Source organism: Cupriavidus numazuensis, assembly GCF_905397435.1.
GTDB classification, from domain to species: domain Bacteria; phylum Pseudomonadota; class Gammaproteobacteria; order Burkholderiales; family Burkholderiaceae; genus Cupriavidus; species Cupriavidus numazuensis.
Window position 1 is genome coordinate 55879 of sequence record NZ_CAJPVI010000013.1, and the last position, 57671, is coordinate 113549.

Genomic DNA, 57671 nt, shown 5'->3' on the forward strand with positions numbered 1-57671 from the left:
CCTGACCCACACGGCCACGGCCGCCGCGGCGAACCAGGCGTTCGGCATGTCGGGTTTGTCGCGCGCGGATATCGACATGGCGCAGATCTCCGTGAACTTCGCGCACATGGGTCCCATCGTGATGGAGGACCTGGGGTTTGCAAAGAAGGGCCGCGGGATCGACCTGTACCGCGAGGGCCGCACCGGCATCGACGGCGACCTGCCAACCGACACCAACGGAGGCTGGCTGTCGTTCGGCCAGCCGGGCATCTCCTGCAATATGGACAGCCTGGTGGAAGCTGTGCGGCAGTTGCGCGGCCAGCCGCTGGGCCTGGCGCCGAAGCGCAGGCCGAAGACCGTGCTCGTGCAGGGCGCGGGCGGCATGCTGGCAGCCGGCAGCGTGGTGTTGCTGTCTGCGACAACCTGAACGGGAGCACGTGATGATCCAGACCAAAGACGGCTGGCCACAGCCTTACGCGCTGCTCGACGCCCAACCCTACTGGGAAGGGCTGGCGGCGGGGCAGTTGAAGTACCAGCGGTGTACCAGCTGCGGAGAAGCCGTATGGCCCGCGCATTCGTTCTGCCCGCATTGCGAGGCGGACGATGGCGACGGGCTCGTGTGGCAGGAGGCGAAAGGCACCGGCACGCTGTACTCGTTCAGCACCGTGATGCGCGGGCCCACGCCGGCGTTTGCATCGATTGCCCCGTACACGGTGGGCTTCGTGGAGATGGACGAGGGCTACCACCTGTTCGCGCAGATCGAAGGATCGCCGGAGACGCTGCGCATCGGCGCGCGCATGACGGCGCAGCTGATTGAGCGGGGCGGACAACGCCTGCCGGTTTTCTCTGCTGCCTGACGCTACATCCATAAAGAGACATAAGGAGGAGACCCATGACCGATTCCCGTGAGCGGGATCACCGTCGGCGCTGGCTACGCAAGGCGGGCGCGGCCTGCGTGGCCGGCTGCGCGGCGATGCTGCTACCCCGCCTCGCAACGGCGGCGCCCGAGCCGTGGCCGACGCGCCCGGTGCGCATCGTCGTCGCCGTGGCGGCCGGCTCCAGCGGCGACTTGCTGGCGCGCATCCTGGCACAGCGCCTTGAAGGGATGTGGAAGCAGCCCGTGATCGTGGAGAACCGGCCCGGCGCGAGCGGCGTGATCGGTACCGAATACGTGGTGAACGCCACGGACGGGCACACGCTGCTGCTGGGCACGCAAAGCTCGATCCTGCCGAAGTTCACGACCAAGAACCTGAAGTTCGATCCGACGACCGACCTGGTCCCGGTGTACAAGGTCATCAACTACCAGCTCGTGGTGGCCGCCAACGACGGCACCGCCGGCAAGGCCAAGACCATGCGCGGGCTGGTCGACCTGAGCCGCCGTGATGCGGAGGGTCTGTTCTTCGCGGGCACCGGCCGCACGTCGATCTTCAACCTGACGATGGCACTGCTGAACAAGTCGCTCGGCATGAAGTACTCGGCGCTCGACTTCAGCAGCGTGACGGCGATGAACATGGCCGTGATGCGCGATGACGCGCAGTTCCTCGTGAACACGCCAAGCTCGATGAAGGCGCAGATGGAGGCCGGCAAGCTGCGGCCGATGGCCGCCATCAGCGCCGAGCGGTATGCGGACCTGCCCAATGTGCCGACGCTGTCGGAGGCCGTGGGCTACAAGGGCTACCTGCCGCTGCTGTGGGCCGGCATGTTCGTGCCGAAGTCCACATCGCCGGCCGTGGTCGACCGGATCGCGCGAGATCTGCGGGCGATGACAGCAGACGCGCAGTTCAGGAGCCTGGTGGAGTCGCGCCTGAGCGGCAGCATGGTGGTGTCGTCGCCAGGCGCATTTGCCCAACAACTGAACGAAGAGGTCTCGGTATGGAAAGGCCTCTTCGCCGAACTCAACTACAAGCCGGAGTAAGCAGCCATGCGTGACCTTCCTCTCGATGGCGTGGTGGTCGTGGAACTGAGCGATAGCGCCTCGGCGCCGTTCGCCGGCCAGATCCTTGCGGCGCTGGGCGCCGATGTGTGGAAGATCGAACGCCCCACCGGCGATTCGGCGCGCGGCTGGGGCCCGAGCAAGTGGAAAGGCAGCGGTGCCGCCTTCCATGCGATCAACCAGGGCAAGCGCTTCATCAGCCTCGACATCAAGGACCCGGACGACCTCGCCACGCTGCATCGGCTCATTGCCGAGCACGCCGACGTCTTCTTCCACAACCTGCGCCCGGGCTCGGCCGCGCAATACGGACTGGACCCCGACAGCCTGCGCGTGACCAAGCCCGAACTGGTCTGCTGCGAGGTGGGCGCGTTCGGCAATGTCGGTCCGCTGAGCGAGGCGCCCGGCTATGACCCGCTGATGCAGGCCTTCGCGGGCATCATGAGCATCACGGGCGAAGACGGGCAGGCGCCGGTGCGCGCAGGCGTGTCGATCGTCGACTTCGGTTCCGGCATGTGGGCCGTCATCGGCATCCTCGCCGCGCTGTGCCGGCGGCAGCGCAAGCATGTGGGCGCGACCGTCAGCAGTTCGCTGCTGGAGACGGCCATCGCGTGGATGACGGTGGGCATCGCCAACTACAACGCCGACGGCGACACGGGCGGGCGGCATGGCTCCGGAGTCGCCTTCATCGTGCCGCACCGCGCGTACGACACGGCCGATGGCCACCTGGTGGTCAGTTGCGCCAACGACCGGCTCTTCGCGCGCCTGTGCGCTGCGCTGGACCGGCCGGAGTGGGCGACCGACTCGCGCTTTGCCACCAATGACGGGCGGCTGCGCCACCGCGCGCAGATCGATGGCCTGATCGGCGCACGGCTTGCCGAACATCCGCGTGCGCACTGGCAGCAGGTGCTCGGTGCTGCCGGACTGCCGTGCGCGCCGGTGCAGACCACCAGCGAACTGGTCAATCACGAACAGACGCGTGCGCTGGGCATCATCGGCAAGCCGTCCGGAGACGATCTTGCGCTGGTCGGACTGCCGCTGATGTTTAACGGCAAGCGGCCGGGGCCGCTGTCGGCCGCGCGCGACGTGGGCCAGGACAATGCGGACCTCGACAAGCTGATGGCATCGCGGCGCGGCCGGCGCGAAACGGAGCCGGCGGGCGGCGAGGCAGTGCTCGACGTGGGGATCGCGAAGTAAAACACGGTGGCAGCACCACCGGCACCCGGCTCGTCAGCGAGCCGGGTTTCAACGCTTGAGGAGACCAACACGATGCGCAAGACCCAGGGCCCGCTCGCGGGCGTCAGGATTGTGGAGCTGGGCGGCACGGGGCCCGTGCCGTTCTGCTGCATGCTGCTCGCGGACCTTGGTGCGGACATCGTCCGCATCGACCGCCCACCGGGCCACGATGGCGGGCAGCCCGGCGATCCACGCTTCAACCTGCTCAACCGCAGCCGGCGCGGCGCCGCGCTCGACCTGAAAAAGGTCGAAGCGAAGGCCGCGGTGCTGAAGCTCGTCGGCCAGGCCGACGCGCTGGTGGAAGGGTTTCGGCCGGGTGTGGCTGAGAAGCTGGGGCTGGGCCCCGAAGACTGCCTTGCAGTGAACCCCGCGCTGGTCTATGGGCGCATGACGGGGTGGGGCCAGGACGGCCCGCTCGCGCAGGCGCCCGGCCATGACATCAACTACATCGCGCTGACCGGCGTGCTGCACGCGGTCGGTACCGCCGGCGGACCGCCGGTGATCCCGCTGAATCTGGCAGGCGACTTCGGCGGCGGCTCGCTGTACCTGGCGCTCGGTGTCGTCTCGGCCATCCTCGAAAGCCGGCGCTCGGGCAAGGGGCAGGTGGTGGATGCCGCGATGGTCGACGGCTCCGCCTCGCTGATGACGCTCTTCTACGGCATGTACGCGAGCGGCTACTGGAAAGACGAGCGCGGCAGCAACCGGCTCGATTCGGGCGCGCCCTGGTACAACGTCTACGAGACGAAGGACGGCCGCTGGATCAGCGTCGGCTCCAACGAGGCGCGCTTCTGGCGCCAGACGCTGGAAGTGCTCGGACTGGACGCGGCGCAGATGCCGGATCAGCACGACCGCTCACGCTGGCCCGAAGTGCAGGCGAAATTCGCGGAGATCTTTCGCACGCGCACGCGCGACGAATGGTGTGCGCTGGCCGCAGGGCGGGAGGTGTGCTTTGCGCCAGTGATGTCGCTGGCGGAGGCGCCCGGCCATCCGCATCTGCGCGAGCGCGGCACGTATGTCGAACGGGACGGTGTCGTGCAACCCGCCCCGGCGCCGCGCTTCAGCCGCACACCCGGTGCGATTCAGAATTCCCCCGCACGCCCCGGCGAGCATACCGACGTGGTGCTCGGCGACTGGGGCTTCAGCGCAGCGGACATTGCGGCGTTGCGCACGGCCGGTGCCATCGTGTGAGGCAGCGGGCCGTGCGGCCCGCTTGTCAGTGAATGGTCAGTGAACGGTCAGCCCGCCGGTCGGGCTGACGGTCGCACCGGTCAGATAGCGCGACTCGTCGGAGGCGAGGAAGGCGACCACCTGGCCGATATCCTCCGGGCCTGCCACGCCGAGCGGGCTGCTCGCGATAATTTTCTCGTACTGCTTGCGATGCCGGTCCGACACGCCGTCGGCGCGTTCGAACGCGGCATTCCACGACGGACTGTCGCGGACCACCGTCACACACACGCAGTTCACGCGGATGCGGTCGCGCGCCAACTCCTTCGACAGCACTTTGCTCGCACTGATCAGGCCACCGGCAAAGGTGGCGACAGCGGTTTGCGTCGGCGTCGGCACGCGGCCGCCCTCCGAGGTCACGAAGACCACGGCGCCGCCGCCGCGCTCGCGCAGGAAAGGCAGGGCCGACTGCACCGGCAGCAGCTTCGCGGCGGTGTTCTCCGCCACCACGGCGCAGACGCGCGCAAGATCGATATCGCCAAACGGCCCGCGCACGTCAGGGCGGCGCGCCTCGTCGTCGTTGCCGCCGGCATTGGCGACCACAATGTCGATGCCGCCATGGCGCCGCGCAGCCTCGGCGGCGAGCGTGTCCATGTCGGCCTTCACGCGGACATCGCCGGCGATGAAATCGCCGTGGCCGCCCACCTCGCGCAATTCGGCGAGCACGGCTTCAGCCTTTGCCGCGCTCCTGCCGCTGATGACCACCAGCGCGCCGCGCGCCGCGAGTTGCAGCGCCACGCCCCGACCGATTCCGCCGGTGCCACCTGTGACGATCGCCACCTTGCCTTCAAGACTCTTCATTGCTGTTTCCTTGCTGTGTTTCACGGTGTTTCGGTCAGACGATGCCGCCGGCGCGCAATGCGTCGACCTGCCGCGTATCAAGGTGCAGCCAGTCGCGCAGCACCGCATCCGTATGCTCTCCGAGCCGGGGCGGCACGCCCGCATCCGGCTCGGGTACGTCCGACATCTTGATCGGGTTGCCGACCACCTGCACGGGGCCCCACACCGGGTCCTGGATTGTCATCAGCATCTCGCGCGCGGCGACATGCGGGCAGTCGAACAGGTCGGCCACGTCATTGACCACCGACGCCGGCACGCCGCCCTCGCGCAGCAGGTCCACGGCCTGCGCGCGCGTGCGCGTCGCGAGCCACGCGTCGATATGCGGATCCAGCGCGGCACTGTGCTGGCGGCGGGCGATGCCATCGGCAAAGCGCGGGTCGTCCACCAGTTCGGGCTTGCCGATCACCTCGCAGAAGCGGCGCCAGATATGCTCGCCGAGCACCGCGATGACGATATGGCCGTCGCTGGCGCGGAATGGGCCGAACGGCGCCGTCACCGCGGGCAGCCCCGGTGGCAGCGGCTTGCGCAAGGCCGAGTACATGGTGACCGAGATCTCGTTCTGGACCAGCGAGGCGTCGTACAGCGAGATGTCCACCTTCTTCCCGCGCCCGGTGCGCTCGCGCTGGTACAGAGCCAGCAGCGCGCCCTGCGCGGCGAGGATGCCGCCCTGCAGGTCGGTCATCGAGAAGCCAAGGTAGGTCGGCCGATCGTCGTGCCGCTCGGGCCGGTACATGAGGCCGCTGAGCGCCTGGCCGACGATGTCGAGGGCAGGGTAGTCGGTGTACGGGCTCGGCTTCACATCGGTGTGGCCAAAGCCTGAGACGGCGACATAGATCAGGCGCGGGTTGCGCGCGCGCAGGACGTCGTAGCCGACGCCGAGGCGGTCCATCACGCCGGGGCGCAGGTTCTCGAGCACGATGTCGGCCTTGTCCGCCAGTTCAAGGAAGAGCCGCTTGCCCTCGGCCTGCTTGAGGTCCAGCGTCAGGCTCTTCTTGTTGCGGTTGGCACGCAGGAATGACAGCGCGTGCGGGCTGCCGTCCTCCGCCGTCCTGACGGGGCTGGTGCTGCGCGCGAAGTCGCCGCCGGCCGGCGCTTCGACCTTGATGACTTCTGCGCCCGCGTCGGCGAGCCACATGGATGCGAACGGGCCCGCGACGAAGTTCTCCACGGCCAGCACGCGCACGCCCTGGAGCGGTCGGTCGGGTGTGGAGCAAGGGTCCTGCGTGGCCGCCGTGGCGCGGCCGGATTCGGTGTTCAAGGCTGTCTCCTTTGCATCTTCCGTATGGGTCTGATGAAAGGGTAGAGCGACCCAGCCGTGCGTCCAACTTGCCATTTTCGAAGCGGCAGTTCGGACGAACCGAAATGGACGAACCGGAGCGGGCGGCGGACATTCGCCCGCTCCGGACGGCCGCCACCGTCAGGCAGGCACGATGGTCTTTGGCTCGATGAAGGCGGTCAGTCCTTCCACACCGCCCTCGAGCCTGAGTTCGATAGTTTGGTCCGTCATGGCTTGGATCTCTGTATCAGAGATGCTCCCTGTAGAACGGAATCAGCTTGTCCAGCGCCTTGCGCACGGGCTCGGGCTTGTCGTACAGGTCGTAGTGCGACCAGCCGTCCAGCACGACGAGTTCCTTCTTCGCCGAGCGTGCGCGGCCAACGATCTCGCAGCCGTCGCGGTAGGCGCCGAAGGCACCTACCTTGTCGCCGACCACCACCATCAGCGGCTGCGTCAGCAGGACCTCGGCCAGGTGGAAGGCGTCCCATCCGACCGCGGCGCCCTGGTGGGAGAACAGCGAGCGGTTGGCGCCATGCGGCTTTTGCCCGCGGGGCGTGCGGTAGTACTCGGTGGCCTCGTAGACGTCGATCTCTGTCAGCCCGCGCTGCTTCGCTTCCTCGGGCGACGGCGGCAGCAGATCGTCCACGCGCAGCGCGGTGCCACGTGCCTCGGCGGTGCGCTGCTGCGCCATCGCCTCCAGCGCGCCGATCGGATCGTAGCCGCTGAAGCCCTCGCGCATCAGCCGGCCGTAGTTGACGCCGGTGATGGTGCCCACGGCGCGGATGCGGCGCTCCGTCATGGCGGCATTGATGGAGTAGCCGCCACCGCCGCAGATGCCGAGTACGCCGATGCGGTGGTCGTCCACATAGTCGAGCGTGACAAGGTAGTCAGCGACAACGCGGAAGTCCTCCACACGTAGCGTGGGATCCTCGATATAGCGCGGCTCGCCGCCGCTGGCGCCCTGGAAGCTGGCGTCGAACGCGATTACGACGAAGCCGGCTTCGGCGAGCGCGGTGCCGTAGACGTTGCCCGAGGTCTGCTCCTTGCAACTGCCGATCGGATGGGCACTGATGATGGCGGGATACTTCTTCTTCTCGTCGAAGTCCGGCGGGAAGTGGAGGTCGGCGGAGATATGCCAGGACTGATGCGGGATGCTGACGGTTTTCATGGTTCTGCCTCGTTGCATAGAGGGTTGCAGGCTTGGTCGGCGGTACTGTACTTCGCGCGTGGCGCGTCGGGTTCCGGTGGCGGCTTCGGGATCAGCGGCACGAGCAGGATGGCGACGGCGGCTGGCACGACGAACGCATAGAAGTTCCAGTGTAGAGGCCGTTTCGGGCCTGCCGGTGCCGAACGCACTGACGTTTCTCGAAGCGGCGATTCGGTGGCGATGAACCTGCCGGCGGGCTTCGATGCGCACGAACCAGCGCTTCGGAAAAGGCCAGTTGGCGCGCACAACCGGAGTGCCTACGCTTCGATGCATGGCGGCCCACGGGAATGCCTGGCAGCAGGAGAGCGCACATGGCATCGCATTGCCTGTCCGCGCCTGATTTTCCAGAGTACGGAACATCTGCCGCCGATGTATTGAGCGCCCCCGCGCCGCCCCGTGTAATGGGGCCTGTCACCCCATCATTTTCAGGACATTGCACCATGCGTTACGAAGACTTCCAGTTCATCCTGTTCGACCGGCAGCCCGATGGCGTCCTGCTCGCCACCCTGAACCGGCCCGAGGTGATGAACGCGACCAACGCCCGGCTCCACTGGGAGCTGACGAAGCTGTGGGGGGTCGTCAATGAAGATCCGTCGGTCAAGGTGGTGGTGGTGACGGGCGCTGGCGAGCGCGCATTCTCGGCGGGCGGCGACCTGGCATGGGTCGAGGAGATGGTCGGCAACCCCGAGGCAGTGGCGGTGGTGAAGAAGGAGGCCGCCGAGATCGTCTACAACATGCTGGCCTGCGAGAAGCCGATCATTTCGGCGATCAACGGCACCGCCGTCGGCGCGGGGCTGGCGGTCGCGCTGCTGGCGGACGTCAGCATCATTGCCGAATCGGCGCGGTTCACCGACGGCCACGCCCGCCTGGGCGTGGCGGCGGGCGATCATGCCGCCATCGTCTGGCCGCTGCTCTGTGGCGTGGCGAAGGCCAAGTACTACCTGATGACCGCGGACTTTATCGACGGCAAGGAAGCGGAACGCCTCGGGCTGGTGACATTCTGCGTGCCGCCGCAGGAACTGATGGCGCGCGCGCTGGCCGTGGCCCAGTCGCTCGCGCGCGGCAGCCAGACGGCAATTCGCGCCACCAAGATGTCGATCAACAACTGGATGCAGATGGCCGGTCCGATCTTCGACGCCTCGCTGGCCGCCGAGATGCTGGGCTTCCTTGGCGCCGATGCGCGCGAAGGCCTCGACGCCGTTCGCAACAAGCGCGCGCCGCAGTTCCCGTCGGCGAAGCTGCCCGGCTGAGCGACACGGCTTTAAACACAGCATTAGGCAGGGCATTGCGGCGATGTTGAGCCGTCGCCCCGAGAGATTTTGAAGCGAGACATGATGGATACCGAAGCCAACACCTGGAAGCCGGGCCCGCGCGAGTTGCAGTCCTCCGGCATCGCGCAACTGATGCGCGCGTTCGAAATGACGCGATACGACGACCTGCTCGAACTCTCGCGTAATGATCCCGACCGCTACTGGCAGGTGGCCATGCAGCATTGCGGGATCGTGTGGGACACGCCGCCGACGGGCTACCTCGATCCGGCATCGCCACGTGAATTCCCGCAGTGGTTCCCGGGCGGGCGGCTGAACTGGGTCAACACCGTGCTGGCCTGGACGCACGATCCCCGCACGCGCGATCAGGCGGCCGTCGTCGCGGAACGGGAGGACGGCGAGGTCCAGACCGTCAGCTATGCAGAGCTCGGAACACGTGTGCGCCAGTTCGCAGGCGGCTTGCAGGGGCTCGGCATCGGGCGCGGCGAGCGCGTGGGCCTGCTGATGGAGAACGGTATCGAGGCGACGGTGTCGCTGCTGGCGCTCGCGTCGATCGGGGCCATCGTCGTGCCGTTGTTCAGCGGCTTCGGCGTGGATGCCATCGTCGCGCGGCTGTCGGCGGCCGAGGCCACTACGGCGATTGCCTCCACGGGCTTCAGCCGGCGCAGCAAGCGCATCGACGTGGAAGGAACGCTGCGTGAGGCGTGGGCACGGCTGCCCGCGCTCAAGCGCGTGATCTGGAAGCAGGCTGGCGCGGCGCAGGCGGTCGGGCCGCAGGATCTCGACTGGCAGGCGGTGATGGCGTCGGGCGCCGGAAGCCTGGCCGAGCCTGTCACGCTGGGGCCGCAGGATCCCTTCATGGTGATCTACACCTCGGGGACGACCGGCAAGCCAAAGGGGGTCGTCCATACACACGGCAGCTTCCCGCTCAAGATTGCCCATGATGCCGTGGTGCACTTCGATGTGGCGCCGGGCGATGTGTTCTGCTGGCCTGCCGACATGGGCTGGATTGCCGGCACGCTGGTGCTGGGCTGCGCGCTGCTGCGCGGCGCTACGCTAGTCTGCTACGACGGTGCACCCGACTACCCGAGCTGGGCGCGCATGTCGCAACTGGTGGAGCGGCACAAGGTGACCCACTTCGGCTCGGCGCCGACGCTGATCCGGGGCCTCGCCAGCAACGAGCAGGTGGCGCTGGAGGGCGACGTATCCTCGGTTCGCTTGCTGATTACCGCCGGCGAGGGCATCGACCCGGAACATTTCAGCTGGTTCCAGCGGACTCTCGGGCGCGGCACGCAGCCCCTGATCAACTACACGGGCGGCACCGAGGTGTCGGGCGCGCTGCTGTCGAGCGTGGTCGTCCGGCCGATTCCGCCGAGCGGCTTCAACACGACCTCGCCGGGCGTGGACGTGGATGTGGTGGACGCAAGCGGCACGCCGTTGACCGGATTGGTGGGCGAACTGGTGATTCGCCAGCCTTTCGTCGGCATGACGCAATCGTTCTGGCAGGACGCGGAGCGCTATCTCGACACTTACTGGCACACCATCCCCGGCCTCTGGGTGCATGGCGACCTGGCGCTGCGCCGGCAGGATGGCACGTTCTTCATGATGGGACGTTCCGACGATACGCTGAAGGTGGCGGGCAAGCGGCTCGGGCCTGCGGAGGTGGAGGAAGTCGTGCTGGAACTGCCGGAAGTCGCGGAAGCCGCGGCCATTGGCGTGGACGACAAGGACAAGGGGCAGCGGCTCGTGGTGTTTGTCGTCGGCGAACCTGGCGGTGATGTGGACGCAGATGCGGTCGTGTCCCGCGTCACCGGCCATGTCGACAAGCGCCTCGGGCGGCCCTTCCGGCCGAGCGCGGTGCACGTGGTGAATCAGTTGCCGAAGACGCGCAGTTCCAAGATCATGCGCCGCGTGATCCGCAGCGTGTATTGCAACACGCCACCGGGCGACCTCTCGTCGCTCGACAACCCCGCGTCGCTCGACGAAATCCGCGCGGCATCGGGCGCCGGCGTGCAGGTATGAGGCGGGAAGCAAGATGAAAGTGCTCGAAGGTATCAGGGTCCTGGATTTCGGCAGGTTTATCGCGGGCCCGTTTTGCGCTGCACTGCTTGCTGACTTCGGCGCCGACGTCATCCGCATCGACCGTGTCGGCGGCAGCGAAGACCGCTTCGTCGCGCCGGTGACCAGTGAAGGCGAGGGCGCGTTCTTCCTGCAGGTCAACCGGAACAAGCGCTCGATCACGCTCGATCTCGACAGCGAGGAGGGCCGGGCAGTGGTCCGCAAGCTGCTGTTGGATACCGACGTGGTCGTGGCGAACATGCCGCCGCGTACCATCGCGGCGCTCGGGCTCGACTATGAGAGCCTGCGCAAGGTGAAGCCCGACATCATCCTGACCGCTTCGTCGGCGTTCGGCGCCGACCCGGCCGTGCGCGACCGTGTCGGCTTCGACGGCGTCGGGCAGGCGATGAGCGGGGCGGTGCACCTGACGGGGCTGCCGGACCATCCCATGAAATCGATGGTGCCGGTCGTCGATTTTTCGACAGCGCTGTGCTGCGCGCTCGGGACCATGATGGCGCTCTACGAACGCAAGTCGAGCGGGCAGGGGCAGGAGGTCGGCGCGTCGCTGCTGCACACGGCGCTCACGCTGTCCAGCGGCAGCCTGATCGAGGAGGCACTGCGCGGCCTGAACCGGCAGGCTACGGTCAACCGCAGCCCGACCTATGGCCCGTCGGACATCTTTCGCGTCAAGGACGGCTGGATCATCGCGCAGGTGATCGGACCCGCGATGTTCAAGCGCTGGACGCGCATGATGGGGCGCCCGGAGCTGCTGGACGATCCGCGTTTCGCGGACGATGCGATGCGCGGCGAGCATGGCGAAGTCCTCAGCGACATCATGTCGGACTGGTGCGCCAGCCGGACGCGCGAGGAAGCCCTGGCGATGCTGGAGGACGCGCGCATTCCGGGCGGTCCGGTCAACACGCCGCGACAGGCGCTGGAGGACGAAGTCGTACGTGCTTCCGGCGCGTTCCATGGCGTTGACTACCCGGGCGCGGCGGCGCAGGTGCCGCTCGTTGCCACGCCGGTGTCGCTGTCGCGCACCGCGCCAGCCATCGCCCGGCGTCCGCCGACGGCGGGCGAGCATACCGAGGAAGTGCTGCGCGATGCGGGCTATGCGGCGGGCGAGATCGCGGTGCTGCGCGAGCGGGGCGTGATCTGAGAAAGCCGGGTCGGCAAGCAGGAGCGCGCATGCGCGATTCTGGACTGCCGGGATTTGATTCCAATGCGTCATATATAAGATCATTTATGAGCATCAGAAATAGGTTTAATTGTTGTTAATGCTTGGCGGTCCCTACGCTTTGATCAAGGATCAGTTGTTCAGGCGGTGAAATATGGACCTAGCAAGCTCTTCTCGGAATGGCGGTGCCGATGTACCGGCGGCGGTATGGGGCTCCTGGCGCTGCATGGAACCGCCCATCGGTGCCCATCTTGTCACCCCCCGGCACGGCTACAACCACCACGGCATCTATGTGGGCCACGACAAGGTTGTGCACTACGCGGGTCTGGCGGGAGCGCTGCGGCGCGGCCCGGTCGAGGAGGTCAGCCTCGCGGACTTCTCCGCCGGTGGCGCAATCTGGATCGCTGCTGGTCCGCGTCCGAAGTACGTTGAGCAGGAGGCTGCCAGACGTGCGCGCTCGCGGCTCGGCGAGGATTGCTACCGTGTCTTGAGTAACAACTGCGAGCATTTTTGTACGTGGTGCCTGTATGGCAAGAGCGAGAGCGAGCAGGTACGGGCCTTTATGCTCAATCCATGGGTCGCGCTACGGATCTTGATCATCCTGTTCGGCGCCTGGCTGGCGTCGGCCGCACAGGTTTCGCCGGTTCTTACTCATGCGGTGGTGGCGCTGACCGCGCCCCTGGCCCCGTGCCTTCCCAGCCACCACCGAGCGCCTTGATGAGCCCCACGCTCGCCGTCAGCTGACGCCGGCGCACATTCTCGAGTGCGCGGTCGCTGGAAAGCGAGGCCGCCTGCAGGACATTGACGTCCAGGTAGGCCACCGCGCCTTTCCGGTAGCGGTCCAGCCCGACAGACAGGGCCCGGGCAGAGGACTGCGCCGCAATCCGCTGGCTGTTCGCTTCGTCCTGCAAGGCCTGGATGGCGGCGTAGCCGTCTTCGACTTCCTGTACTGCGCGCAGCACCGTGGACCGGTAGTCCGCGGCGCTGGCGTCAAACTGCGCGCGGGCGCTGTCTTCACCGGCGCGGCGGCGCCCGCCGTCCAGCAGCGTGCCGGCCAATGCCGGCCCGAGGGCCCAGAAGCGGCTTGGTGCGGTCAGCCAGCTTGCCAGGCTCGAGCTTTCCAGGCCGCCGCCCAGCGTCAGCATCAGGCTGGGGAAGAAGGCGGCCCGCGCCACCCCGATCTGCGCATTCGCGGCCGCCACCCTGCGCTCGGCCGCGGCGACATCCGGCCGGCGCTCGAGCAGTTGCGAGGGCAAGGCGGCCGGGACTGGTGGCAGCTGTTCCGGATGGCCCATCCCGCCAGCCGGCGCAAGCGAAAACCGGCTTGCCGGTTCGCCCACCAGCGTGGCAAGGGCGTGCTCGAGCTGTGACCGGTTCAGGCGCAGGTCCGACAGCTGGGCGCGAGTGCTTTCCAGCTGGGCCCGGGCCTGGGCGACGTCGCCCTCCGTGGCGATGCCGCCACGGTATCGGTTCGTGACCAGTTCGAGCACTGACGTGTATGCCTCGATGGTCTGCTGTAACAGCCCCGCCTCCCGATCGAGCGAGCGCACGCCGAAGTAATCGTCGGCCAGCTCCGCCTGCAGGCCCAGACGCACGGCGGCCACGTCTTCCGCGCTGGCCTGTGCGCGTGCCTCGGCGGCATTTACGGTGCTGCCGATGCGCCCGAACAGGTCCGGCTCCCAGGACGCGCCCACACCAAGCAGATAGTCATTGGTGGTCTTGCCCGCCAGCGATCGCCCCACGACATTGTCAGAGACACGACTCCTGCTGAATGCCGCGCCGGCTGTCACGGCAGGAAAGTAGGCCGACCTGGCGGCCCGCGCCTGGGCCTGGGCATCCTGCAGTTGCGCCAGGGCCTTGCGCAGGGTCTCGCTCGAGACTTCGACGCGCGCTTCCAGACGGTCGAGTGTCGCGTCGCCATAGGCGCGCCACCAGTCGGGCGCGATCGCGTCGGGGCCACCGGGTCTGGCCGGGCTGGCGCCAGCCTCCTTGTAGGCAGCTGGCAGGTCAGTGGCGGGCGGCTGATAGGGCGGGGCGGCCGCGCATCCGGCAAGCAGGATCGCGAGCCCCATCGCCAGTGCGTGCCCGGCCCGGTGTCTGAGTGCTCCATGCCTGGCAGGCTGCTTTTTGCGGTGTTCCGTCGCGGACGTGTTGAGCATGATGTGATGGCAAAGCGATCAGGACGACCGGGCCGCACCGGCCTGGTCGGCAACGACACGTACCGGGGTGCCAGCCATCAGGCCGTCACCCGGGTTGACGATGACCTGCTCCGTGCCTTGCAGTCCGCCCAGCACTTCCACGTGGGTACCGAAGTCACGGCCGAGCGTGATGTTGCGAATGTCCACGCGCCCATCCTTGCCGACCACGGCGACGCTCGGACCTGCGGGACGGAACGCCAGTGTGCTGGCCGGCAGGTCGAAGCCAGCGGCTTCCGCATTCGTGCTCAGGTGCACCTCCGCATAGGCGCCCGGCAGGATGCGGCCGCCGTGGCTATCGACCTCGAGTTCGACCCGCAGGCTGCGCGTGGCGGCATCGAAGGCGCCGGCATTGCGCGTCACCGTGGCGGCAAACCGCTCGCCTGGCGATTGCGGCAGCGTCAGCCACGCCTGCATGTCCGGGCCCACCATCGCACTGGCGTCCTGGGGAAGCTGTATGTACACGCGCAGCGTGCCGCCCGCCGAGATGTGGAACAGTTCACGACCCTGGCCGGGGGCGCTGCCGGCATCAATCAAGGCACCGGTATCGACGTTCCTGGCGGTAATCACGCCGTCGAAGGGCGCGCGGATCTCCGTGTATGACGCCAGTTGCGCGAGGCGCGACGTATTCGAGCGCGCCGACGCCAGTGCGGCAGACTTGGCCTGCATATCGGCGATCTTCTGGTCGGTCTCCTGCTGCGCGACAGAGTTGGACGCCTGCAGGTCCTTCCAGCGGTCCGCGGTGCTCCGGGCCAGCGCGTAGTTGGCAGCGGCGGTCGCTTCGTCCGCGCGCGCCTGGCGCAACTGGTCGGCCACTTCCGGTGCGTCGATCTCGGTCAGCAACTGGCCCTTCTTCACCGGCGTGCCGATGTCCGCATACCAGCGCCGCAGATAGCCACTGACGCGCGCATAGACCGCTGCATCCTGATAGGCCCGCACATCTCCGGGCAGGACGATCTCGCGTACTGCCGCCGCATGCCCGGGCCGCACGACCTTGACGGCCGGCACTATCGCCTGCGCGGTGCGCTGGGCCAGCGCAGCCTGGGCGTGCAGCCTGGGCACGATGCCGGCGGCAAGTGCGCAGGCCAGCACGATCGCGGTAGCCAGAATGAGGCGCGTCCTCCCGCGCACGGCAGGCGGGGGACAGGAAGCTTCAGGCGGTGCATTGTCAGCGGATTCCCGCAACAGGGGCAGTGTCATACCAGACCTTTTTCATCAGAACCAAGTGTCGAGGGCGCAGGCATTGCAGCGGACCGCGTGCCGAGCCAGGTGTGGAGCATCGCGAAGAAGACCGGGACCAGCACCAGCGTGGCGACCGTGCCGCAGGCCAGGCCGCCGATCACGGCGCGCCCGAGCGGCGCGTTCTGGGCCCCTGCGCCACCGGCGCCAAGTGCCATCGGCACCATGCCGAACAGCATGGCCAGCGCGGTCATGACCACCGGGCGGAAGCGGCCGGCGCCGGCATCGAACGCCGCCCGGAATGGTGGCCTCCCTTCGGCAAGCAGTTCGCGCGCCCGGCTGACCACCAGGATGCTGTTTGCCGTGGCGATGCCCACGCACATGATGGCGCCGGTGAGGGCAGGCACGCTGACCGTGGTGCGCGTGGCAAACAGCATCCATGCGATGCCGGACAGCGCGGCGGGCAATCCGCCCAGGATCGCCAGCGGGTCGAGCCAGGACTGGAAGTTGACCACCATCAGCAGGTAGACCAGCACGATGGCCGCGGCAAGGCCTCCCATCAGTCCGGAAAACGAGGTCCGCATGGTCTGGACCTGCCCGCGTACCACCAGATCGGATCCGGCCGGCAGGTCCTTGCGCGCGCTGGCGACAATGCGGTCGATGTCGGCCGCCACGGCGCCCAGGTCCCGGCCCCGCACGGCACCGAAGATATCCAGCACGGGCTGCACGTTGTAGTGCGACACCACGCCTTGCTGGCTGGTGCGGGTCACGCTGCTGAAGAGTCCCAACTCACCGGCACCTCCAAGCCTTGCCGTGGCGGCGCCGAGCCCGAGCGGGATATTCGACAGCGTCTGCAGCGATCCCATCGCATATTGAGGCACCGACACCGTCAACGGATAGCTCACCCCGTTCTTCGGATTGAGCCAGAAGTTCGGCGTGGTCTGGCTGCTGCCGGAAAGCGAGATCAGCAGGTTCTGCGCGACTTCCCGCTGCGACAGCCCGGCCTGCAGTGCGCGCGTGCGGTCCACATTTACCGTGAGCGCCGGCTGGTCGGCCGGCTGCTGGATATGCAGGTCCGACAGCCCCGGCACCGTCGCCAGTTTCCCGAGCAGCTGCTGCGCGACCATGCGATTGCCGTTCAGGTCATTGCCGACGATCTGCACGTCGATCGGCGCGGGCAGGCCGAAGTTCAGGATCTGGCTGACCATGTCCGACGGCAGGAACGAGAAGCTCACGCCGGGAAATGCCTTCGGAAGCAGGGCGCCGAGCCTGTCGACCACATCCGCGGTGCCACCGCTGCCGGGCTTCAGCGACACCAGGATCTCCGCATCGGCGGTGCCGATCGGCAGCGCGGAATCGTAGGTCAGGTTGATGCCGCTGACCGGCAGGCCGATGTTGTCGACGATGCCTGACACGCGTGCCGGGCCGACCTCGTTGCGGATGGCCGTCTCCACCTCATCGGCAACGCGTGCGGTTTCCTCGATGCGCGTGCCGGTCCGCGCACGCATGTGCAGGCGGATTTCGCCGCTGTCCACGCTCGGGAAGAAGTCCTGGCCAAGAAAAGGCACCAGGGCCATGGAGCCGGCGCAGCCCAGCGCGAACACGAGCACGGCACGCCTCGGGTGAGCGAGCGCGGTGCCGAGCAGACGGCTGTAACGCGCACGCAAGGCCTCGAATGCCAGGTCGAAGCGGTGGTGCAGGCCTGCAAAGAACCGCCGCACACGGCCAGCGGTGGCGGCGCCGTTCCCTTTGGTGGCTTCGCTGCGCAACAGGTAGTGGGCAAGCGTCGGAATCAGCGTGCGCGACAGGAAGTACGAGGCCATCATCGCGAACACCACGGCTTCGGCCATCGGCACGAACAGGTAGCGCGCCACGCCGCTCAGCATGAACATCGGCAGGAACACGATGCAGATGCACAGCGTGGAGACCAGCGTAGGCAGCGCGATCTGCGCCGATCCGTCCAGGATCGCCTGTTCCAGGGGCTTGCCCATTTCGCGATGGTGCGTCACGTTCTCGATGGCCACGGTGGCGTCGTCCACCAGCACGCCCACGGCGAGTGCCAGTCCGCCCAGCGTCATGATGTTCAGCGTCTGGCCCAGCGCGGACAGCGCGATCAGGGCCGCCAGCACCGACAGCGGAATCGTGACCGCAATGATCAGCGTGGACCGCCAACTGCCCAGGAACAGCAGGATCATCAGCGCAGTCAGGCAGGCGGCAATCAGTGCCTCGTGCAGGACCCCGTCAATGGCCGATTGCACGAACACGGACTGGTCGGAGATCGGCTGCACCTGCAGTGATTTCGGCAGCCCTGCAGTGACCTTCGGCAGCAAGGCCTTGATCTGGGCAATGATCGACAAGGTCGACGTCTTGCCGCTTTTCTCGATCTCCAGCAGCGCGGCGCGCTTGCCGTCGCGGCGCACCAGGTTGGTCTGCGGCGCATAGCCATCTCGGACATGCGCCACGTCCCGCACGTAGATGGTGCCATCCGGGCTGCTTCGGACTGGCAGGTCGTTCAGCGCCGCGACGGTCTGCGTGCTGCCGTTCAGGTCGACGCGGTACTCGAGCGCGCCCATCTTGGCCGTCCCGCCTGGCAGGATCAGGTTCTGGGCATTGATGGCGTTGACCACGTCCAGCGGCGACAGGCCGCGCGCCTGCAGCGCACGCGTGTCGAGATCCACCATCACCTGCCTGACCTTGCCGCCGTAGGGCAAGGGGATCGATGCACCCTGCACGGTAGCGAGCTGCGTGCGGATAAAGCTGTTGCCGAGATCGTAAAGGTCCTGCTCTGGCAGGCTGTCGCTGCCCAGCGCGAGCCGCAGGATGGGCACCGTCGAGGCGCTGTAGCTCAGGATCAGCGGCGGTGTGGTGCCCGGCGGCAAGCTCTTGAGCATCGACTGCGCGCCCGACGAGGCCTGGGCAATCGCGCGATTGATATCGGCGCCGGGATGGAAGAAGACCTTGATGACCGCCACGCCGGGCAGCGTCTGCGATTCGATATGTTTAATGTCGTCGACACTGTTGGTCAGCGAGCGCTCGTACACCGTCACCATTCGCTGCGCCATGTCTTCGGCGGAGAGGCCGTTGTAGGTCCACACCACGCTGACCACCGGGATATCGATCGACGGAAAAATGTCGGTAGGCGTGCGCAGAATCACCAGCGGGCCGGCCAGCAGCAGGCAGATGGCCAGCACCACGAAGGTATAAGGCCGGCTCAGAGCGAGCCTGACAATCCACATTTCATCCCCCAGAAGGCTGCCTGGCCCGCTGAATGCGACGCCTGGCATGTCGACCGGATTCTAGGAAGCCAGCGGTGCGCCGGACGCCAACAGAACGATTACAGTCTTGTCATCCTGAGCGGCCAGCGGCGCCACTATCATCGGATCGGCGAAAGCAGGCATGCGCAATAAGCGCAAGGGGCCTGGAACGGAAGGACCATGAAGATTCTTGTGGTGGAAGACGAGCCCAAGACGGGCGAATACCTGCGCAAAGGCCTGACCGAGTCATCCTTTGTGGTCGACGTCGCGGTGACCGGCGGGGATGGCCTGCACCAGGCCACGGAACACGATTACGACCTGATCATCCTGGATGTCATGCTGCCCGGCATGAGCGGATGGGATCTGCTCAGGCAGCTGCGCGAGCGCAAGGACACGCCGGTCCTGTTCCTGACGGCCAGGGACGAAGTGGAAGACCGTGTCCGCGGCCTGGAGCTCGGCGGCGATGACTATCTCGCCAAACCGTTTGCCTTTGTCGAGTTGCTGGCGCGGGTACGCACGCTGTTGCGGCGCGGACCGGTGCGCGAGGCCGACCGTATCGAAATCGGCGACCTGGAGATCGACGTGATCCGCCATCGGGTCAGCCGGGCGGGGCAGCGCATCGACCTGACCCCGCGTGAATTCGCCTTGCTTCATTTCCTGGCCAGGCGGCATGGGGAGGTGCTCAGCCGCACGCACATTGCCTCCCAGGTCTGGGACATGAACTTCGACAGCGATACCAATGTGGTGGACGTGGCCATCCGCCGCCTGCGCGCAAAGATGGACGACCACTTCGCGCCGAAGCTGATCCACAGCGTACGCGGCATCGGCTACGTCCTCGAAATACGGCCATCGTGACACGGGCACGCTCACTGACCACGCGTCTCGCGCTGTCATTTGCGCTGATCGCAGGCTGTGCCTTTGCCGGCGTCGGCATGTACCTTTACCAGGCGCTCGCCACACAGATTATCGAACGCGATGACGCGGAACTGCTGCGCAAGGTGACCCGCGCGCGCGCCGAACTGGCCGAGCGCGACGGCAGCGCGGCGGAACGATTGCGCGAACTGGGCAGTGTGGTTTCCGGCAATGACGAATACGGCCTGCGGGTGCGATTGCCGGACGGGACCTTGCTTTTGGCGACTGGCGCCGATGCAGGGGCCATTCCCGAGGTGACCAGCCTTGCGGCGGGCGCGCCGATTGACGGCAATGCGATCCAGACATGGAGTACAAGCCATGGCTACCCGGTGCGCGGTGTACTCATGCTGGCAGGACCTGGGCAGCCGCAGGTGGTGCTTTATCAGGTTGCCGCCTCGCGCCTGGCGCTCCTGCGCGCCTATCGATGGAAAGTCATCATCGCAGCATGCCTCGGCGCGCTGGGTGCCGGCTTGCTTGGCTATGCCGCACTGCATGCCGGTATGGCCCCGCTCAGGCGGATCGCAGCCGGGACAAAGACGGTCACGTTCTCTAGCGGTGCATTACCTGTCGATCCTTCGGAGCTTCCGGCCGAGCTGAACGAGCTTGCGCAGGCGCTCCAGCACATGATCGAACGGCTACGTGAACGGTACGAGCGGCTGTCGCAGTTCTCTGCCGATCTTGCACACGATTTTCGAACGCCGATTGGCAACCTGCTCGGGCAAACACAGGTGGCGCTCGCGAGCGACCGCTCTGCAGACGAATACCAGGCGTTGCTGGCGTCGAACATCGAGGAGTATGAGCGTCTGGCCCGCATGATCGAAAACATGCTGTTCCTGGCGCGTGCGGACAACGCACGCGTCGCTCTCAACTATGTTGATCTGGACCTGGCCGTGGAACTGGAGCGGCAGGCCGACTACTTTGAGTTGCTCGCGGATTCGAGGCAGATAACCATATGCGTCGACGCACGCGGGACGGTCTTTGCTGATGCGTTCCTGCTGCGTCGGGCCATTGGCAACCTGATCTCGAATGCAGTGCGTTATTCCCCGGCGGGGGCACAGATCGGGCTGTCAGCGCGCCAGCTTGAGGGCGAGGCCAGAATCGAAGTCAGCAATCCGGGTCCGGGGATTGCGGCCGAGCATCTGCCTAAGCTGTTCGACCGCTTTTTCCGCGGTGACCCGGCGCGTGCCAATTCGCTTGAGTCTTCAGGCATCGGACTGGCCATCGTGAAGACCATCATGGAACTTCACCATGGCACGGTGCAGGCCGAATCGACGCCGGGCGAAATGACCATCTTCCGACTGGTCTTTCCTGAGCGCCCGGCATCTCCCTGAGCTGCTGTTTTCAGCCTTCCGACGATTGGTGTGCGCCATCCAGGTAAGGATCGCGCGCATTGTTGTTGGCGCCATCGGTGAAAGGATCGCGTTGACGGTGCACCTGGTCGGCGTTGCCCGACTCGAACGCCGTGGCGGAAGGATCGGATACCGCCGAAGCGAACTGCGCGGCGGAGCCCAGCGCGGTGGCAAGCACGGCGGCAACGATGAATCGATGGGATGGCTTCATGGTGTTCTCCTGACTGTTTCCCGGCAAGCGAATGTCTTGCCGTGGAAACGAGTCTAGGAGGGGGACTCCAACCATTGACCGGCAGGTTGATGACAAATTTGTCATTAACGTTCGGCGGCCTAAGTCTGATTAACGCAATTAACCGACAGGTCCCACCCTCAAACAAAAAAGCGCGCCGGATTCCGGCGCGCTCAACTTACTACCAGCACAAAGAGGGAGAGCCTCGAACGCTTAGTACTTCCACATGATCTGCTGCAGCTGCTTGCTGTCGTTGGTCTTGGTCAGCGCCAGCGCCATCAGGATGCGCGCCTTCTGCGGCAGCTGGTCGTCGGTGACGATCCAGTCGTACTTGTCGTCGGGCTGCTCGGCGTTGCGGACCACCACGCCGCTGCCGGTGCGCGAGGCGCGCACGATATGCACGCCCTTGGCGCGCGCGGCCTTCAGCGGCTCGACCATGTAGTCGCCGACGCTGCCGTTGCCGGTGGCGGCATAGACAATCGCCTTGGCGCCGTTCTTCACCGCCGCGTCGACGCTGCCGGGGTTCACGTTGCCATATGCATAGACCACTGCGACTTCAGGCAATTTGTCGATCTTGTCGATGTCGAACTCGGTCTGCGTGGTGTGCGGGCGGGCAGGCAGGCGGAAGAACAGCGTGCGGCCTTCCACCACATAGCCAAGCGGGCCAAACGGCGAGCGGAAGGTTTCCGCCTTGAAGGTGTTGCTCTTGGTCACATCGCGGCCGGTGTGGATCTCGTCATTCAGCACAGCCAGCGTGCCTTTGCCCCGGGACGCCGGGTTGGAAGCCACCACCACGGCGTCGTACAGGTTCAGCGCGCCGTCCGCGCCCAGTGCCGTGCCCGGGCGCATCGAGCCAACCACTACCACCGGCTTGTCGCTCTTGAGCGTCAGGTTCAGGAAGTAAGCCGTTTCCTCGATGGTGTCGGTGCCGTGCGTGATGACAATGCCATCCACGTCCGGCTGCTTGAGCAGTTCCGAGACGCGCTTGCCCAGCTTCAGCAACCGCTCGTTGTTGAAGCTCTCCGAACCGATCTGGAAAATCTGCTCGCCCTTGACGTTCGCAACCTTGGAGATCTCCGGCACCGAGGCAATGATCTTGTCGACCGGCACCACCGCGGACTGGTAGGCCGCCGTGTTGGTCGCCGATGCGCCGGCGCCGGCAATGGTGCCGCCCGTGCCGATGATGACAATGTTGGCCTTGCGGGCTTCTGCCTGCGTCGCGGCGGGCGTTCCCGACGACGGGGTGGCCGGGGCAAGCTGGGCGTGGGCGGTGCCAGTGATCAGGCTGGCGGCGAGCAGGGCAGCGGCCAGCGTCGTGGTGCGGGCGAAACGTTTCATGATTCTCCTCGGTGCAAACGGCTTGCGTGCCTTTTGGGCCGGACGCCGCCGTTTATGTTCGATTGGTGGCTGCCAGGAGGCCCGGGTTTCGGGCCATGGTCGGCAGCGGGTCGAACTATAAGGCAGGAGAAATCGCCACGCGAGAGGAGATACCAGGGTTATGCCGATTCGGCATGACCCTCGCAAGTTGATAACTCAAATCACATACAAATCCGCATTTCCATTGCTGCGGCGCATGGTGCGGACGGGCCGCGTGGCCGGCGGATGCATCGCAACCACCGCCAAGGGCCAAAAGCGCCGGGAAGGTGTCCCGGCGCTGTCCAATCAGAACGCGTCGCCCGGAACGCGTACCCAGCCTTCCATCAGCACGCGGGCGCTGCGGCTCATGATGGCCTTGGTTACGGTCCAGTCGCCGTTGGACTGGCTTGCTTCCGCACCCACGCGCAGCGTGCCCGACGGATGGCCGAAGCGCACCGCATTGCGTTCGCCGCCACCGGCCGCCAGGTTGACCAGCGTACCCGGGATGGCCGCGGCAGTACCGATTGCCACGGCCGCCGTACCCATCATCGCGTGGTGCAACTTGCCCATCGACAACGCGCGTACGAGCAGGTCCACGTCGCCGGCGCCGACCGGCTTGCCGCTCGATGCGACATAGTCCTTCGGCTTCGCGACGAAGGCGACCTTCGGCGTGTGCTGGCGCTTCGCGGCCTCGTCGACGTTCTTGATCAGGCCCATGCGCACGGCGCCGTAGGCACGGATCGTTTCGAACATCGCGAGCGCTTTCGGGTCGCCGTTGATGGATTCCTGCAGTTCGGTGCCGGTGTAGCCGATGGCTTCTGCGTTGACGAAGATCGTCGGAATGCCGGCGTTGATCATGGTCGCCTTGAACGTGCCGACGCCAGGCACTTCGAGGTCGTCGACGAGGTTGCCGGTCGGGAACATCGCACCGCCGCCGTCGCCTTCTTCGTCGGCTGCCGGGTCCATGAATTCGAGTTGCACTTCAGCGGCGGGGAAGGTCACGCCGTCGAGTTCGAAATCGCCGGTCTCCTGCACTTCACCGTTGGTGATGGGCACGTGGGCGATGATGGTCTTGCCGATGTTCGCCTGCCAGATGCGCACGACAGCCGTGCCGTTCTGCGGCACGCGCGAGGCATCGACGAGGCCGCCGCTGATCGCGAACGGGCCGACTGCCGCGGACAGGTTGCCGCAGTTGCCGCTCCAGTCGACGAACGGCTGGTCGATCGAGACCTGGCCGAACAGGTAGTCGACGTCGTGGTCGGGACGGCTGCTCTTCGAGATGATCACCGTCTTGCTGGTGCTCGACGTCGCGGCGCCCATGCCGTCGATCTGCTTGCCGTACGGGTCCGGGCTGCCGATCACGCGCATCAGCAGCGCGTCGCGTGCCTTGCCGGGAACCTGCGCCGTCTCGGGCAGGTCCTGCAGGCGGAAGAACACGCCCTTGCTGGTGCCACCGCGGATGTAGGTGGCGGGAATCTTGATCTGGGGTACGTGGGCCATGGAAGTCTTTGTCCTGGTCAAAACTGCAGCGGGCGGTACGTTGCCGCACCGCCCGCTTATCTCGCTACCTTAAGCAGCCGCTTTCGCGGATTCAAGGAAGTCCTGCGCGAAGCGCTGCAGCACGCCGCCGGCTTCGTAGATCGACACTTCCTCGTCGCTGTCCAGGCGGCACGTCACGGGCACTTCGATGCGCTCGCCGTTGCGGCGGTGGATCACCAGCGTGAGGTCGGCACGCGGCTGGCGCTCGCCGGTCACGTCGTAGGTCTCGGTGCCGTCCAGGCCCAGCGTCAGGCGGTTCACGCCCGGCTTGAACTCCAGCGGCAGCACACCCATGCCGATCAGGTTGGTGCGGTGGATGCGCTCGAAGCCTTCGGCGACGATCACTTCCACGCCCGCCAGACGCACGCCCTTGGCCGCCCAGTCACGCGACGAGCCCTGGCCGTAGTCGGCACCCGCGACGATGATCAGCGGCTGCTTGCGGTCCATATAGGTCTCGATGGCTTCCCACATGCGCACGACCTTGCCTTCCGGCTCGACACGTGCCAGCGAACCCTTCTTGACCTGGCCATCGACCACAGCCATTTCGTTGATCAGCGTCGGGTTGGCGAACGTTGCGCGCTGCGCGGTCAGGTGGTCGCCGCGGTGGGTTGCGTAGGAGTTGAAGTCTTCCTCCGGCAGGCCCATCTTGGCCAGGTATTCACCCGCGGCGCTGTTGGCCAGGATCGCGTTCGACGGCGACAGGTGGTCGGTCGTGATGTTGTCGCCGAGCACTGCCAGCGGACGCAGGCCCTGCAGCGTGCGTTCGCCGGCCAGCGCGCCTTCCCAGTACGGCGGGCGGCGGATGTACGTGCTCTGCGCGCGCCAGTCGTACAGCGGGCTGATTGGCTCGCCGCTTTGCGCGGTGATCGCGAACATCGGCTCGTAGACCTTGCGGAACTGCTCGGGCTTCACCGACTTGGCGACGATCGCGTCGATCTCTTCGTCGGTGGGCCAGATGTCCTTCAGGTACACCGGCTTGCCTTCCTTGTCCGTGCCCAGCACATCGCGCTCGATGTCGAAGCGCATCGTGCCGGCGATGGCGTAGGCCACCACCAGCGGCGGCGAGGCCAGGAAAGCCTGCTTGGCGTACGGGTGGATGCGGCCGTCGAAGTTGCGGTTGCCCGACAGCACAGCGGTCGCGTACAGGTCGCGGTCGATGATTTCCTGCTGGATCTTCGGATCCAGCGCGCCCGACATGCCGTTGCAGGTCGTGCAGGCGAACGCGACGATGCCAAAGCCCAGCGCTTCCAGATCCGGCAGCAGCTTCGACTCTTCCAGGTACAGCTCAACGGCCTTCGATCCCGGCGCGAGCGAGGACTTGACCCACGGCTTGCGGGTCAGGCCACGTGCATTGGCATTACGCGCGAGCAGAGCGGCGGCAATCACGTTGCGCGGGTTGCTGGTGTTGGTGCAACTCGTGATGGCGGCGATGATCACGGCGCCATCGGGCATCAGGCCTTCGGCTTCCTGCGCCTTGGCCTTGTCGAGGTCGACGGCGATGCCGCGCTCGGCCAGTGCCGAAGTCGGCAGGCGCTTGTGCGGGTTCGACGGGCCGGCCATGTTGCGCACCACGCTCGACAGGTCGAACTTCAGCACGCGCTCGTACTCGGCGTTGTTCAGCGTGTCGGCCCACAGGCCGGCGGTCTTCGCGTAGGTCTCGACCAGCTTGACCTGCTCGTCCTCGCGGCCGGTCAGGCGCAGGTAGTCCAGCGTCTGGTTGTCGATGAAGAACATCGCGGCCGTGGCGCCATACTCCGGTGCCATGTTCGAGATCGTGGCGCGGTCGCCCAGCGTCAGGCTCGAGGCGCCTTCGCCGCGGAATTCGAGATAGGCGCCGACGACCTTTTCCTTGCGCAGGAATTCGGTCAGGGCCAGCACGATGTCGGTGGCGGTAATGCCAGGCTGGCGCTTGCCGGTCAGCTCGACGCCGACGATGTCCGGCAGGCGCATCCACGAGGCGCGGCCGAGCATGACGTTCTCGGCTTCCAGGCCGCCCACGCCGATGGCGATCACGCCCAGCGCGTCGACGTGCGGCGTGTGGCTGTCGGTGCCCACGCACGTGTCGGGGTAGGCCAGGCCCTTGTCCGCATGGATTACGGGCGACATCTTCTCCAGATTGATCTGGTGCATGATGCCGTTGCCCGGCGGGATCACGTCGACGTTCTCAAAGGCCTTCTTGGTCCAGTTGATGAAGTCGAAGCGGTCCTCGTTGCGGCGATCTTCGATGGCGCGGTTCTTGGCGAACGCATCGGGGTCGAAACCGCCACATTCGACGGCCAGCGAGTGGTCGACGATCAACTGCACCGGTACCACCGGGTTGACCTTGGCGGGGTCGCCGCCCTGGTCGGCAATGGCGTCGCGCAGGCCGGCCAGGTCCACCAGCGCGGTCTGGCCAAGGATGTCATGGCATACCACGCGCGCAGGGAACCACGGGAAATCCAGTTCGCGCTTGCGCTCGATCAGCTGCTTGAGCGAATCGGTCAGCGTGGCCGGGTCACAGCGGCGCACGAGGTTCTCGGCCAGCACGCGCGACGTGTAGGGCAGCTTGTCATAGGCACCGGGCTGGATTGCCTCGACGGCTTCGCGCGCGTCGAAGAAATCCAGCTTGGTGCCCGGCAGTGGTTTGCGGTGTGCAGTGTTCATGGCGTGGGGAATTCTGGGTAATGCAGGAGCCAAGGGAATATCCTGGTCCGGTATCGCGCGCCGTCCCCGTTTTCGCGGGGACGGCGCGCGTTTGCCGCAGGGCGCTTGTTCAGATCAGCGCTTTTCGATCGGCACGAACGTCAGGTTCTCCGGACCAGTGTAGTTGGCGCTCGGACGAATGATCTTGTTGTCGATGCGCTGCTCGATGATATGCGCAGCCCAGCCCGAGGTGCGGGCGATCACGAACAGCGGCGTGAACATCGCGGTCGGCACGCCCATCATGTGATAGCTCACGGCACTGAACCAGTCCAGGTTCGGGAACATCTTCTTGATGTCCCACATCACCGTTTCCAGGCGCTCGGCGATGTCGAACATCTTCATCGAACCGGCGTCCTTCGACAGGTTGCGCGCGGTTTCCTTGATGACCTGGTTGCGCGGGTCGGCCACGGTGTATACCGGGTGGCCGAAGCCGATCACGACCTCCTTGTTCTCGACGCGGCGGGTGATGTCGGCCTGGGCTTCGTCCGGGCTGTCGTAGCGCTTCTGGATCTCGAAGGCCACTTCATTTGCGCCGCCGTGCTTCGGACCGCGCAGCGCGCCGATCGCGCCGCAGATGGCCGAGTGCATGTCCGAGCCCGTGCCGGCGATCACGCGGCCGGTGAAGGTCGAGGCATTGAACTCGTGCTCCGCGTACAGGATCAGCGAAGTGTGCATGGCGCGCTCCCACAGCGCGGACGGCTTCTTGCCGTGCAGCAGGTGCAGGAAGTGGGCGCCGATGGTGTCGTCGTCGGTTTCCACTTCGATGCGGCGGCCGTTGTGGCTGAAGTGGTACCAGTACAGCAGCATCGAACCCAGGCTGGCCATCAGCTGGTCGGCGATGTCACGCGCGCCCGGGGTGTTGTGGTCGTCCTTCTCGGGCAGCACGGTGCCCAGCACCGACACGCCGGTGCGCATCACGTCCATCGGGTGGGCCGAGGCCGGTACGCATTCCAGGGCAGCCTTGACGTTGGCGGGCAGGCCGCGCAGCGACTTCAGCTTGGTCTTGTACGCAGCCAGTTCGGCCTTGTTCGGTAGCTTGCCGTGGACCAGCAGGTGGGCGATTTCCTCGAATTCGCAGGCATCGGCCACGTCCAGGATGTCATAGCCGCGGTAGTGCAGGTCGTTGCCGGTACGGCCGACGGTACACAGCGCGGTATTACCGGCGGTCACGCCCGACAGGGCAACGGACTTCTTGGGCTTCGGGGTGGCGATCGCTTGTGCTTCGGACATCTGGGTCTCCTTGTGAGGTACGGGTCGACAGGTGGGTGGCCTTACTTGGCCTTGCCCTGGGCAAACAGGGCGTCGAGTTTCTGTTCGTAGGCGTGGTAGCCGATGCTTTCGTACAGTTCAGCACGAGTCTGCATGGTCTCGACCACATTCTTCTGGGTGCCGTCGCGGCGGATAGCGGTGTAGACGTTCTCGGCGGCCTTGTTCATCGCGCGGAAGGCCGACAGCGGGTACAGGACCATCGACACGCCGGAGCCGGCCAGTTCGTCGGTGGTGAACAGCGGCGTGGCGCCGAATTCGGTGATGTTGGCCAGCACCGGCACCTTCACCGCGTCCACGAACTTGCGGTACATGGCCAGGTCGGTCATGGCTTCCGGGAAGATCGCGTCGGCGCCGGCTTCGACGCACGCCACGGCGCGCTCGATGGCGCTTTCCAGGCCTTCCACGGCCAGCGCGTCGGTACGCGCCATGATCACGAAGTTTTCGTCGGTACGGGCGTCAACGGCGGCCTTGATGCGGTCGACCATCTCGGTCTGCGTGACGATTTCCTTGTTCGGACGGTGGCCGCAGCGCTTGGCGCCCACCTGGTCTTCAATGTGCATGGCACCGGCGCCAGCCTTGATCAGCGAGCGGGTGGTGCGGGCCACGTTGAAGGCCGACGAACCGAAGCCGGTATCGACATCGACCAGCAGCGGCACATCGCACACATCGCTGATGCGGCGCACGTCGATCAGCACGTCTTCCAGGCCCGAGATGCCCAGGTCAGGCAGGCCGAGCGAACCCGCGGCCACGCCGCCGCCCGACAGATAGATCGCGCGGTAGCCGGCGCGCTTGGCCAGCAGGGCGTGGTTGGCGTTGATGGTGCCCACCACCTGCAGCGGGTGCTCTTCGGCCAGGGCCTGGCGGAAGCGGGCGCCAGCGGAGCGGGCCAGGTCGGATGCGGAATAGGTCATGGTTGCGGTGTCTCGTTTCAGGCAAGGAATGAACGGGGCCATTACTGCAAGCGCTATGCCAGGGCATCGAGCGAGGCCGTGGATGACCAATAACCTATTGATCTGATTGTATTTTTTAATGCGTAGGGTGGTTGGTTCCGCGCCGTTTCATCGTTTTCATCCCTGTTTTGCATTTCAGGCTGGCAATTCGAATTTCATCATTGAAATTCAAGCGGCTGGCGCGCACAATAGCGGCACTCTCCGCCTCAAGCACCATGCCACCGACCGTTTCTACCCCCGGCCTGCCGCGTATCTGGGCGCTAGGCATCAGCCGCCTGCAACGCGCCTTCGCCGAACTGATCCCCGCCTATTCCCACCTTGCGGAGTTCCGCATCGTCGGGCGCGCCTATGACTCCGCAGCCGACGCGATCCGCCGCGAGGCGCGCGAGGGCAAGCTCGACGTGGTCGTGTCCGGCGGCTCCAATGGCGCCTACCTGCGCCAGCATGTGGATGTGCCGGTGGTGCTGGTCAAGGTCACGGGCTTCGATGTGATGAGTGCGCTGGCGACCGCGCGGCGTATCTCGCCCAATGTGGCGCTGGTGACGCACGCATCCACCTACGCCGAAGTGGATGAATTCACGCGCGCGTTCTCGCTGTCGATTCCCGCCTACACCTACCTGACGGAGGACGATGCGACCGCGCGCGTCCAGACGCTCAAGCAGGAGGGCGTGAAGGTGGTGGTCGGTCCCGGGCTGGTGACGGACCTGGCCGATCGCCTCGGCCTGATCGGCGTGTTCCTGTATTCCGGCAACTCCGTGCGCATGGCGCTCGAGGACGCGATCGAAGCGGCGCGCCTGCGGCGCATCGAGTCCGGCCGGCGCGACTACGTGAACAACATCCTCGCGCACCTGAACGAGGGCGTGGCGGCCGTCGATGGCGAAGGTCGCATCCAGTCCTTCAATCCGGCGATGGAGCGCTTCCTCGGCACGCCTGCCGCTAGTGCGGTCGGGCGCAAGCTACAGTCGCTGTCGCCGGGGCTGTCATTGGACGACGTGATCCAGACCGGCGCCAAGGAACTCGAAGCGATCCAGAAGGTGGGCGACCGGATGGTCGTGGTCAACCGTATCCCGCTGGCTAATGAGTCCGGCACCACGGGCGCGCTGCTGACACTGCAGGACGCGACGGCCATCCAGCGCGTGGACCGCAACCTGCGTTCGCGCAGCCGTACGCGCCTGCCGGGTGTGCGCTACAGCCTCGAGGATTTGGCCGGCACGTCGGCCGCCATGACGCACGTGCGCGAACTGGCGCGGCGCTATGCGTCAGTCGACTCGACGGTGCTGATCGGCGGCGAGAGCGGCACCGGCAAGGAGGTGCTGGCGCAGGGCATGCACGACGCGAGCCCGCGCCGCGCGTTCCCGTTCGTGGCCGTCAATTGTGCGGCGTTTCCCGAGACGCTGCTGGAAAGCGAACTGTTCGGTTACGAAGAGGGTGCCTTCACCGGCGCGCGGCGTGGCGGCAAGGCAGGCCTGTTCGAATCCGCCCACAACGGCACGCTGTTCCTCGACGAGGTCGGCGATATGCCGCCTGCACTGCAGACGCGTTTGTTGCGCGTGCTGCAGGAAAAGCAGGTGCTGCCGATCGGCGGCCTGGAAGCTGTGCCGGTCAATGTGCGCGTGATCGCCGCCACACACCGGGACCTGGTGCAGCGTGTCAGCGAGGGGACCTTCCGGCAGGACCTGTACTACCGGCTGAATATCCTGCGCATCGAAGTGCCGCCGCTGCGCGAGCGCGCGGAGGACCTGCCTGAGCTGGCCGAACTGCTTTACCGGCGCGCGCTCGAACGGCTGGGGCTTGAGGATCACGAAGGCTTGCCGCAAGTGGCCCGCGCCCGCCTGGCGGGCTATCACTGGCCGGGCAATATCCGCGAACTGGAAAACGTGACGGAGCGTATCGCGGTGCTGGTCGCCGGTCGCCCGCTGGAGCCGGCGGAATTGCTGCGCGAGTTGCAGGCGGCGGTCCCGGAATTGTTTGGCGATGACCTGGGCGCCATGCCTGATGCGGCAATTACCGTGGACGAGCCCGGGCAGGAACCCATGCGCGGTGGCCGCCAGCGTCGCGTCAGCCGTTCGCTGGCCGGTGTTGCGCAGGCCAGCGAAGCCGAGCATATCCGCCGCGTACTGGCCGAGTGCGGTGGCGACCGCAACGCGGCCTGCCACATCCTTGGGATCAGCCCGACCACGCTGTGGCGCCGGCTCCGGGCTGCCTGAGCAGGTGGCGTTATCGCCGGGCCGGAACTGTGGAAACCGGCATCAGGCCGGCGTCTTGCGGAACGAAATCGCGAAGCGGTTCCAGGTGTTGATGGCGGCCACCAGCAATGTCAGGTTGACGAGCTCCGCATCGTCGAAATGCGGGCGCACCGCTTCCCAGGCCGCATCGGGCACGTGGTCGTGCGACACCAGCGTCACGGCCTCGGTCCACGCCAGCGCGGCGCGCTCGCGATCGGTGAAGAACGGGGTCTCGCGCCACACCGACACGGTCGCCAGGCGGCGGTCGTCTTCGCCGCCCTTGCGCGCGTCGGTGGTGTGCATGTCGATGCAGTAGGCGCAGCCGTTGATCTGCGAGGCGCGCAGGCGCACCAGCTCCACCAGCGGCTTGTCCAGCCCACTCTTCGCAATCTGCTCTTCGAGTGCCATCACGGCCTTGATGGCGGCGGGGCTGGCCTTGTAGAAATCCAGACGTTGTTGCATTGCTTGCTCCTGTTCGGTATCTCGGGGTCTGTTGTGCGGCGCCGGACGGTGCCGCCATGGGAACAAGAGTAGGACGTGGACTGGCTATGCAAAATGGCCGATTTCTACGATTTTTAGGTAACCAGTAACCCCCCCACGGTCAGCCCTGTCTCAGCGGTCCTTCAGCCCGTCCCCGGAGGCTGGACAGCGCATCTGCCAGTCGGCCGAGTCCGGCCTGGATTCCGGCGACGTCGATGCCACCGTAGCCGAACAGCAGCGCCGGGCGCGGTGCTGCGCGGGCGAACATGCCGGCGGTGCCATAAAGGCCGACCGATCCGCTGGCGGCCATCCTGATCACGGCGGCTTCATCGTGCGGCGCACGGATTGCGGCCACCAGGTGGATGCCCGCGGCGGATGGGAGCGGCGTGAACCATTGCGCCAGATCGCCACGCAGACGTTCCAGCAATGCGGCCCGCCGTGCGGCGTATTCCTTGTGCATGCGCCGCAAGTGCTTGGCGAAGTAGCCATCGAGCATGAACTTCGCCAGTGCGATTTGTGTCATGGTGCAGCTATGCCAGTCGCTGACCTGCCTGGCCCGGCGCAGCGCGGTGCCGAGCGGCGCGGGCGGAATGACATAGCCCACGCGCAGTTCGGGGAAGATGGTCTTGGAAAAGGTGCCCACGTAGGCCACCACGCCGGCGGTGTCCAGGCTCTTGAGCGACTCCATGGGCCGGCCTTCGAAGCGGTACTCGCCATCGTAGTCGTCTTCCACCACCAGCGCGCCGTGTTGCTGGGCCCATGCCAGCAAGGCCAGCCTGCGCTCCAGGCTCATGGGCATGCCCAGCGGGAACTGGTGTGACGGCGTGACATAGACCATCCGCGCATTCGGCGGCAGAGCGTCGACAATCAAGCCTTCCTCATCCACGGGCACCGGCACCACGCGCGCACCGAGGGCGGCGAAGAGGATGCGTGCGGGTGGATAGCCCGGGTCTTCCATGGCAATCACTTCACCAGGCCGGATGGCCACCCTGGTCAGCAAGTCCAGCGCCTGCTGTGCGCCCTGCGTGATGATCACTTCCTGCCAGTGGCTGACCACGGCGCGGCTGAAGGCGAGGTAGCGCGCCACGGCAAGGCGCAGCTCCTGTTCTCCGGCCGGATCGTGGTAGGCGCCGCGGCCGCGTGCCTGGATCCGCAGCGCGTGGCTCACGCAGCGGCGCCACTGGTCAAACGGAAACAGGCGCTTGTCGGTGACGCCGCCGACGAAGTCATAGTCGGGCGGGGCCTCCGTGCGTGTCATTGGCAGCGCGTCGTCGATCTCGTCCCAGATCGACCCTGTCGCGGGCGAGGTGGCCGGCTTGGTGGGCGGCGGGGAGAGCCGCGTCATGGCGTCCGCGACGAAGGTGCCATCGCCGGCGCGCGAGCGCAGATAGCCCTCGGCAATCAGCCGTTCAAACACGTCGAGCGTGGTCTTGCGCGAGACGCCGAGCTGCAGGGCCAGTTCGCGCGTGGAAGGCAGCCGTTGACCGGGCGCCAGGCGGCCGTCCATCACGCCGGCGCGAAGCTGCCGATAGAGCTGGCCGGCCAGGTTCTGGCGGCCGTGGATTGTCAGGTGTACGTCCATGCAGGTCTGGTTCGCAGGCGGAGACGCAGGGCGCCGGCCAGGTGGCCGCCAGAGCGGGCGGGCCGGCTGCCTTGCTAGCCCGCATGCGGCACTACACGTGCGAATGGCGCGGGCGCCAGCCCCTTTCCGGCGAGCCAATCCTGATTGAAGAGCCGTCCGAAGTAAAGGTCGCCGCGATCGCAGAGCAGGGTGACGATGGTATGTCCGGGCCCCATCTCGCGCGCGAGCGCGACGGCAGCGGCAACGTTGATGCCGGTCGAGCCGCCGAGAAAGAGCCCTTCCTCGCGCAGCAGGCGGTAGACCATGTCCACGCACGTCTTGTCGTCGACCCGCACGGCGTCGTCGATCACGGTGTCCTGCAGGTTCGCCGTGATGCGGCTGGAGCCAATGCCCTCGGTGATCGAATTGCCTTCGGATTTCAGTTCGCGATGCTTGACGAAGTTGTACAGGCTGCTGCCGTACGGGTCGGCCAGCACGATGCGCACATGCGGGCCGTGCTCCTTCAGGAAGCGTGAAACGCCCGCCAGCGAGCCGCCGGTGCCGGTGGCGCAGACGAAGGCATCGATGCGGCCGGCGGCGTCGTGCCAGATTTCCGGGCCGGTGGTTTCGTAGTGCGCCTGGCGGTTGGCGAGGTTGTCGAACTGGTTGGCCCAGATGGCGTTTGCTGTTTCCTGGGCAAGCCTGCCGGCGATCTTCTGGTAGTTGTCGGGGTCGGCGTACGGCTTTGCCGGGACAGCCCGTACCTCGGCTCCGAGCATGCGCAGGCGCTCCATCTTTTCGGGGGATTGGGTGTCGGGAATGACGACGATGCAGCGGTAGCCGCGCGCTGCGCAGATGTGCGCAAGGCCAATGCCGGTATTGCCGGCGGTGCCTTCCACGACCGTGCCGCCCGGCCGCAGCGTGCCGCGGCGTTCGGCATCGCGGATGATATAGAGCGCCGCGCGATCCTTGACGGAACCGCCAGGGTTCAGGAATTCCGCCTTGCCATAGATGTCGCATCCCGTCTCGGCGCTCAGCCCGCCGAGGCGAATCAGCGGTGTATGCCCGACCGTGCCGACAAAACCATCCCTGACATCCATGGCGCACTCCTGCAGCGCCCCGCGTGGCATGGGGCGTCTTCCAGAGTGATAGACCGGGCAGGGGAGATTGACAAGACAGGTGACGCGCAGGGCGCCGGCACCTACCTCAAGCGGCGTTCAGCCAGCGGAAGCGGAAATCGCCTTCGACCAGTTCCTGCTGCGTGGCGTGGAAGTCACGCACGTATTCGCGGTTCAGGTGCGATTCCAGGGCGCCGCGGGAGTCCCAGACCATGTAGACCACGAAGACCTGGGCGTCTTCGGCGTCTTGCCCGACGTGGTAGTTCAGGCAGCCGGGCTCGGTCAGCCCGCGCGTGCGCAGCGAATCGAGCTTGGTCACCAGGGCATCCCGGTGGTTGGCCTTGGCGCGGGCGATGCCGACTAGCGTGTACGTTCTGGACATGGATGACCGGCGAGCGTCTGCGAGCGTCTGGTAAGCGTTTGGCGGGCCATTGTAGCCGCGCCCGGCACGGACCCCGGAATGCCCGACGAGCGTGTCCGGGATTTCCCCGCCGCTTGACAGCGGCCGCCCGGTCGGTTCCTGAAGTCACATTTTTCCTAAAGTATGGGCCGCCGATGCCGATATGGGGCCGAGAACCAGGCACCTTTTCATACGGGGCATTGCATGTTGAGACGAATCAAGGCGGAGCAACTGCAGGTCGGCATGTTCGTGGCCAGACTCGGCGGACCGTGGCGCGCGCGCGCTTTCCGGCGGTCGCGGTTCCTGGTCACCAGTGAGGATCAGGTCGGCGAGATCCGGTCTTCTGGCGTCGAGGAGGTCTGGATTGACATCCTCAAGGGGCGCAATGCACCGACTCCGCAGGCGGCGACCAGCCCATGGGAGACCGAGGATCCGGAGCCCGCGCCGGCGGCCGCCAATAGCCTGCAGGCAGAGTTCGGCCTGGCACGCGAACTGCTGCAGTCGGGCAAATCGGTGATCGGCTCCATGTTTGCCGATGTGCGCATGGGACGCGCGCTGGAGGTCAGCGGGGCCTTGCTGCTGGTGGATTCGGCGTCGCAGTCGCTGTCGCGGCATTCGCAGGCGCTGATCGCGCTGGCGCGGCTCAAGGCGCGCGACGACTACAGCTACATGCACGCGTTCGCCGTGTGCGCGCTGATGGTGGCCGTTGGCCGCACGATGGAGCTGCCGCCCGAAGAGGTCCGCGATCTCGGCCTGGCGGGCCTGCTGCATGACATCGGCAAGCTGACCCTGCCCGAGGCCGTGCTGCACAAGCCCACCTCGCGCAGGCCGGGCGAGGACGAGGAGATCAAGCGCCATCCGTCGGCCGGCTACCGCATCCTGAACGAGGCGCGCCTGAACGCCAACATCGTGCTCGATGTCTGCGTGCACCACCACGAGCGCGTGGACGGCCGCGGCTATCCATTCGGGCTGGTCGGGCGGGAGCTGAGCGTCCACGCCAGGATTGCCGCGATCTGCGATACGTACGACTCACTGACTTCCAGCCGTCCGGGGCACCAGCAATGGTCGCCGGCGCGCGCCATGGAGTACATGGCGGTGCGCGTCGACACGCTGTTCGACAGCCGTGTGTTCAAGGCGTTTACGCGCACCGTGGGCATCTATCCGCTTGGCACAGTGCTGAGGCTGCGCTCGAACCGGCTGGCGGTGGTGTGCGCGCAGCATGAATCCGAGCCGCTGCGGCCGCGCGTGATGGCGTTCCACTCGGTGTCGGCATCGAGCGCGCTGACGCCGGAAGTCATCGACCTGTCAGTGAGCGACGACACCGTGGTCGCATTCGAAGACCCGGCCGACTGGGGCTATACCGACGAGCAATTGCTGGCGATCTACGCCGGCCAGGGGCAGGCTGGCACGGCGCCGGCAGCAGCCATGGCGATGCCGGCGGCCTAGCCGGCACGGGCTGCCGTCATGGCCGGGCCGGGGCTGGCCCGCACGTTTTGTACACTGTACGACTGAGTCAGCCCCCAATTCCGCCATTCATGGACTTCGATGCCCTGCCGGACCTGATCCAGCGATACATGCCCACCCGGCCGTGGGCGCAGAACCTCGCCTACATGGCGATCCTGATACTGGTTGCCACCGTGGCCCAGTGGCTGGTGGCCAGGGTAGTGTCGCGCGTTGCCCACCGGCTGCTCGTGATCGCCCGCAATGGCCACTGGAGCAAGGCGCTCATGCGCCACCGGGTGTACCGGCGCTTTGGCTACGCGGTCTGGTTTGCCGTCATCACCGTGGGCGCGGGCGAGGTACCGAATATCGGGCGCTATGCGCAGGCAATCGAACGGGTAACGCATGCGGGCACGTGGATCTGCATCTTCACGATGCTGGCTGGCGCTCTCGGTGCCTGGCAGGACGTCTTTGCCGGCACCAGGCGCGCGCAGACGCGCTCGATCAAGGGCTATGTGCAGGTGGGCCGCCTGGGCTTGTGGCTGGTATGCGGCGTGCTGGTGCTGTCGATCCTGATCGACCGTTCGCCGCTGTGGATGCTGTCGGGCCTGGGCGCGCTGTCGGCGATCCTGCTGCTGGTATTCAAGGACACGCTGCTGTCGCTGGTGGCCAGCACCCAGCTCACGTCCAACGACATGCTGCGCATTGGCGACTGGATCGAGATGCCGCAATGCAACGCCGACGGCTACGTCAAGGACATCGCGCTGCATACGGTCAAGGTGCAGAACTGGGACAACACCGTGACCACGGTGCCGACCTACAAGCTGTTTTCGGAAAGCTACCGCAACTACCGGCAGATGTTCGAATCGGGCGCCCGGCGCATCAAGCGGACCTTGCGTATCGACGCCGGCAGTGTGCGCTTCCTGAGCGACGACGAAGTCCACGCGCTGATGCGCTTCCGGCTGCTGCACGACTACCTGGAACAGAAACAGTCCGAGGTCGACGAGGCCAACCGGCTGCTGATCGAAGCCGGGAGCGATCCGGTGAACCGCCGCCGCCTGACCAATATCGGCACGTTCCGCGCCTATGGCATCGCCTACCTGAAGGCGCACCCTGAAATCCATCAGGAACTGCTGCTCAACGTGCGCATGATGGAGGCAGATTCGCAGGGCATTCCGGTCGAGGTCTACTGCTTCACGCGCCTGACCGCGTGGATGGACTACGAACGCATCCAGGGCGACATCTTCGACCATCTGCTGGCGATCCTGCCCGAGCTGAGCCTGCGCCTGTACCAGGCGCCGTCCGGCGCCGACCTCAGCGGCGTGCGCCTCAACCCCGTGCTGGCCGCGGCGCAGGTCGTGGCTGCACAGGCGGCGCCGCCCGTGCAGCTATCGACGCCGATGCGGTAGCTCTCAGCCTCAGCCAGCCACGCGCGGCTTGACGCACGCGGCGGCTTCCTTCGCGCGCTGGCGCGCCGTGTCCATGTCATCGGCATAGGCCAGCGCCACGCCCATGCGGCGCTTGGCGAAGCTCTCCGGCTTGCCGAACAGGCGCACCTCGGTCTGCGGCACGCGCAGGGCCGCATCCACGCCGTCGAACACCACGCCCTCGGCGTCCACGCCGCCGTAGATGACGGCGCTGGCGCCCGGGCTCTTCAGCGCCGTGCTGACCGGCAACCCCAGGATGGCGCGCGCATGCAGCTCGAACTCGTTCTGCCATTGGGTGGCCATGGTGACCATGCCGGTATCGTGCGGGCGCGGGCTGACTTCGCTGAACCAGACCTGCTCGCCCTTGACGAACAGCTCCACGCCGAACAGGCCCTGGCCGCCGAGGTCCGACGTGACCGCGCGCGCAATGTGCTGCGCCGTTTCAAGCGCTGCAGGATGCATCGGGTGCGGCTGCCAGCTTTCGACGTAGTCGCCGCTGACCTGCACGTGGCCGATCGGGGCGCAGAACTGCGTTTCGACCTTGCCGTCAGCGCCCAGTGCGCGCACCGTCAGCAGCGTGATTTCGTAGTCGAAGTCGATAAAGCCTTCGACGATCACGCGGCCGTGGCTCACGCGTCCGCCCGCCATGGCGTAGTCCCAGGCCGCCTTGACGCCTTCGGGCCCGTCGATCTTGCTCTGACCCTTGCCCGAACTGCTCATGACCGGCTTGACCACGCACGGATAGCCGATGCCGCCATCGATCGCAGCCTGCAGTTCCTCGAGCGAGTCGCAGAACTTGTACGGGCTGGTCGGCAGGCCCAGCGTCTCGGCCGCGAGGCGGCGGATGCCTTCGCGGTCCATGGTCAGGCGCGCGGCCCGCGCGGTGGGGATCACGCGTACGACGCCGGCAGCTTCCAGCGTTTCGAGCATCGGCGTGGCAATGGCCTCGATTTCGGGCACGACCAGCTGCGGCTTTTCCGCTTCGATCAGCGCCTTGAGCTGGTCCGGGTCGCTCATGGCGATGGTGCGCGCATGGTGGGCCACCTGCTGGCCCGGTGCGTTCTCGTAGCGGTCCACGGCAATGGTTTCGACGCCCAGCCGCTGCAGCGCAATCAGCACTTCTTTGCCGAGCTCGCCGGAGCCGAGCAGCATGACCTTGGTGGCCGAAGGGGAGAGGGGGGTTCCGATGGTGGTCATGGGCGTCGTGGCTCGTGAGGCGGGGAAAGCCCGCATTGTAGTGCAGGCCGACGCCCGTTTTCACGCGTGTCCCGCCTCGGCGTCGCGGAGACAATAGTCATGCTGCTGAATTCACGGCTCGAAAAGTTTCATGACGGCACACTGCTCGCGGTGGGCATCCCGCGATACATTCGGCAACAACGAATCCAGCTCGACGCCAATCCCGCATGAGACCCGCGCCAACATCCGTCCGGAACATACTGGCTGCGCTGCTGACAGCGCTGGGGTTGTCGGCATGGGCCACGGCACAGGCGCAGGATGCGCCGCCCACGGTGGCGGCGCCGGAACGCAAGCTGTCATTCTTCGATCCCGAAGACGGCATGCTCGACGCCAGCGATTTCCTGCTCAACCACAAGGGCGCGCTGCCGGTACCAGCCATCATCACCGAACCTGCGGTGGGCTATGGCCTCGGACTCGGGTTGATCTTCTTCTCCGAATCGATGGCGGAAGCCCAGGCCAGCGCGAAGGCCTCCGGCAAGGGGCCCGCGCCGCCGAACATCACCGCGGTGGGCGGCGCATATACCGAAAACGGCACCTGGGCAGCTGGCCTCGCGCATTTTCACACGTGGGATGGCGACCGCTACCGTTATCTCGGGGCCATCGCCCAGGTGGATGCCCAGCTCGACTATTTCGGCGTATTGAACCAGGCGCGCGCCTACGAACTGCGCGGGACCTTCCTGGTACAGCAGTTCCTGGTCCGCCTTGGCGACACGCGCTGGTATGTCGGGCCGCGCTACGTGTTGTTCGATTCGTCGACCACGTTCAAGTTTGGCAACGCGCAGGAACTGGGCAGCATCGAGAAGGAACAGCGCATCGGCAAAGGCGGCATCGTCATCGACTATGACTCGCGCGACAACATCTTCTACCCGAGCCGCGGCAGCTATGCGGAATTCGAAGTGCAGCTGGCCCGTTCAGGCTTCGGCAGCACGCAGACCTTCAATATGTACAACGCGCGCGGCTTCACATGGATACCGGTGGCGCGCACGCTGATCCTCGGCCTGCGCGCCGACACGCGCTTTTCCACCGGAGATGTTCCGTTCTACGCGCAGCCTTACGTGGATCTTCGCGGCGTCCAGAAAGGCCGCTACCAGGACCGCAATGCTGTCATGGCGGAAATGGAATTGCGCTGGGATGTCACGCCACGCTGGTCGCTGCTCGGCTTTACGGGAACCGGCAAGGCCTACGGCCGCTGGCATGATTTTTCCGATGCCAGCAATGTCTACAGCGTCGGGGCGGGCTTTCGCTACATGATTGCGCGCAAGCTTGGCGTTTCCATGGGCATCGACGTGGCGCACAGCCAGGGCCAGAACGCTTTCTACATCCAGGTCGGCAGCGCCTGGCATTGAGGCGCCGCGTCGGTGCAACGCTTACGGTGCGTTGCGCTGCACGATGCGATACACCTTGCCGCTGCCCGCCGATGTGGTCGGATCGGCCAGCACATAGATCTCGCCCTGAGCATCCATGCCGAACGACAGCACGCTGCCGGGGATGGTGATGCCCCAGTCCAGCTGTTCCGCGGCCGCGTCGCGGAAGGCGAACGAGCGCAGCCAGCCGCTGCACAGGTCCGAATAGAGGTAGCGGCCGCGCAGCGGTGGCATGGCGTTGCCACGGTACACGTAGCCACCTACGACGGCGCAGCCACCATTGGCATCGTGGCTGTATTCGAGTTGCGGCAGTGTCGTCCCTTCCGGGCTGCAGGTCGGCGCCCCGAAGCAGGCCGAGCCCTCCAGCCGGTTCCAGCCATAGTTCTGGCCGCCGGACGCAGCCGTCACGACATCGATTTCCTCGCGCTGGTCCTGGCCCACATCGGCAATGTAGAGCGTGCCATCAGTGCGGTCGAATGCGAAGCGCCACGGGTTGCGCAGGCCGCTGGCCCAGATCTCGCCGCGACGCCCTGGCTGGCCCGCAAACGGATTGCCAGACGGAATCGTGTAAGGCTGGCCCTGGCTGACGTCGATGCGTAGCAGCTTGCCGAGCAGCGAGCCGAGATTCTGCGCATTGCCGGCCGGGTCACCCGTGCTGCCGCCGCCATCGCCGGTACCCAGATAAAGCATGCCGTCTGGCCCGAACGCCACCAGCCCGCCGTTGTGGTTGCTGAAGTTCGGATGCGGGATGGTGAGCAGGATCGTCGCGGCCGGGTCCGCGACATTGGCGTTCGATGCCGACACCTGGTAGCGCGCGATCGTGATGTTGCCTGACGTGTCGGTGTAGTAGACGTAGAAGCGGCCATTGGCCGCATAGGCGGGATCGAACGCCATCGACAGCAGGCCGCGCTCGCCGTCCGTCGTGGTCAGCGCGGAAATATCGAGGAACGGCGTGGCCAGCAACGCGCCGCCTTGCAGGATGCGGATGCGCCCCGCGCGCTCGACGATGAATATCCGCGGGTCATTGGTCGGTGCCGTCAGGAATACCGGTACGGAGAGCCCGCTTGCCACTTCCTGCAATGCCAGCGCGAAGGGCCGCGACGTGCCGTACGTGACCGTGACGCTAGCCGTGCCGTTGCCGACAGTGACTTGCTGCGTGGCGGGCTGGGGAAGGAAGTTCATCGAGCCGGCGAGGACATTGCCGGCCACCACGGTGTAGGTGCCGGACGCCAGGCCCGACAGCGTGGCGCTGCTGCCCAGCCGTTGCCGGAAGCCGGCTGGCCCGTTCACGGTCACGTCGCCGGCAGCGCCCGAGGGCAGGCCATTGATGACGACAGCCAGTGCGCTGGCGGGCGGCGTGCCGAAGTTGAGCGACACCTGTGCGCTGCCGCCGCAGGCTGCCAGGACGAAGGCGATCACCAGCAGGGCGGCATGCCGGATGCCGATTCGCGCACGTGTCATGAGGCGGCTCCCTTGGGGTCTCCCAAGGAAGACTAGTTCACGACGCCGTGGAAATCACACCATCACCTCACGTGGCAGCCAGCGCCGGCGGCCGCCGCTGCGTGGCCACGGCAAACGCAATTTGCGCGATGCCCGCCGTCAGCCCAAGCCCGACACCCACCTGCCAGGCCAGCGTGTACGAACCCAGCGCGTCATACACCAGGCCGCCGCCGAAGGCACCCACAAAGCTGCCGATCTGGTGGCTGAAGAACGCCATGCCGCCGAGCATGGCCTGCCAGCGCAGGCCGAAGGTCTCGCCGATCCAGCCTGCGACCAGCGGTGCCACGCCGAGCCACAGGAAGCCCATCACGGCGGCGAAGACCAGCGTGCTCGTCGGCGTTGGTGCCGACGAGAAATACCACGTCAGCGCCAGCGAGCGGATGGTGTAGATGCAGCCGAGCAGCAACAGCTTGTTGACGCGCCCGCCGGCCCAGCCGAAGAAGATGCTGCCCAGCACGTTGAAGCCGCCAATGACGCCGAGCGCCTTCGCGCTCAGCATCGGGTCCATGCCGCAGACATCGAGGTAGGAGGGCAGGTGCGTGGTCAGGAACACCAGTTGCATGCCGCAGACGAAATACGCCATCGCCATGACCAGGAACGGGACGTGGCGCAACGCGGAGCCAAGGGCCTGGCGCGCGTTGTCCTGACCGGCACCTTGCGGCACGGTCAGCGGCAGCCGGTCTACGCGGCCCGCAAACCAGGCCGCGGGCAGCATGACCAGCGCGAGCAGCACGAACGCGGCCACGCCGGTGCGCCAGCCGAACGATTGCGCCACGACCTGGCCAATCGGCGCGGCAATCAGCGCGCCCAGCGAACCGGCCCCTGACACCAGTCCCAGCACGGTGCTGCGCATGGCGGCCGGTACCGGACGTGCCGCCACGGCCATGGAGATCGCGCTGCCCGTGCAGGCCATGGACGCGCCAATGGCCACGCCGGCGCCAAGCGTGACGCCGACCAGCCCATGCGATGTCGCCAGAAGCACCAGCCCGATCACATAGAGCAGCGAGCCGCCCATCATCAGCGGCCGGAAGCCAACACGCGTGGCCCACGCACCGGCGAACGGCTGCAGCAGCCCCCACGCCAGGTTCTGCACGGCAATGGCCACCGTGAAGTCAGACACCGAAATGCCGATGTCCCTGGTCAGCGGCGGCATGAAGATGCCCAGGCTTTGGCGTAGGCCCATGGCCAGGCTCAGCATGACAGAGGCGCCCAGAAGGATGGGGAGCGCAGGGCGGAGCGCGTCGAAGCGGGATGGCACGGCGGGGTGTCTCGGGTCGTTATTGTTGTCCCGGCGGCATCTCGCGGATCGGCCTGAAGATTAAGCAGGTGCTGAATTCACCGGGTGAAGCCAGCGTAGGGGGTGGCCAGGCGGGTGTCAATGTGAAGCACAACCGCCTGGCGGGCGGGGGCGCATGTCTTGTGCGGCTATCGGCCAGGTCGCCGCGGGTGCCGCCCAAGCGCCTCACCGAAAGGCGGCCAGACAATCGCCTCCTGATCGCTCCTTGTGGACGACTGGTCAGGTCGCCGGGATAACAGGCAGCAAGATGTGCGCCGCGTATTCACCGCCGCAATGGAGGGACGTCACGCCGCCGAATCGCTCCTCGCTCCTGTCGGTCGGATGGTCGTGCAGCATCACGGAACAACCCCGCAGTTCCTTGCCGTACAGGCGGGGATGAGGGCCCGGCAGGTCATGCTGGAAGTCGGAGCCGCCCACCGTCAGCACGAGCCGGTAGCCCTTGGGAAACACGAAGCAGGTGGGCCAGATTTCGACGTGGATTTCGTAGACTTCGCCGGGCACAAGCGGCTGGAGTTCGTCGTGCGCATGCACGGGCTGGTAGGGCGTGGAAGCCTGCCGATCCAGCTTGCGATGAGACGCCCTCAGCCAGCCCTGCGTGATGGGAGCATGAGGCTCGACGGAACCGAGCACGAGATGCTCCTTCCCGTCCGGCGCAAAGGCGCGCACCGTCAGGAACAGGTCGGCATCGGCGGCGGTCGACGAGATATAGAGCGTTGCGGCCAGCGGGCCGGTCACTTCTGTGTCGCGTTCAAACGGCGCCGTGCTGAAACTTGCGTTGCCGTTGAGTCCATCGAACGACTGAATCGATGTGGCGTTCCCCGGTTCCGGCTGCAATGCAAGGGTGTCCGCGTTCAGATACATGCGGGTCCACGCGGTGCGGGCCAAAGGCCATTCGAATTCGGCGCGCTCGACGAATTTGTCCGTGTGGCGCACCTGCAGTTTGATGGGCGGCTCACGGTCCCAGCCGTTGTCTTCCCCCTTGAGGAAGTGGTCGAAGAACCGGCGCTGGAGCGCAACCCCATAGTCGGTATAGAACTCGGTCCAATGCTCCAGGCCGTGCATCTCCAGCCATTTCTGTTTCGACCCGGCCTGCAGGTACCCCTCGATGTTGCCGCGCATGTGCAAGCCCTGGCCGCCCCAGTTTCCGCACGAGAGCACAGGCACTTCGACGGCCGCCAGGTCGGCGCGTCTGCCGTCGAAGTAGTCCGCCGAGATGAGTTCCGAGCCGACCTGCATGGCATCGATGTCGACGCGGTTGGCCATCAGTTGTTCGTCGCTGAGTTCCGCCGGTCCGGAAATCGGCACGCCATTGTTGGGGTTCACATGCCCGCGGCTACCCAGGCCGTGCTGCACATTGGTCACCTGCATCGGATACCACTCCGTCATGAAGGTATTCAGGATCCCGCCGTGCCTGACGACGTCGCGGTAGAAATCGCTGAACCCTTCGAACGGGCAGATGGCCGCCAGATGCGGCGGGCGCTTTCCCGCGACGATCCATTGGCTGGCGGCGTAATAGGACACACCGGCCAGCCCGATCTTCCCGTTGCTCCAGGGCTGCCGCGCCGCCCATTCGATGCAATCGTGAAAATCCTGCGCCTCGCGCGGGGAGAACGAATCAATGACGCCGGGCGATCGGCCGGCGCCGCGCGAGTCCACGCGAATGCAGATGTAGCCCAGCGGCACCCATCGTTCCGGATCTGCAGTTTCCCAGTTCGCGTACTTGCCGCTGCTGCCCCTGAGGACTTCCGGGTGCTTCGCGGTGAGTGACTGCCATTGCGCGGGAAACCCGGCCTGGAAGGGCAGGCCCTTGGCGTAGGGTCCGTACGACATCAGCACCGGATAGCGGCCTTCCTCTTCCGGCCGGAAAACGTCGGCCCGGACTACCAGGCCGTCGTCCATGAGGATTTCGACATCCCAATCGATTTGCATGTCTGTCTCCTTGTAGCTATGTGTCAAACGTTAGAGCGTTGGAGTGTTAGAACTTCTGGCGCATGCCCAGCGCAAGGCTGGTGCCGCTGCCCTTTCCAGTGACCTTGTCGAACATCGTCAGCACGTACAGGTCCGTGCGTTTCGACAGGGCGTAGTCATAGCCGCCGGCAAGTCCGTGGCGGCGGTAGTCCGGCATGGCATCGCTGCGTACGCGCGATGACACCGCCGAGGCCAGGAGCCTGCCGCCGCCGAGCGGAATCTGTGCGCCGACTTGCAGCGTATCCGTCGACGTCGAGGCGCCGCTCGTGCTGGTGTGGGCATACTCGGTCATGAGCCGGATCTGTCGTTCCTTGCTCAAGTCGATCTCCTCCATCGTGGTTGCTTCGGTCTGGTCAAAAGGCACGGGCCGCTACGACGGTCGCGTAGTTGAGGCCGAAGCCGATGCGCGCAAAGCCGTCGCGCTCGCACCAGCCACGGAACACGACCGTATCGCCATCTTCAAGAAAGCCGCGTTGCTCGCCGTCGCCGATATCCACGGGTTGCGTCCCGGATACCGTCAGTTCGATCAACGCTCCGGCCTCGCCGGGTGTAGGGCCTGAAACGGTGCCGCTGCCAAGGAGATCGCCGGGCTGCAGGTTGCAGCCGCCCACTGTGTGATGGGCGATCATCTGCCCCAGCGTCCAGTACTGGTGCCGAAAGCTGGTATGCGTCAGCGTGCGCGGCATGCGGCCCTGCGCCAGCTGGCGCGCGCTGAGGATCGAGGCCTCGAGCCGGATGTCGAACGCGCCATGCGCAGCGTTGTCGGGGGCGTGGAGGTAGTCGAGCGGCTGCGGGCGATCCGGCACACGCATCCAGCTTTGGCGATAGGGCAGCAATGCTTCCAGGGTCACGATCCACGGGGACAACGTCGTGGCGAAGTTCTTGGCGAGAAATGGCCCGAGCGGAGGCATCTCCCACGTCTGGATGTCGCGCGCGGACCAATCGTTGAGCAGGCACAGGCCGAAGATGTGCTGCTGCGCCTTGCCCAACGGTATGGGCGTGCCACGGGCGTTGCCGATACCGATCACCGCGCCGACTTCCAGCTCGTAGTCAAGACGCTGGCAGGGTCCATACACGGGCGCGGAGCCCTGATCCGAGCGGTACTGGCCCGTCGGCCGATAAACCTGCTGACCACTGACATCGATCGAAGACACGCGGCCGTGGTAGCCGACGGGCAGCCAGTCGAAGTTCGGATTGACCTCGATGCCGAACTGGCGGCAGCAATTCACGGCGTGGTCCAGCGAGGTGTAGAAGTCCGTGTAGTCGCCGATACGTACGGGGACGGCGTGCTCGGCATCCGCCTGCGGCACGAGCGCTTCACGGACGCGCCGTTCCAGCTGGCTGCCGTCCTGCAACAGTGCAAAGAGCCCATGGCGCAGGGCCCGCCAGGCCTGCGGACCTTGTTCAAGCAGACCGTTGAGCGTTGGCGCCGCCGCGGCGCGCACGGCCCCGGCGACATGGTCCTGCAGTCCGGGCAGAGCCTGCAAGGCGGCCAGGTCGACGATCTGGTCACCGATCGCTACGCCGCCACGCCACGCTTCGGTGCTCGCTTTGCGCCGGAACGCGCCAAGCGGCAGGTTTTGCAGCGGAAAATCGGCGTCAGCGGCGTTGGCCGCGTCCAGCCAGCTGCGGCGCGATGCATCATGCGTGTGGTTCAGTTCCATGGCGATCTCACGCGGCGTTGAGGGCGTCGTCGAAGATGGCCACGGCCCGGGTCCAGCCGGCCGAGGCGCCGCGAATCTTGTGGGGGAAGCACGAGATGTAGAAGCCGCGCGCCGGCAGCGACTCGAGGTTGTGCAGCTTCTCCAGGTGGCAATAGCCGATATTGCGGCCCGCTTTATGGCCTTCCCATATCAGCGAGGCATCGTGCGTCTGCGCATACCTTTCTGCCGTATGCGCGAACGGTGCATCCCAGCTCCACGCGTCGGTGCCGGTCAGGCGGACGCCACGCTCGAGCAAATACATGGTGGCTTCGAAACCCATGCCGCAGCCTGACGAGACATAGTCGGCCTGGCCGTAGCGCTTGCCCGCACGCGTATTGACCACCACGATTTCCAGCGGCTGGAGCACGTGGCCTATGCGGGCGAGTTCGGCCTCGACATCGTCGGCGGTGACTACATAACCGTCGTCCATGCCGGTGAAGTCCAGCTTCACGCCAGGCTGGAAGCACCACTCCAGCGGCACCTCGTCAATGGTGATGGCGCGTTCTCTTTGCCCCAGCGATTCGTTCATGGTGCTGTGGAAGTGATAGGGAGCGTCCAGGTGCGTGCCATTGTGGGTATTGAGCCGAACGTGCTCGATCGCCCAGCCTTCGCTGTCCGGGAGGTCCGATGGCTGCAACCCCGGGAAGAAGGCCGTTACCTGCTCGGCCGTGGAGTGATGGGACAGGTACTCGATCCGGGGGGCGTACCCGGGCGGGTCGGAAAGGGTGTCGTTTTCCAGGTAGATCGAGAGATCGACGAAGCGGCGGGGCATGTTGGAATCCTTGATGGAGGAGCGATGGAGTAACGGGGGTTCAACTGGCATCCAGCGACGATTCGGCGCCCGCCGCGGATGCTTCAGCGCCGGCTTCCTGCGCGGCGACGGCGCCTGGCAACAGGGCCACCACGGCTGCAGACAGCAGGAACAGGCCACCACACAGTGCGATGCCCGGTGCAAAGCCGAACGCCTTTGCCGTGATGCCCAATACGAGCGGGGCGAAGGCGGAGATGCCGCGGCCGACGTTGAAGCAGAAGCCGGCGCCGGTTGCGCGGATGTGAGTCGGGTAGAGTTCGGCGAAATAGGAGCCCACCAGCCCCGCAAAGGCCATGAAGAACGCAAACACCGGTCCCAGCACGAGCAACGTGGCATGATCCGTGACGACGGTATAGACCGGCAGCATCAACCCGGAGCCGACCAGCGAAGCGATCAATGCAGGTTGCTTGCCGATGCGGTCCGCGAGCAAGCCGAAGGCGTTGTACCCGACGAACATACCGACGTTCAGCACCGCCACGAAGCTCGCCATGGCAGCCACATCGAGGCCTCGTTCCCTGACCAGGAAGGTTGGCAGCCAGGTCGACGCGCCCCAGTACGCGGACAGTGCCAGCGCAGAGGTCGTGGTCCCGAGCAACGTAATGCGCAGCATGCCGGGGGCAAACAATTGGGACAGATTCGCGCCGGCTGCGCCTTTCTTGGCGAATACACCCAGGTCTCGCTGCTGGCGCCAGGCGGCTGATTCGGGCACGCACAGCCAGATATAGACGATAGCGACAATCACGGCGGCGCCGCAGACGAGGAACAAAAGACGCCACCCATGCACGGGCAATAGCCAGGCCGCTGCCAGCGCGGCCACGACCGCGCCCACCGAAAAAGAGCTGAGAACGAAGGCCGTGGCCCGTCCGCGCTGGTGCGCTGGCCAGGTTTCGCTGACATGCGCGGCTGCCGCGCTCCAGACCCCACCCAGGCCCAGGCCGGCAAGGAAGCGCAGAAGCAAAACCTGGCGCCAGTCAGTGGCGGCAGCAATTGCCATCGTCAGCACGCCGAAGGTAATCAACGACAGCAGCATCGCCGTGCGCCGGCCCATGGTGTCGGCCAGCCTGCCCATCACCACGCTGCTCAGCCCGATGCCCAGCAGTGTGGCCGTAACCAGCAAACCGGCCTGCGCCTGGCTGATCTGCAACGATGCCGTGATGGCCGGCATGGCGATGGCAAGAATGATGATGTCCACCGCGTCGAACATGTAGCTGAGGAAGCAGCCGAGTAGCACGCGCCATTTCAGCGAGGCAGGATTGAGGGGCATGGTGAGTCTCCTGGATAGGCAGGCCGCGGGCGGGATCCGCCAGCGCTTTCTTGTGACTGTACGTACGTTCAGTTTGGAATTTCGCAAACTGTACGATCGTACAGTCAGTGAGTGAACTGGGGTAAACGCGGGTGCCGCGAGCTGTGATGTGAGGTTCGCTACAATGGCGCGTCAAGAACGACGGAGGCAGCATGGAAGGCAGGGAAGCGCGGAAGTCCGCAGCCGCGGCGGGGAGCAAGGCGCGCAAACCGGCGCAGGAGTCGCCGGTACCTGAGGCGAGCAAGCGCGAACGCGTGCTTGATGCTGCAGAGCGACTCTTTGCCGAGGGCGGCTTCGACGGCGTGTCGATGCGCGATATCGCAGCTGCCGCGGATGTCGGCCTGCCGCTGATCGTCTATCACTTCGAGACCAAGGGGAACCTGTACCGCGCGCTCTTCGAGCGGCGCAAATCGGTGTTCGAGGCGCGCGTGGCGGCGCTGCGCGAACCACTGGCGGACGGCGAAGATCCCATCGAGCACATCGCGCGGGCGTTCGTCGAGCCCGTGATGCGGATCCAGGAAACAGAAGGCGGCCTCGCCTATGCCAAGCTGGTCGCACGCGAAGCCTCGGACCCGAAAGAGGTGGAGCGTGGCATCGTGGCCGACTACTTCGACCCGTTCGCCGTGGAATTCGCCAAGGCGATCCGCAAGGCCCTGCCGGGAAACGGCACAAGCTATCCGCACTGGGCCTATCTGTTCGCGGTCGGCGCGCTGGTCATGAGCGTGTTCGACAGCCGCATCGAGCGAATCTCCGCAGGCAAGGTCAAGGCGGGCGACACGCGACGCAAGTCAGAGTATCTGGTGAGTTTTATTGCCGCAGGGATTCGCGCCGGTGCAGAGCTCAAGCCATCCACGCGTGCGAATACCTGACAATACCCGCTGGTAAAAGGGAAGCCGCGATATCACGCATGGGCAGCCGGCCAAGTCACTGCGGAGGCGCCTGGTAATCCATTGCTACAGACGTAATACGGCGAAAGATTTAAGGGCGACAGTTCATCGCATCCGATCACGGGTATTGCCTCACAATGCGTGCGAGTGTCCGCCACAAGCATGCCCATGAACGCCTTCGCCAGTTTCACCACATCACGCAGTCCGCTGAGCGGCCTGCTGCAAGTCGCCACTGTGCTCGTTGCCGTCGCCGCCTGGGCCTCACCGGTACCGGCACTCAGCCAGACCGCCTCCTCCGATGACGGCAACGAAGCGCTGCACAACATCCAGAGCAACTTCGCCCGCATGACGCCGCCGCCGCGTACGGTCGAATCGATCAACCAGGAACTGAAGGCGGGCGAAGTCAAAGCCCACGCGAGTTCCGCCGGCGGGCATCGCGGCGGCGGCCGTCGCGGCATGGGTCGACAGTCTGCGCAGCAGGGCGATAGCCGGCAGGACGGCAACGGTGGCCCCGGCACCGGAAGCGCAGAGGTTCCCGCCGACGGGCTATCTGGCAACACGGCGAGCAGCGTGAATCCGTAGATCCGTGAAGAGACATCCTGGAATGTCTCGATTCCTTCACTGCTGGCAGGTTCGGTAGCGACCGGCGCGGTGGTTATGCAATTTTCGCATAACCTTGTCTCGCCGTGCCGCTAGCCATGAAATCTCGGCATCGAACGTAGCGTTGGCGCAGCCGATTCCCTAGACTTCTTGTGGAAAGCTGAAGCCACTTTACGCGAGGAGCGCGACCATGACCGCCGGACCTTTCAGAATCGAACATGACCTTCTGGGGGACCGTGAAGTCCCTGTCGATGCCTACTACGGCGTCCATACGTTGCGCGCCGTCGAGAATTTCCCGATCACGGGCACGCCAATTTCCATCTACCCGGAACTGATCAAGGCGCTGGCCGCGATCAAGCAGGCTGCGGCGCAAGCCAACCATGAGCTGGAGCTGCTCGACCAGGCGCGCTGCGACGCGATCGTCGCTGCCTGTCAGGAACTGATGGCCGGAAAGCTGCACGATCAGTTCGTGGTCGACGTCATTCAAGGCGGCGCCGGCACCTCGACCAACATGAACGCCAATGAGGTGATCGCCAACCGCGCGCTCGAGCTGCTCGGGCATCGGAAGGGCGAGTACCAGCACCTGCATCCGAACGAACACGTCAATATCGGCCAGAGCACCAACGATGTCTATCCGACCGCGCTGAAGGTAGCGACATGGTTCGGCATCCGCGGCCTCGTGGAGGCCATGGCGGTACTGCGCGAAGCGTTCGAGGCCAAGGCCGACGAGTTCGCCCACATCATCAAGATGGGCCGCACGCAATTGCAGGATGCGGTGCCCATGACGCTTGGCCAGGAATTCAGCACGTATGCCGTGATGCTTGGCGAAGACGAGGCGCGCCTGCGTGAAGCCGCGATGCTGATCTGCGAGATCAACCTCGGCGCCACCGCCATTGGTACCGGCATCACGGCGCATCCCTCCTATGCGCCGGTGGTGCTGCGGCGGCTGCGCGACATCACCGGTATTCCGTTGGAGACGGCGCCAAACCTGATTGAAGCCACGCAGGATTGCGGCGCCTTCGTGCAGCTGTCCGGCGTGCTGAAACGCGTTGCGGTGAAGCTTTCAAAGACCTGCAACGACCTGCGGCTGTTGTCGAGCGGTCCGCGTGCCGGGCTGTGCGAAATCAATCTGCCGCCGATGCAGGCCGGCTCCAGCATCATGCCGGGCAAGGTGAATCCGGTGATCCCTGAAGTCGTGAACCAGATCGCCTTCGAGGTCATCGGCAACGATGTGACGGTCAGCTTCGCGGCCGAAGCCGGCCAACTGCAGCTCAATGCCTTCGAGCCGATCATTGCGCACAGCCTGTTCAAGAGCGTCAGCCATCTGCGCAACGGTTGCCTGACGCTCGCCGAGCGCTGCGTCAAGGGCATCACGGCAAATGAGGACCGCCTGCGCGCGACCGTCGAGAACTCGATCGGCATCGTGACGGCGCTCAATCCCTACATTGGCTATGCGAACGCAACTGCCGTCGCGCAGGAAGCGCATGCCACTGGTGGCAGCGTCTATGAGATCGTCTTGCGCAAGGGGCTGCTGTCGAAAGAGGAGCTTGACCATATCCTGCGGCCCGAGACGCTGACCCAGCCGGTGCCGCTGGATCTGCACGGGAAGTCGCACTAAAAGACCGGCCCAGGCCGTCATCCCGGGCCCCGCTGCTTATAGAGCGGGGCGAACCGCTCGCGGCGCGTCAGCCCGCACCCAGCACCCAATTGGCCAGTTGCTGCGCCTCCGCCTCCTTCAAGTTCGAATGGGGCGGCATGGGGATGCGGCCCCAGCTTCCCTTGCCCCCTTCCCGGATCTTGCGAGCCAGCTTCGCCGGGGCCTCGCTATCTCCCTTGTACTTCGCTGCGACCTCGGCGAAGCCCGGGCCCACCAGTTTGTTCTGCATGCTGTGGCACGAAAAGCAGCCGCTTTTCTCGGCGAGCGCCTGCATGTCGGGTGTTGCTCCGGCGGGCGTGGCCACCGCGCAGAGTACGGCGATTGCGGACTGAAGGGCTGCGGTCGAGAGCGTTTTGAACACGGGTGTCTCCTTGGTGGATGGAATCAGGTTCGCACTTCAGGTGCGGCATGTCAGATCAGCGGCCGGTAGCGCAAGTGCTGTGCCAATCGGCGCATGGTGGAAGACGTCTTAGGACATAGGTGCAGCGCGGGCGCGTGATCCGGGCTAGCCATAGCGCTCTGCGGCAGTGCGGGATGATCAGGCCACGACGGTCCGCGTCGTTTCGTTGTTGCGTGGCGGATCGATGCGCACGTGTTGTTGTTGCGAATTTGAACAGGTGCGGCGCGGATCTGGCTGCCTTGGCGCATGCGCGCGTCTCGCGCGGATTGGCATGGCGATTGCTGGAATACGGTGCGGCCAACGCGCCGCGGTCTGGCGCCAACCTCATACCGCGGCGCTGCAATCGGTTCATTCCACCAACGACAAGGGAGACATTTCAACAATGAAGCCACAGCATTCCGCGGTTCCCGCGCTCAAGGCGCTGGTTGCACTGACCACGGCCGGTCTGGCGTTCGGCGCCATGGTCGGCGTCGCCGAGGCCGCCGCCGGCGGCGTGACCTGGGAGGACATCCAGAACGACGACAAGACTCCGGCGGACGTGCTGACCTACGGCCTGGGCGTCAAGGCGCAGCGCTACAGCCCGCTCAAGCAGATCAACACCAAGACCGTGAGCGGGCTGGTGCCGGCCTGGTCCTTTTCCTTTGGCGGTGAAAAGCAGCGCGGCCAGGAAGGCCAGGCGCTGGTGCGCGATGGGGTGATCTACATCACCGCTTCCTATTCGCGTTTCTATGCCATCGACGCGCGCACGGGCAAGCAATTGTGGGCGTACGAGCATCGCCTGCCCAACGATATCCGTCCTTGTTGCGACGTGGTCAATCGTGGGGCTGCGATCTATGGCGACAAGGTTTTCTTTGGCACGCTTGACGCGTCGATCGTTGCCCTGGATCGCAAGACCGGCAAGGTAGCGTGGAAGGAGAAGTTCGGCGATCACAAGGTGGGATACACCATGACGGGCGCGCCGACCATCGTCAAGGACAAGCGCTCCGGTCGCGTCTTGCTGATACACGGTTCGTCGGGCGATGAGTTTGGCGTGGTCGGATGGCTCTTTGCGCGCGATCCCGACACCGGCAAGGAAGTCTGGGCACGCCCGATGGTGGAGGGACATATGGGCCGGCTGGACGGCAAAGACAGCACGGTCACCGGCGATCCCAAGGCGCCTTCGTGGCCGGCCGATCCCGAATCGCCGACCGGCAAGGTCGAGGCCTGGAACCATGGCGGCGGCGCACCGTGGCAAAGCGCCTCGTTCGACGCGGATACCAACACCATTGTGATCGGTGCGGGCAATCCGGCGCCGTGGAACACCTGGAAACGTACCGCAAAGGGTGACGACCCGCGCAATTGGGACAGCCTTTTTACCTCGGGCCAGGCCTATGTCGATGCGAGCACCGGAGAACTGAAGGGCTTCTACCAGCATACCCCCAACGATGCGTGGGACTTCTCGGGCAACAACTCAGTCATCCTGTTCGACTACAAGGACGTCAAGACCGGCAAGCTGATCAAAGCTTCCGCCCACGCAGACCGCAACGGCTTCTTCTTCGTCACCGACCGCGAGAAGCTGGCAACCGGTGCCGGCTATCCGAACAAGCCGACCGCGCTGATCGGTGCCTGGCCTTTCGTCGACGGTATCACCTGGGCCTCGGGCTATGACCTGAAGACCGGCAAGCCAATCGAGAAGAACAATCGCCCCCCGCTGCCGAAGGATGGCGAAGACAAGGGCCAGAGCATCTTTGTATCGCCGCCTTTCCTTGGCGGCACCAACTGGCACCCGATGTCCTACAGCCCGGATACCGGCTTGTTCTACATCCCGGCCAACCACTGGGCGATGGACTACTGGACCGAGCACCTGACCTACAAGCCGGGCTCGGCCTATCTCGGGCAGGGTTTCCGTATCAAGCGCCTGTTCGATGATCACGTAGGCATCCTGCGCGCGATCGATCCCAAGACTGGCAAGATCGCATGGGAACACAAGGAGAAGTTCCCGCTGTGGGCCGGCACGATGACCACCGCGGGCGGCCTGGTCTTTACGGGCACTTCGGACGGCTATATGAAGGCCTTTGACACCAAGACCGGAAAGGAACTGTGGAGCTTCCAGACGGGCTCGGGCGTGGTCTCGGTGCCGATCACCTGGGAGATGGATGGCGAGCAGTATATCGGCGTGCAGTCGGGCTACGGCGGCGCGGTACCGCTGTGGGGCGGTGACATGGCCGAGCTGACCAAGCAGGTGACGCAGGGCGGCTCGATGTGGGTGTTCAAGCTGCCGAAGACGGTCGCACGCCTGTAAGGGGGCGAGACGGGGCGGCCGCTTCGGCAGCCCCGTTTGTCATGGGACATTTTTGATTTCTCATCCTCCCGGGGAGCCTTTCATGCGATTCCCATCGTCCCACGCGATGCTCGCGATAACGGCGGCCGCCTGGCTCGCTGCGCCGCTCGCGCGGGCGCAGCCACAAGAGATCACACCGCTTGTCGTCAACGGCTGCGGGATCTGGCCACACGCGCGTTGCCGGGGCGCCGACCTGCGGCACGCCGATCTTTCCGGCAAGAATCTGGCTGGCGCAGACCTGCGCGGTGCCAGGATGGCGCGCGCCGATCTGCGCGCTGCCAACCTGGCCGGCGCCATCCTCGACGGCGCTGACTTGACAGGCGCACGCATGAACAAGGTCAACGCGCCGGCAGCGTCGTTCCGCCATGCCAGGCTGGTAGGCGCCGACCTTGAATTCGGCCGCATCATGCGAGCGGACTTCAGCGGTGCGGACCTGACGGCCGCCAATCTGGAAGCGGCCCGCGCACAGTTTGCCTGGTTCGTCGGCGCGCGCCTGGTGGATGCCAATTTGCAGGAGGCCAAGTTCGTCACCGTGAACTTCAGGGACGCCACGCTGGAGGGCGCCTTGATTCGCTACACCATCTTCCCGGACAGCTTCTTCGAAGGCTGCCGTGGTTGCCCGACCGATTGGTGAACCCCGATGACATCGACAACACGGATTGCTCCGTTGCGGAGGTACAAGGCCATGCCGTTCGCGGACATTGCACTCTGGCTGGCGCTAGCCACGTTGGCGCTCTTCCTGTTCGTGCTGACAACCGGGCGCGCCTTCGCCGAGGTCGCGCATGCTCCCGCGGTAGATACGTCGGGCTTGCAGGCGCTCGGTCCCGAATGGCTTGCTGAAAATCCCTACCGAGGCAATGCGCGCGCCGTAGAAGTCGGTCGCACGGTGTTCAACCAGTCCTGTGCGCAGTGCCATGGCCCGGATGCCACCGGTGGAGGAAGCGCGCCTGATTTGCGCAGGCTCGACGGCTATTGCCGGGCAATCGGCGATCGCAAACTGCGCCACGATTGCATGCTCGACAACGATGCCTTCTTCAAGGAATCGGTGTTGCACGGCAAGGTCCGGGTCGGCGTCGTGCATATGCCGCCGTGGGAAGGATTGCTGCCGCAGGAGGTGGTGTGGGCGGTGCAGGTCTTCATCGAATCGCAGCGCGGAAAATGAGCGCCATCCGGACAACAATGACAGGAGGATTCGATGCAACTCGCACGGAAGTATGCGTTGGTCCAGATTGTTCTGCATTGGGCAGGCGCACTGCTGATGTTCTCTTTGCTTTCGCTCGGCTACATCATGACCAGCCTGCCGCGCGGTGCCGCTGGAAAGGCAGAACTGGTGAACTTGCACAAATCGCTGGGGCTGACGGCAGCGCTCCTGATCGCGTGGCGAGTGGTTGAGCGGGTCCGTCGGGCTGTGCCAGCGTACGACGAGAGCCTGCACGGGTGGGAAGCGGCGCTGGCGGGCGTCACGCATCGGCTGCTCTATGTGTGCATGCTGGTCATGCCGATCTCGGGATACCTGGGTTCGTCATTCAACAAATACGGTACTCGCTTCTGGGGGCTGCCACTGCCGCGCTGGGGTTGGGTCGACGAGTCGATTCGCGACATCTTCTACACGATTCACGGCACGACGTCGTTCCTGTTGCTTGGACTCGTCTTGTTGCATGTGGCGGCGGTCGCAAAGCATCAGTGGCTCGATCGGCAACGTTGCATGCAGAGGATGTTGCCAGGGGGGAATGAATGATGGATGGCGAAAGCCATCTGAGTCGGGGGGGTGTTTCGCTGGCGTAGCCGGCGGGGCTTCTCGTTGGGGGTGGGTTATCGCTCTTCGCTGGCGCCGCTGTTTCGCCGGCGTAGCCGGCGAGTCACTTTTGTCCGAGCGACAAAAGTAACCAAAAGCGCGTTTTGGTTGCCCCAAAGGGGCGAATTTTTATCGTAGTGTGCCAAGGGTGTTGTACGGGTATGGGCTTCAGAGTCCGTCACGCTGCCTGCCGCGTGGGGCACGACCGTGGTCAGAATTACAACGCTGATTGAACGAGCCCTGCAAACGTCTGTGGCCCCTACTGCGAGCGATATCATGTGATCGCCTTCGGCTGCGCTACGCGCAGAGCTCAAGTCTGAGCACACAGGCCCAAGGCGAACCACGCCTCGGTGACCATGCCCGCGCATGGCATGCCGAAGTCGAGAAAGGACCTTGGACGAACCTAGGCGCCAGCGACGTTGATGAGATCGCACCCAGACGACGACGTGCGCGCAGCGCAGCCGAAGGCGTCCCACCCCTGACCGTGTTGAAACGCTGTACCCGAGTCCGTCTTGGGGATCGTCCAAAAGCCGTGCCGCGCGAGGCACAGGTTCTGACTCACATGGCGTAGCAGGGTCGAACGGCTGACCACCATCGCTGGCGTCCAAAGCCGTTTGAACCCCTGCCGCCGTGGAATTGATGGCCAGCGGCAACGACGCGCTTTTCTGCCTACTCTTTTGTCGCTCGGACAAAAGAGTAGGTCGCCGGCTACGCCGGCGAAACAGCGGCACCAGCCAAGAACGACACCCCGTTCCCAACCCCAAAACCCCCGCCGGCCAAGCCGGCGAAACCGCGGCGCCAGCCAAGAACGACACCCCAATCCCAACCCCAAAACCCCCGCCGGCTACGCCGGCAAAACCGCGGCGCCAGCCAAGAACGACACCCCAACCCCAACCACAAAACCCACCCCCTCATCCCCCCCCACTACTCAGCCACAGTGAATTGCCATCACTGCGAAACACCATCGGCTGCGACGCCGCCAGCCTGCCTTGCAGCACGATCTCCCTGACCTTGCCATGCTCGCCGGAACGCTCGCACACCGGATCCGTCGCGGCGGCGTCGCCGGTCAG

48 protein-coding genes (2 of these 48 only partly in view) are annotated in these 57671 nt (G+C 65.7%); 22 read left to right on the plus strand and 26 right to left on the minus strand.

From position 1 onward, the window contains the following. The 5 genes from KHO41_RS12465 to KHO41_RS12485 form a co-directional block, all read left to right on the plus strand. Positions 1-406 carry the final stretch of a thiolase family protein gene (locus KHO41_RS12465; protein ID WP_211953666.1) on the plus strand. The gene continues 809 nt to the left of window position 1, outside the view, so only the last 406 of its 1215 coding nucleotides appear in the window; its start codon lies beyond the left edge, outside the window; it ends in the stop codon at positions 404-406. Between the two features lie 13 nt (positions 407-419). Next, positions 420-836: a Zn-ribbon domain-containing OB-fold protein gene (locus KHO41_RS12470; RefSeq protein ID WP_211953590.1), complete on the plus strand. Its 417-nt coding sequence runs from the start codon at positions 420-422 to the stop codon at positions 834-836. A 35-nt stretch (positions 837-871) separates the two neighbouring features. Beyond that, on the plus strand, positions 872-1894 hold the full coding sequence (locus tag KHO41_RS12475; RefSeq protein WP_211953591.1) for a Bug family tripartite tricarboxylate transporter substrate binding protein: 1023 nt from the start codon (positions 872-874) through the stop codon (positions 1892-1894). A 6-nt stretch (positions 1895-1900) separates the two neighbouring features. Beyond that, positions 1901-3106 carry a CaiB/BaiF CoA transferase family protein gene (locus tag KHO41_RS12480; protein WP_211953592.1) on the plus strand — a complete coding sequence of 402 codons (1206 nt, stop codon included), beginning with the start codon at positions 1901-1903 and terminating at the stop codon, positions 3104-3106. A 72-nt stretch (positions 3107-3178) separates the two neighbouring features. Continuing rightward, complete coding sequence (locus KHO41_RS12485; protein WP_211953593.1) at positions 3179-4333, plus strand: CaiB/BaiF CoA transferase family protein; 1155 nt, start codon at positions 3179-3181, stop codon at positions 4331-4333. 36 nt (positions 4334-4369) lie between these two features. Here the strand turns inward: KHO41_RS12485 and KHO41_RS12490 are convergent, their stop codons facing one another. The 3 genes from KHO41_RS12490 to KHO41_RS12500 form a co-directional block, all read right to left on the minus strand. Beyond that, complete coding sequence (locus KHO41_RS12490) at positions 4370-5170, minus strand: SDR family NAD(P)-dependent oxidoreductase (RefSeq protein ID WP_211953594.1); 801 nt, start codon at positions 5168-5170, stop codon at positions 4370-4372. A 34-nt stretch (positions 5171-5204) separates the two neighbouring features. Next, the gene (locus tag KHO41_RS12495) at positions 5205-6467 is read right to left on the minus strand and encodes a CaiB/BaiF CoA transferase family protein (protein ID WP_244873810.1); all 1263 of its coding nucleotides are present in this window, start codon (positions 6465-6467) and stop codon (positions 5205-5207) included. 265 nt (positions 6468-6732) lie between these two features. Next, entirely contained in the window at positions 6733-7653 is a 921-nt protein-coding gene (locus KHO41_RS12500) for an alpha/beta hydrolase (protein ID WP_211953596.1), read from the minus strand. A 479-nt stretch (positions 7654-8132) separates the two neighbouring features. Between KHO41_RS12500 and KHO41_RS12505 the strand changes: the two genes are divergently transcribed. The 4 genes from KHO41_RS12505 to KHO41_RS12520 all read left to right on the plus strand — a co-directional run bounded on the left by KHO41_RS12505 (position 8133) and on the right by KHO41_RS12520 (position 12913). Beyond that, positions 8133-8942: an enoyl-CoA hydratase/isomerase family protein gene (locus tag KHO41_RS12505; protein WP_211953597.1), complete on the plus strand. Its 810-nt coding sequence runs from the start codon at positions 8133-8135 to the stop codon at positions 8940-8942. Positions 8943-9023: 81 nt separating this feature from the next. Beyond that, entirely contained in the window at positions 9024-10982 is a 1959-nt protein-coding gene (locus KHO41_RS12510) for an AMP-binding protein (protein WP_211953598.1), read from the plus strand. A gap of 13 nt (positions 10983-10995) precedes the next feature. Next, positions 10996-12177: a CaiB/BaiF CoA transferase family protein gene (locus KHO41_RS12515; RefSeq protein WP_211953599.1), complete on the plus strand. Its 1182-nt coding sequence runs from the start codon at positions 10996-10998 to the stop codon at positions 12175-12177. 244 nt (positions 12178-12421) lie between these two features. After that, the gene (locus KHO41_RS12520) at positions 12422-12913 is read left to right on the plus strand and encodes a lecithin retinol acyltransferase family protein (protein WP_244873811.1); all 492 of its coding nucleotides are present in this window, start codon (positions 12422-12424) and stop codon (positions 12911-12913) included. Here KHO41_RS12520 and KHO41_RS12525 read toward each other — a convergent pair. The 3 genes from KHO41_RS12525 to KHO41_RS12535 all read right to left on the minus strand — a co-directional run bounded on the left by KHO41_RS12525 (position 12843) and on the right by KHO41_RS12535 (position 18805). After that, positions 12843-14267, minus strand: a complete 1425-nt coding sequence (locus KHO41_RS12525; protein WP_244873812.1) for an efflux transporter outer membrane subunit — start codon at positions 14265-14267, stop codon at positions 12843-12845. The genes KHO41_RS12520 and KHO41_RS12525 overlap by 71 nt on opposite strands. 105 nt (positions 14268-14372) lie before the next feature. Beyond that, positions 14373-15590 (minus strand): efflux RND transporter periplasmic adaptor subunit, encoded by a 1218-nt coding sequence (locus tag KHO41_RS12530; protein ID WP_211953602.1) that lies wholly within the window; start codon positions 15588-15590, stop codon positions 14373-14375. Continuing rightward, a complete protein-coding gene (locus KHO41_RS12535) occupies positions 15587-18805 on the minus strand; it encodes an efflux RND transporter permease subunit (RefSeq protein WP_211953603.1) in 3219 nt (1072 codons plus the stop codon). Before KHO41_RS12535 ends, KHO41_RS12530 begins: the two co-directional genes overlap by 4 nt. Before the next feature lie 198 nt (positions 18806-19003). Here KHO41_RS12535 and KHO41_RS12540 point away from each other — a divergent pair, with 198 nt between their 5' ends. Together KHO41_RS12540 and KHO41_RS12545 are read left to right on the plus strand one after the other, a co-directional pair. Then, positions 19004-19678 (plus strand): heavy metal response regulator transcription factor, encoded by a 675-nt coding sequence (locus KHO41_RS12540; protein WP_211953604.1) that lies wholly within the window; start codon positions 19004-19006, stop codon positions 19676-19678. Further along, positions 19675-21066, plus strand: coding sequence for a heavy metal sensor histidine kinase (locus KHO41_RS12545; protein ID WP_211953605.1), 1392 nt, complete (start codon positions 19675-19677; stop codon positions 21064-21066). The genes KHO41_RS12540 and KHO41_RS12545 overlap by 4 nt, the downstream gene beginning before the upstream one ends. 10 nt (positions 21067-21076) lie before the next feature. Here KHO41_RS12545 and KHO41_RS12550 read toward each other — a convergent pair whose 3' ends face one another. The 6 genes from KHO41_RS12550 to prpB all read right to left on the minus strand — a co-directional run bounded on the left by KHO41_RS12550 (position 21077) and on the right by prpB (position 29070). After that, positions 21077-21295, minus strand: a complete 219-nt coding sequence (locus KHO41_RS12550) for a hypothetical protein (RefSeq protein ID WP_011297976.1) — start codon at positions 21293-21295, stop codon at positions 21077-21079. Between the two features lie 231 nt (positions 21296-21526). Continuing rightward, positions 21527-22651, minus strand: coding sequence for an asparaginase (locus KHO41_RS12555; protein ID WP_211953606.1), 1125 nt, complete (start codon positions 22649-22651; stop codon positions 21527-21529). A gap of 324 nt (positions 22652-22975) precedes the next feature. Beyond that, on the minus strand, positions 22976-24169 hold the full coding sequence (gene prpF / locus KHO41_RS12560; protein WP_211953607.1) for a 2-methylaconitate cis-trans isomerase PrpF: 1194 nt from the start codon (positions 24167-24169) through the stop codon (positions 22976-22978). Positions 24170-24238: 69 nt separating this feature from the next. Then, positions 24239-26851, minus strand: a complete 2613-nt coding sequence (gene acnD, locus KHO41_RS12565) for a Fe/S-dependent 2-methylisocitrate dehydratase AcnD (RefSeq protein WP_211953608.1) — start codon at positions 26849-26851, stop codon at positions 24239-24241. Positions 26852-26965: 114 nt separating this feature from the next. Further along, the gene (prpC, locus tag KHO41_RS12570) at positions 26966-28120 is read right to left on the minus strand and encodes a bifunctional 2-methylcitrate synthase/citrate synthase (protein WP_211953609.1); all 1155 of its coding nucleotides are present in this window, start codon (positions 28118-28120) and stop codon (positions 26966-26968) included. A 41-nt stretch (positions 28121-28161) separates the two neighbouring features. Beyond that, positions 28162-29070, minus strand: a complete 909-nt coding sequence (gene prpB / locus KHO41_RS12575) for a methylisocitrate lyase (protein ID WP_011297971.1) — start codon at positions 29068-29070, stop codon at positions 28162-28164. A gap of 254 nt (positions 29071-29324) precedes the next feature. Here prpB and prpR point away from each other — a divergent pair, with 254 nt between their 5' ends. Continuing rightward, positions 29325-31316: a propionate catabolism operon regulatory protein PrpR gene (prpR, locus tag KHO41_RS12580; RefSeq protein WP_211953610.1), complete on the plus strand. Its 1992-nt coding sequence runs from the start codon at positions 29325-29327 to the stop codon at positions 31314-31316. Positions 31317-31358: 42 nt separating this feature from the next. Here the strand turns inward: prpR and KHO41_RS12585 are convergent, their stop codons facing one another. The 4 genes from KHO41_RS12585 to KHO41_RS12600 form a co-directional block, all read right to left on the minus strand. Continuing rightward, entirely contained in the window at positions 31359-31796 is a 438-nt protein-coding gene (locus KHO41_RS12585) for a carboxymuconolactone decarboxylase family protein (RefSeq protein ID WP_211953611.1), read from the minus strand. A 139-nt stretch (positions 31797-31935) separates the two neighbouring features. Further along, positions 31936-33396 (minus strand): MocR-like pyridoxine biosynthesis transcription factor PdxR, encoded by a 1461-nt coding sequence (gene pdxR / locus KHO41_RS12590; protein WP_211953612.1) that lies wholly within the window; start codon positions 33394-33396, stop codon positions 31936-31938. Positions 33397-33470: 74 nt separating this feature from the next. Further along, a complete protein-coding gene (locus KHO41_RS12595) occupies positions 33471-34475 on the minus strand; it encodes a cysteine synthase A (RefSeq protein ID WP_211953613.1) in 1005 nt (334 codons plus the stop codon). A gap of 106 nt (positions 34476-34581) precedes the next feature. Next, positions 34582-34875, minus strand: a complete 294-nt coding sequence (locus tag KHO41_RS12600) for a putative quinol monooxygenase (protein WP_211953614.1) — start codon at positions 34873-34875, stop codon at positions 34582-34584. A 222-nt stretch (positions 34876-35097) separates the two neighbouring features. On the opposite strand from KHO41_RS12600, the gene KHO41_RS12605 reads away from it, so the two are divergent. Continuing rightward, positions 35098-36339 carry an HD-GYP domain-containing protein gene (locus KHO41_RS12605; RefSeq protein WP_211953615.1) on the plus strand — a complete coding sequence of 414 codons (1242 nt, stop codon included), beginning with the start codon at positions 35098-35100 and terminating at the stop codon, positions 36337-36339. An 89-nt stretch (positions 36340-36428) separates the two neighbouring features. Then, positions 36429-37742, plus strand: a complete 1314-nt coding sequence (locus KHO41_RS12610) for a mechanosensitive ion channel family protein (RefSeq protein WP_211953616.1) — start codon at positions 36429-36431, stop codon at positions 37740-37742. Between the two features lie 9 nt (positions 37743-37751). Here the strand turns inward: KHO41_RS12610 and purT are convergent, their stop codons facing one another. Then, a complete protein-coding gene (gene purT / locus KHO41_RS12615) occupies positions 37752-38957 on the minus strand; it encodes a formate-dependent phosphoribosylglycinamide formyltransferase (protein ID WP_211953617.1) in 1206 nt (401 codons plus the stop codon). A 206-nt stretch (positions 38958-39163) separates the two neighbouring features. On the opposite strand from purT, the gene KHO41_RS12620 reads away from it, so the two are divergent. Next, positions 39164-40342 (plus strand): BamA/TamA family outer membrane protein, encoded by a 1179-nt coding sequence (locus tag KHO41_RS12620; RefSeq protein WP_211953618.1) that lies wholly within the window; start codon positions 39164-39166, stop codon positions 40340-40342. Between the two features lie 21 nt (positions 40343-40363). Here KHO41_RS12620 and KHO41_RS12625 read toward each other — a convergent pair whose 3' ends face one another. The 7 genes from KHO41_RS12625 to KHO41_RS12655 all read right to left on the minus strand — a co-directional run bounded on the left by KHO41_RS12625 (position 40364) and on the right by KHO41_RS12655 (position 48903). After that, a complete protein-coding gene (locus KHO41_RS12625; protein WP_211953619.1) occupies positions 40364-41821 on the minus strand; it encodes a PQQ-dependent sugar dehydrogenase in 1458 nt (485 codons plus the stop codon). A 67-nt stretch (positions 41822-41888) separates the two neighbouring features. Next, positions 41889-43058 (minus strand): MFS transporter, encoded by a 1170-nt coding sequence (locus KHO41_RS12630; RefSeq protein WP_211953620.1) that lies wholly within the window; start codon positions 43056-43058, stop codon positions 41889-41891. Between the two features lie 318 nt (positions 43059-43376). Continuing rightward, positions 43377-45086, minus strand: coding sequence for a CocE/NonD family hydrolase (locus KHO41_RS12635; protein WP_211953621.1), 1710 nt, complete (start codon positions 45084-45086; stop codon positions 43377-43379). Positions 45087-45132: 46 nt separating this feature from the next. Beyond that, the gene (locus KHO41_RS12640) at positions 45133-45444 is read right to left on the minus strand and encodes a porin (protein ID WP_244873813.1); all 312 of its coding nucleotides are present in this window, start codon (positions 45442-45444) and stop codon (positions 45133-45135) included. A 34-nt stretch (positions 45445-45478) separates the two neighbouring features. Continuing rightward, complete coding sequence (gene fahA / locus KHO41_RS12645; protein WP_211953622.1) at positions 45479-46789, minus strand: fumarylacetoacetase; 1311 nt, start codon at positions 46787-46789, stop codon at positions 45479-45481. A 7-nt stretch (positions 46790-46796) separates the two neighbouring features. Further along, complete coding sequence (locus KHO41_RS12650; RefSeq protein WP_211953623.1) at positions 46797-47600, minus strand: cyclase family protein; 804 nt, start codon at positions 47598-47600, stop codon at positions 46797-46799. 40 nt (positions 47601-47640) lie between these two features. Beyond that, on the minus strand, positions 47641-48903 hold the full coding sequence (locus tag KHO41_RS12655) for an MFS transporter (RefSeq protein WP_211953624.1): 1263 nt from the start codon (positions 48901-48903) through the stop codon (positions 47641-47643). Positions 48904-49094: 191 nt separating this feature from the next. On the opposite strand from KHO41_RS12655, the gene KHO41_RS12660 reads away from it, so the two are divergent. The 3 genes from KHO41_RS12660 (at position 49095) to aspA (ending at position 52047) form a co-directional block, all read left to right on the plus strand. Further along, positions 49095-49811, plus strand: coding sequence for a TetR/AcrR family transcriptional regulator (locus KHO41_RS12660; protein ID WP_211953625.1), 717 nt, complete (start codon positions 49095-49097; stop codon positions 49809-49811). A gap of 186 nt (positions 49812-49997) precedes the next feature. Beyond that, the gene (locus KHO41_RS12665) at positions 49998-50411 is read left to right on the plus strand and encodes a hypothetical protein (protein ID WP_211953626.1); all 414 of its coding nucleotides are present in this window, start codon (positions 49998-50000) and stop codon (positions 50409-50411) included. 208 nt (positions 50412-50619) lie between these two features. After that, the gene (gene aspA, locus KHO41_RS12670) at positions 50620-52047 is read left to right on the plus strand and encodes an aspartate ammonia-lyase (protein WP_211953627.1); all 1428 of its coding nucleotides are present in this window, start codon (positions 50620-50622) and stop codon (positions 52045-52047) included. A 67-nt stretch (positions 52048-52114) separates the two neighbouring features. On the opposite strand, the gene KHO41_RS12675 is transcribed toward aspA, so the two are convergent. After that, on the minus strand, positions 52115-52360 hold the full coding sequence (locus tag KHO41_RS12675; RefSeq protein WP_211953667.1) for a c-type cytochrome: 246 nt from the start codon (positions 52358-52360) through the stop codon (positions 52115-52117). A gap of 508 nt (positions 52361-52868) precedes the next feature. Between KHO41_RS12675 and KHO41_RS12680 the strand changes: the two genes are divergently transcribed. From KHO41_RS12680 to KHO41_RS12695, 4 genes are all read left to right on the plus strand, one after another. Continuing rightward, complete coding sequence (locus tag KHO41_RS12680) at positions 52869-54767, plus strand: methanol/ethanol family PQQ-dependent dehydrogenase (RefSeq protein ID WP_211953628.1); 1899 nt, start codon at positions 52869-52871, stop codon at positions 54765-54767. An 82-nt stretch (positions 54768-54849) separates the two neighbouring features. Further along, positions 54850-55440 carry a pentapeptide repeat-containing protein gene (locus KHO41_RS12685; protein WP_211953629.1) on the plus strand — a complete coding sequence of 197 codons (591 nt, stop codon included), beginning with the start codon at positions 54850-54852 and terminating at the stop codon, positions 55438-55440. 51 nt (positions 55441-55491) lie between these two features. Further along, positions 55492-55968 (plus strand): cytochrome c-550 PedF, encoded by a 477-nt coding sequence (gene pedF, locus KHO41_RS12690; RefSeq protein ID WP_211953630.1) that lies wholly within the window; start codon positions 55492-55494, stop codon positions 55966-55968. A 33-nt stretch (positions 55969-56001) separates the two neighbouring features. Then, on the plus strand, positions 56002-56544 hold the full coding sequence (locus tag KHO41_RS12695; RefSeq protein ID WP_211953631.1) for a cytochrome b: 543 nt from the start codon (positions 56002-56004) through the stop codon (positions 56542-56544). Positions 56545-57512: 968 nt separating this feature from the next. Here KHO41_RS12695 and pqqE read toward each other — a convergent pair. Further along, positions 57513-57671 carry the 3' end of a pyrroloquinoline quinone biosynthesis protein PqqE gene (gene pqqE, locus KHO41_RS12700; RefSeq protein WP_211953668.1) on the minus strand. Its footprint extends 993 nt past the window's final position, so only the last 159 of its 1152 coding nucleotides appear in the window; its start codon lies beyond the right edge, outside the window — the gene reads right to left on this strand; it ends in the stop codon at positions 57513-57515.

Coding starts and splice junctions, on each gene's coding strand:
- aspA (WP_211953627.1), top strand. CDS start 50,620: ATGACCGCCGGACCTTTCAGAATCGAACATGACCTTCTGGGGGACCGT.
- KHO41_RS12480 (WP_211953592.1), top strand. CDS start 1,901: ATGCGTGACCTTCCTCTCGATGGCGTGGTGGTCGTGGAACTGAGCGAT.
- KHO41_RS12585 (WP_211953611.1), bottom strand. CDS start 31,796: ATGCAACAACGTCTGGATTTCTACAAGGCCAGCCCCGCCGCCATCAAG.
- KHO41_RS12625 (WP_211953619.1), bottom strand. CDS start 41,821: ATGACACGTGCGCGAATCGGCATCCGGCATGCCGCCCTGCTGGTGATC.
- prpC (WP_211953609.1), bottom strand. CDS start 28,120: ATGTCCGAAGCACAAGCGATCGCCACCCCGAAGCCCAAGAAGTCCGTT.
- KHO41_RS12630 (WP_211953620.1), bottom strand. CDS start 43,058: ATGCTGAGCCTGGCCATGGGCCTACGCCAAAGCCTGGGCATCTTCATG.
- acnD (WP_211953608.1), bottom strand. CDS start 26,851: ATGAACACTGCACACCGCAAACCACTGCCGGGCACCAAGCTGGATTTC.
- KHO41_RS12485 (WP_211953593.1), top strand. CDS start 3,179: ATGCGCAAGACCCAGGGCCCGCTCGCGGGCGTCAGGATTGTGGAGCTG.
- KHO41_RS12550 (WP_011297976.1), bottom strand. CDS start 21,295: ATGAAGCCATCCCATCGATTCATCGTTGCCGCCGTGCTTGCCACCGCG.
- KHO41_RS12535 (WP_211953603.1), bottom strand. CDS start 18,805: ATGTGGATTGTCAGGCTCGCTCTGAGCCGGCCTTATACCTTCGTGGTG.
- prpR (WP_211953610.1), top strand. CDS start 29,325: ATGCCACCGACCGTTTCTACCCCCGGCCTGCCGCGTATCTGGGCGCTA.
- KHO41_RS12610 (WP_211953616.1), top strand. CDS start 36,429: ATGGACTTCGATGCCCTGCCGGACCTGATCCAGCGATACATGCCCACC.
- KHO41_RS12635 (WP_211953621.1), bottom strand. CDS start 45,086: ATGCAAATCGATTGGGATGTCGAAATCCTCATGGACGACGGCCTGGTA.
- KHO41_RS12600 (WP_211953614.1), bottom strand. CDS start 34,875: ATGTCCAGAACGTACACGCTAGTCGGCATCGCCCGCGCCAAGGCCAAC.
- KHO41_RS12540 (WP_211953604.1), top strand. CDS start 19,004: ATGAAGATTCTTGTGGTGGAAGACGAGCCCAAGACGGGCGAATACCTG.
- pdxR (WP_211953612.1), bottom strand. CDS start 33,396: ATGGACGTACACCTGACAATCCACGGCCGCCAGAACCTGGCCGGCCAG.
- KHO41_RS12520 (WP_244873811.1), top strand. CDS start 12,422: ATGGAACCGCCCATCGGTGCCCATCTTGTCACCCCCCGGCACGGCTAC.
- KHO41_RS12530 (WP_211953602.1), bottom strand. CDS start 15,590: ATGACACTGCCCCTGTTGCGGGAATCCGCTGACAATGCACCGCCTGAA.
- KHO41_RS12510 (WP_211953598.1), top strand. CDS start 9,024: ATGATGGATACCGAAGCCAACACCTGGAAGCCGGGCCCGCGCGAGTTG.
- pedF (WP_211953630.1), top strand. CDS start 55,492: ATGCCGTTCGCGGACATTGCACTCTGGCTGGCGCTAGCCACGTTGGCG.
- KHO41_RS12660 (WP_211953625.1), top strand. CDS start 49,095: ATGGAAGGCAGGGAAGCGCGGAAGTCCGCAGCCGCGGCGGGGAGCAAG.
- KHO41_RS12555 (WP_211953606.1), bottom strand. CDS start 22,651: ATGAAACGTTTCGCCCGCACCACGACGCTGGCCGCTGCCCTGCTCGCC.
- KHO41_RS12475 (WP_211953591.1), top strand. CDS start 872: ATGACCGATTCCCGTGAGCGGGATCACCGTCGGCGCTGGCTACGCAAG.
- KHO41_RS12650 (WP_211953623.1), bottom strand. CDS start 47,600: ATGCCCCGCCGCTTCGTCGATCTCTCGATCTACCTGGAAAACGACACC.
- KHO41_RS12685 (WP_211953629.1), top strand. CDS start 54,850: ATGCGATTCCCATCGTCCCACGCGATGCTCGCGATAACGGCGGCCGCC.
- KHO41_RS12470 (WP_211953590.1), top strand. CDS start 420: ATGATCCAGACCAAAGACGGCTGGCCACAGCCTTACGCGCTGCTCGAC.
- prpF (WP_211953607.1), bottom strand. CDS start 24,169: ATGGCCCACGTACCCCAGATCAAGATTCCCGCCACCTACATCCGCGGT.
- KHO41_RS12605 (WP_211953615.1), top strand. CDS start 35,098: ATGTTGAGACGAATCAAGGCGGAGCAACTGCAGGTCGGCATGTTCGTG.
- prpB (WP_011297971.1), bottom strand. CDS start 29,070: ATGACCTATTCCGCATCCGACCTGGCCCGCTCCGCTGGCGCCCGCTTC.
- KHO41_RS12665 (WP_211953626.1), top strand. CDS start 49,998: ATGAACGCCTTCGCCAGTTTCACCACATCACGCAGTCCGCTGAGCGGC.
- KHO41_RS12515 (WP_211953599.1), top strand. CDS start 10,996: ATGAAAGTGCTCGAAGGTATCAGGGTCCTGGATTTCGGCAGGTTTATC.
- KHO41_RS12620 (WP_211953618.1), top strand. CDS start 39,164: ATGAGACCCGCGCCAACATCCGTCCGGAACATACTGGCTGCGCTGCTG.
- KHO41_RS12655 (WP_211953624.1), bottom strand. CDS start 48,903: ATGCCCCTCAATCCTGCCTCGCTGAAATGGCGCGTGCTACTCGGCTGC.
- KHO41_RS12525 (WP_244873812.1), bottom strand. CDS start 14,267: ATGGGGCTCGCGATCCTGCTTGCCGGATGCGCGGCCGCCCCGCCCTAT.
- KHO41_RS12675 (WP_211953667.1), bottom strand. CDS start 52,360: ATGCAGGCGCTCGCCGAGAAAAGCGGCTGCTTTTCGTGCCACAGCATG.
- fahA (WP_211953622.1), bottom strand. CDS start 46,789: ATGGAACTGAACCACACGCATGATGCATCGCGCCGCAGCTGGCTGGAC.
- KHO41_RS12695 (WP_211953631.1), top strand. CDS start 56,002: ATGCAACTCGCACGGAAGTATGCGTTGGTCCAGATTGTTCTGCATTGG.
- KHO41_RS12595 (WP_211953613.1), bottom strand. CDS start 34,475: ATGGATGTCAGGGATGGTTTTGTCGGCACGGTCGGGCATACACCGCTG.
- KHO41_RS12490 (WP_211953594.1), bottom strand. CDS start 5,170: ATGAAGAGTCTTGAAGGCAAGGTGGCGATCGTCACAGGTGGCACCGGC.
- purT (WP_211953617.1), bottom strand. CDS start 38,957: ATGACCACCATCGGAACCCCCCTCTCCCCTTCGGCCACCAAGGTCATG.
- KHO41_RS12680 (WP_211953628.1), top strand. CDS start 52,869: ATGAAGCCACAGCATTCCGCGGTTCCCGCGCTCAAGGCGCTGGTTGCA.
- KHO41_RS12500 (WP_211953596.1), bottom strand. CDS start 7,653: ATGAAAACCGTCAGCATCCCGCATCAGTCCTGGCATATCTCCGCCGAC.
- KHO41_RS12505 (WP_211953597.1), top strand. CDS start 8,133: ATGCGTTACGAAGACTTCCAGTTCATCCTGTTCGACCGGCAGCCCGAT.